This is a genomic window from Massilia genomosp. 1, assembly GCF_011682185.1.
Taxonomy (GTDB): domain Bacteria; phylum Pseudomonadota; class Gammaproteobacteria; order Burkholderiales; family Burkholderiaceae_D; genus Telluria_A; species Telluria_A rubra.
The window spans coordinates 1-55,877 of sequence record NZ_WHJF01000038.1 but is presented as its reverse complement, the minus strand read 5'-3'; the positions used below and the strand labels follow the sequence as shown (position 1 = coordinate 55,877).

Genomic DNA, 55,877 nt, shown 5'->3' with positions numbered 1-55,877 from the left:
CGATGTGAAAGGTGGGGTCGAATTCGAGCACCACGTCGATGATGGTCGCCGCGAAATCGTCATGCGTGGGGCCCATCACCTTGATCGGGAAGTCGCTCGGGTATTCAATGAGGGATTCAGTCGGTTCCATACACAATCCAGTTCTAAAAATTGACAACACAGCCGCGCTCCCCGTATGGGAACGCGCTTGATGACATTGTAGCCAAAAAAAGGCCAGCGCTAGGCTGGCCTTGAACTATTCCCTTGGGAGGAACAGGTGAGACTGGTAGGACGAACCCGCCAGGCGAGCGCGCGCATGCGCGGCTCAGCGAATCTGTTGCTGCACGTTGTCGCGGCGGTCCTGGCGTTGCTCGCGCGCGCGTTCGCGCTTGTCGGCCTCTTCGGCCTGCTTTTGCAGTTGCTGCTGCGATTGCTGGGCTTGCGATTGCTGGGCCTGCTGCGCTTGCTGGGCCTGGCGTGCCTGGGCCTGGGCCGCCTCGCGCTGCTGGGCGTCGCGTTGCTGAGCGTCACGCTGCTGGCGCTCGGCCTGCTGGCGCCGTTCGTTCTCGGCATCGCGCGACTGGCGTTCGGCCTGCTGGCGACGGGCATTCTCGGCATCGTGCTGTTGACGCTCGGCCTGCTGGCGGCGCGCGTTCTCGCCGTCGCGCTGCTGGCGTTCGGCTTGCTGCTGGCGCTCGGCCTGCTGCTGCCGTTCCAGCTGGCGCAGGCGTTCCTGGTCGGCGTCGCGCTGCAAGCGGTCGGCGAGCTGGCGGTTGTTGGCCTCGCGCTGCTGGCGTTCGGCTTGCTGGCGATTGCTGGCGTCGCGTTGCCCTTGCAGTTGCGCTTCGGCTTCGCGCTGCTGGCGCGCGCTCTCGATCGTGCGCAGGCGCTCGCCTTCGGCGCCGCGCTGGCGGTCGGCCTCGGCCTCGCGCCGGCGCCCGGCCAGCTCGGCTTCGCGCTGGCGTTGCTGGCCATCCGCGGCGCGGCGGTTATCGGTTTCCAGCTCACGCACGCGGCGTTCGTTGGCCTGGTCGCGCTCGCGCCGTTCGATCTCGGCTTCGCGCTGGCGCCTGTCCTTCTCGGCAAGGCTGCGCTGCGGTTCATTGGTGGTGAGCACTTGCGGCGGGGTGCGCACGAAGCGTTCGTTGTCGCCTGGCCGGCCGTCGCGGCGGCTGAACGGCTGGGCGTCATTGGACGGCGCCGTGATCACGCGGCCAATTGCGTTGCGGTCGGGCCGGCCATCGCCGTCGCGGTCGAAGCGATTGCGCCAGTTGCCCTGCGGTCGCGGTGGCGCGCCGAACGGGATGTTCTGGGTGGCCAGCGGCGTGAGCACCGGGCGCGGCGCGCGCGGCACCACGATCTGGCCGCGCCCGACGAACTGGTTCAGGCCGACCACGGTCAGGCCGTCGTGCCGGCCCGGGCGATAGTCGGGCCGCGCATGGCGGTTGTGGTGGCGCAGGTGCTCGGGCGGCAAGTGGTAGCCGGGCACGTAGGATTCGCCCGGATTGAGCGGATACCAGCCCTGCGCGGGCGCATTGCGGCGCGCGCCGTTGTCGTTGAAGGCGAGGTTCCAGTTACTGCCGCCGACCCAGCCGACCAGCGCCGGCGCCCACACCGGACGGCCGATATTGCGCCCCGGCGCCCACGACCAGCGCTGCCTGACCATCACCCAGCGCCCGTAGTGCGAGGGCGCGTAGCCCCACGGGGCGTTGTCGACCCAGGTCCAGCCCCACGGCGCCAGATAGGTCCAGCGGCCGTCGCGGTAAGGCACCCAGTCGGCCGCCACGGTGCGCGGGGTCCACAGGGGGCCGTAGTCGCTGTCGTCGCGCCAGACGCCGTGCTGGTCGAGTTCTTCATAGCCGGTCATCTCGGTGGTGACGTAGCGGTCGGAGGTGATGCGCTCGTCGCGCGCGTCGCGCTGCAGCGACCAGTCGTCGAAACTGTCGCGTACCGCGAGCGCGGTGCGCACGTCGTCCTCATGCACATCGACGCGCTTGCCGGCGCGCACCGACAGGCTCGAACCGCCGCCGTCGACCTGCGCCGTGCCCTCGAACACCGAGACGTTGGTGGTGTCGCGCACGCGTTCGGCGTCGATGCGCAGGCGGCCCACATCGCGCAGGCGCACCAGGCCCTGCGGGGTGGAAATGTCGAGCCCGCGCAGCACCTCGGCGTTGCGCACCCGCAAGTTCAGGCTGCCGTAATGCAGGTGCAGGCGCAATTTGTCGTCGTCGAGTTCGATGACATCGAGGGACGAATCGCCATCGAGCCGCACCGAGGTCGAACCGATCCGGATTTCGGTGCGGCCGTTGCGTTGCGTGACGATCTGGTTGCTGGTCGTCACCGGCCAGTTGAGCAGCGCCGCCGTGGCTTCCTCGCCGACCTCGGAGCTGATGTTCACCGGTCCCTGGCTCAGGGCGATGCGGCCCACGCGCGCGGGCGTATCGGCCAGCGCCAGCGTCGAGATGGCGGAGAACGCCAACAACATCACGGTTTTACGGAAAGGAATAGTCATACAGGCTCCAGGGCGTACAAGGGACGTCGTCCACGTGTAACGCGCAAGCGCGCCAGCGGAAGACAGGGGTTACAAACAGTTGCACATTCTGCGCTCGTGTTACTTTCGGAGCAACTCAGGCTGGGTTGGCGCCGCGCTTGACGAAGAACAGCGCAGCGCCGATACAGGCCAGCACGGCGCCGAAGAACCGGTTCTGCTTGCGCAGCGCGCCGGCGTCGCGGAAATACTGCTGCATGGATGACGCCAGCAAGGCGTAGCCGTGCATGACGATGGTATCGATGGTCACCATGGTGGCGCCCAGGATCGCCAGCTGCGGCAGCAATGGCAGGGATTGGGAAATGAAGGTCGGCAGCACCGCGACCATGAAAATGATCCCTTTCGGGTTGGTCGCGTTGGTCAGGAAACCGGTCAGGACGCGCTTTTGCCAGCTTGGGTGGGCCAGCACGGGCGTGTCGGCGCGCGCGGCCGTCACCGGGGCGCGCCATTGCTGCACGCCGAGGTAAATCAGGTACAGGGCGCCGAGCGTCTTGACGATATTAAATGCCAGTTCCGAGGCCAGCAGCAGCGAGCCGACCCCGGCGCCGGCGATGGCGAACACCAGCATCAGCCCGCATTGCAGGCCGGCCACGGTGGCGCTGGCTTTCCGAAAGCCGTAGGCCAGGCCGTGCGACATCGACAGCACCGCGCCGGAACCGGGCGACATGGCGATCAGCGAGCCGGCGATGACGAAGGCGATCCAGTTGGCAAGCGGCATGGGGAAGTCGGGGAAGAGGGTAATCGGGAGGGAGACAGGGCTCGGTGCTGCAAGGTACAAGGTACGACAGTGACGCGGAGCGCCAAGGCGACGCGCCAAGGCGGGGCGCCAAGGCGGGGCGCCAGGGCGGAGCCAAAAAACACGCGGCAACTGAAGCGGCGAAGCCGGTTGGGACCGACGTCGCCGCTTCAGGCCGCGCGCAGAGCCTGACTGCTTCGCTTACTTCTTCTTCGGGTTGACCGCAGCCTTCAGGGTCGCGCCAGCCGAAAACTTAGGCGACTTCGACGCAGCGATCTTGATCGCTTCGCCAGTCGATGGATTGCGGCCCTTGCGCGCAGCGCGCTTGGCAACGGAGAACGTACCGAAACCGGTGATCCCGACCGTGTCGCCTTTTTTCAGGCGCTCGGTGATGATCTCGATGATCGTGTTTACCGCGCTGTTGGCAGCTGCGCCGGACATTTCTGTACGCTTCGCAAATTCGGCAATCAGTTCGCCTTTTTTCATAAAAATCCTCCCGTGTTAAAAGAGCGGGAAGATTAGCATAATTATTGCCTAATGTAATAAATTCTAAAGTGTACGCACAAAAGTAAGCCCCGCTGTGACTGGATCACGACGATATCGGGCGCGTTTGTGCGCGCCTGAAAAAGGCGCGCGCGCCGCTGTTGGCGACGCTTACTCGGCCAGGGCGGTCTCGGGGCGCGCCTGCGGCAGGCGCATGCGCAGGGCCGCATTGATCAGGGTCTGGTAGCCCTTGCCGCTCTGCTCGGAGAGCGAACGGAACTGCTGCAACACCTCGTCATCGAGGTAAATGGTGATGCGCGTCTTGCGCTTGACCGGGCGCCCGGCGGCAGGGGATGCGGTGGAAAAATCGTACTCGGATTTCATGGTGGCCTCGCTTTACATCAACTGGTTGGCTTGCGTCGCTTACGTATCGATCAGGACAGGCCCGGGCTGGCGTGGTTAATGGCCGGGCTTGGCACTGATGTCACTATACGTACATGCCATCGCGACAAGGCCCGGAAAGCGACGAATTGCAGATTTTGGGGGGTGAAACGCAAAAAGCGGGGCTGGACGGACTCGGGTTAAGATGCATCTTTTCGACCCTATTGGAGCAGGACAGATGGCTGCAAGCAGTTTACTGGCATTAATCGACGACATCGCGACCATCCTCGACGATGTCGCCGTGATGAGCAAAGTGGCGGCCAAGAAGACCGCCGGCGTGCTCGGCGACGACCTGGCGCTCAACGCCCAGCAGGTGACGGGCGTGAAAGCGGAGCGCGAACTGCCGGTGGTGTGGGCGGTGGCCAAGGGTTCGTTCAAGAACAAGGCGATCCTGGTGCCGGCCGCGCTGGCCATCAGCGCCTTTTTGCCGCAGGCGATCACGCCGCTGCTGATGATCGGCGGCGCCTACCTGTGCTTCGAGGGCTTCGAGAAGATCGCCCACAAATACCTGCACAGCGCGGACGAAGACGCCGCCCACCATGAGGAACTGGTCAAGGCGCTGTCGGACGAATCGGTCGACCTGCTCGCGCTCGAAAAAGAAAAGATCAAGGGCGCGGTGCGCACCGACTTCATCCTGTCGGCGGAAATCATCGTCATTTCGCTGGGCACGGTGGAAGGGGTGGCGTTCGGGCAGCAGGTGGCGGTGCTGACCGCCATTGCGATCATCATGACGGTGGGCGTGTACGGGCTGGTGGGCGCGATCGTCAAGCTCGATGATGCCGGGCTGTACCTGAGCGAACAGGCCAACGGCGCCGCGCGCGCGTTCGGACGCCTGCTGCTGGCGGCGGCGCCCAAGCTGATGAAGACCCTGTCGGTGGTTGGCACGGCGGCCATGTTCATGGTCGGCGGCGGCATTCTGGAGCACGGCTTCCCGCTGCTGCATCATTTTGTGGCGGACGCCGCCGCAGCGGCGGGTGCGGTGGGCGGGATCGGGCCGGTGCTCAAGGCGATTGTGCCGACCCTGATCGACGCCGTCATCGGCGTGATCGCCGGCGCCCTGGTGCTGGGCGTGGTAATGATCGGCAAGCGCCTGTTCAAAGGCAAGAAGGCTGCCGGACACGCCTGATCTTATTCCCCCGCCGGTGCCAGGTCTGACATTCGGACACGGCCCCGGCTGTTCCCCTTCTGTCCCCCCTCGGTGTCTGTCCCCCCCTCGGTGTCAGGTCTGACATTCGGACACGGCCCCGGCTGTTCCCCTTCGGTGTCCCCCTCGGTGCCTGTCCCCCTCTGTCCCCCTCAGTGTCAGGCCTGACACCGAGAGCACAGTAGCGCGCGCTACAGCCGGGGCCGTGTCCGAATGTCAGACCTGACACCGGGGCCTAATGTCAGACCTGACACCGGGGAGCACAGCCGGGGCCGTGTCCGAATGTCAGACCTGACACCGGGGGGCATCGCCGCGTTCCTTACGCGGAACTGACGAATAAATCCAAACTGTTGTTATCAGATCTGCATACTCCGTTCCGGAATTGACATTGCTTTGTCTTCGTTCCAGTATGGATTGGCAAGTTTTTCACTATTTGTATTTATGAGTTGATAGGTTTAGTTAAAACAAAATTATAGATAACCGAGGGAGCAGGTATGCAGAAACGATTCGCACCGCAGAAGCACATATTGGCATTATCGATTGCAACGTTGTTTTCCACCGGCGCCGCCTTCGCGCAGGATGCAGCACCGAATGACACGTCGACGACCGTGGTCGTCACCGGTACCCGCGTCGCCAACCGCACCGCCCTCGACACCGCCTCCCCGGTCGATATCATCTCGGCCGAATCGCTCAAGCATTCCGGCACCACCGAAATCAACCAGGCCCTGGCCGTGGCCCTGCCGTCGCTGAACTTCCCGCGCCCGGGCCTGGCCGACGGCACCGACACCATCCGTCCCGCCACCCTGCGCGGCATGGCGCCCGACCAGACCCTGGTGCTGGTGAACTCGAAACGCCGCCACGCCTCCTCGCTGGTGAACGTGAACGGCACCATCGGGCGCGGCTCGGCCGCCGTCGACCTGAACACGATCCCGACCGCGATCGTCAAGAACATCGAAGTGCTGCGCGATGGCGCGGCCGCCCAGTACGGCTCGGATGCGATCTCCGGCGTGGTCAACCTGCGCCTGCGCAGCAACCGCGACGGCGGCGAAGCGACAATCAACTACGGCGCGCGCCTGACCGAATACGACTTCCTCACCGGCCCCGCGCCCGCCAACGCCACCTGGCAGGCCCAGAACTCGCGCAAGCGCACCGACGGCCAGACCGCCACCGTCAGCCTGTGGAAAGGCTTGGCGCTGGGCGACACTGGCTACCTGACCATCGCCGGCGAATTCAAGGACCAGAAGCACACCGAACGCAGCGGCTACGACATGCGCCAGCAGTACGCGCTGGTCAATGGCGCGTTCGACCCGCGCGAAAACACCATCAACCGCTTCAACACCTGGTATGGCGAACCGGAAATGAAACAGTCGACCGTGTTCGCCAACGCCGGCGATACGCTCGGCAACGGCGTCAAGGTGTACGGCTGGGCCAGCTACCAGAAGCGCGAGGCCAGCTCGGCCGGCTTCTTCCGCTGGTCCAACGATCCGCGCAACATCCCTTCGATTTATCCGGACGGTTTCATGCCGATCATCTCGCCGGTGGTCGACGACTTCGCCGTCACCGGCGGCGCCAGCTGGTCCATGGGCGACTGGGAAATGGATGGCTCGCTCGGCTACGGCAAGAACAAGATGGGCTTCACCATCGAAAACACCCTGAACCGCTCGATCGGGCCGAGCAGCAAGACTTCTTTTGATGCCGGCGGCTTCGAGTACGACCAACTGGTGTTCAACCTGACCGGGGTGCGCTCGCTGGCGCTGGCCGCTTTGTCCTCGCCGCTGAACGTGGCGGTCGGGGCCGAAGCGCGGCGCGAAGGCTACAGCCTGTTCGCCGGCGAGCCCGATTCCTACCGCTTCGGCGGCCAGATGCTGCCGAACGGCCAGCCGACCGCGCCGGGCGCGCAAGTGTTCTCGGGTTTCCGCCCGCAGAATGAATCGGACACGCACCGCACCGCGATCGGCGCCTTCGTCGACCTGGAAGCGAACATCAGCCCGCAACTGCTGACCTCGATCGCGATCCGCGGCGAGCATTATTCGGACTTCGGCGACAGCCTGGCCGGCAAACTGGCGGCCCGCTACGATTTCAGCAAGGCTTTCGCGCTGCGCGCATCGGTGCAGAACGGCTTTCGCGCGCCCTCGCCGCAGCAGCAGAACTTTACTTCGACGGCAACCAACTTCATCACCGGCGTGCCGTTCGAAATCACCACTTTCCGCCCGACCGATCCGGTCGCCGTGGCGCTCGGCGCCAAGCCGCTCGACGCCGAGAAATCGGTCAACGCCTCGCTCGGCGCGGTGCTGCGCCTGGGCGGCGCCAACGTGACCATCGACGCCTACCGCATCAAGGTGCGCGACCGCATCGTGCTGTCGGAAAACCTGACCTCCACCGATGTGCGTAACTTTTTGACCAAGCAAGGCTTCATCGGCGTCGGCGGTGGGCGCTTCTTCATCAACGGCGTCGATACCACCACCGACGGCGTGGACGTGGTGGTCAACTGGGCGGCCAATGGCGGCGATATCGGCAAGTTCGACTTCACGGTGGCGGGCAACTTCACCAGCACCGATGTGACCAAGGTTCCGGCCACGGCGCAGCTGGCCGCGCTGCCGAGCCCGACCCCGCTGTTCGACCGCCTCAACGTGCTGTCGCTGGAACAGGGCCAGCCGAAGAACAAGTTCAACGCCAGCACCAACTGGAAACTGGGCCAGATGGGCGCCACCCTGCGCGCCACCCGTTACGGCAAGGTGCTCTCGCCGAACGCCTCGGCAGCGCTGGACGTGACCCTGGCCGCGAAAACCGTGATCGACCTGGAAGGGCGCTATGCGCTCACGTCCAAGCTGAACCTGGCGCTCGGTGCGGAGAATCTGTTCGACAAGTATCCCGAGTCGGTCGGCAATGCGCTTAATCCAAGCGGCAACGCGCCGTTCCCGAACTACGCCCCGTTCGGGCGTGGCGGGCGCTACGTGTACGCGCGGGCGACCTACGCGTTCTGAACCATGCCTGAAGCCGTCGTTGCCCCCCGCGCGGCAATGACGGTGCAAGCGTGCGGCCGTGCGTATCGACTGGCCGCTAGCCCCCCCCTCCCGTCCCGCACTTCCCGCAACAATCACGTCACGCCAATCAGCGCGGGCGCAAAACCCGCTATCATCCCGACTCGCGCAACTCAGTCGGGCAACTCAGTCGGGCAACTCAGTCGCGCCGGTTCAGCAAGGCCCCCAGCGCCAGGCCCAGCCCGAAAGCGCCGTACACCAGCGCCAGCGACGGGCGCGACAGGCGTTGTTCGAAGCCGGGCTTGAGCCGCTCGGGCGTGATCCGGTAATCGACGAAACAGGCCAGCGCCGAGGCGGCGGCCGCCGCCGGCAAGGTGACGGCCGGATCTTGCTTGTCGAGCTGGGGTTTCAACAGCCGCTCGAACAGAACGGCCCAGAAGGTCGCGCTGGCGTGGTGGATCAGGTAGCCGGTGGCGGTGTAGCGCCACGAGGGGCCGTCGCGGCGCGCCGCCCGGTCGCCCCAGACCCAGTGGCTGATGGCGTTGGTCGGACCGGAACCGCTGCCATCGGTCGCCTTGCCCAGGGCCGTCAGGGCGACCGTCGAGAGCACGCTGGCGACGGTTCCCGAGACGAGCCCGCGGGCGCTTGCAGTTTTCCAGGTATTCATACTGTCCTTGTGGAGTGAAGTAAATGTGCTGTGTTGGTATAGGCTTGGGTATGAATGGTAAGGAGGTCGGATGCGCATTTTGCTGACAGGAGCGAGCGGGTTTATCGGCAGGCATGTGCTTAACGTGTTGCTGGCCGAGGGCTACTACGTGGTGGCGGCCGTGCGCAAGCCGCCCGCCGCCAGCACGCGCGCGCGCCTGAGCTACATCGAGGCCGACTTCGCCAAGGATACCGATAAATCGACCTGGCTGGCGCGCCTGGAAGGCATCGACGTGGTGATCAACACGGTCGGGATTTTCCGCGAGCATGGCGCCCAGACCTTCGCCACCATTCACAGCGACACGCCGCGCGTGCTGTTCGCCGCCTGCGTCGAGTCGGACGATGTGCGCATGGTGATCCAGCTGTCCGCGCTGGGCGCCGACCAGCAGGCCGACACCGCCTATCACCTGAGCAAGAAAGCTGCCGACGATTACCTGGCGCTGCTGCCGCTGCGCTCGGCCATCGTTCAGCCGTCTCTGGTGTACGGCAAGGATGGCGTGAGCGCGCGCGTGTTCCGCACCCTGGCCAGCATGCCCTTGTGCGCCCGTTTCGGCACCGCGCCGCAACTGGTGCAGCCAATCCACGTGGACGACGTGGCCTGCGCCATCGCCAGCCTGGTGCGCCGTCCGCTGCCGGTCGGCCCGGCCGGCGCCACGGCCCAGCGGATCGCCCTGGTCGGCCAGACCGCCTTGCCGTTCATCGACTATCTGGCGGCCTTGCGTAGCGGCTTGGGCTTGGGCAAGCTGCGCGTGCTGCGTTTGCCGGCCTGGTGCGGCAACGTGCTGGCCGGGCTGGGAAAACTGGTGCCGGGCAGCCTGCTCAACCGCGATTCGCTGCGCATGCTCGACCGCGGCAGCAGCGCCGATCCGGGCATGACGGTGCGCCTGATCGGACGCCAGCCGCGCCCGGTCGCCAGCTTCATCGACGACCCCGCTTGCGAGCGCATGCAGGCCAAGCTGCACTGGCTGATGCCGGTGCTGCGCGTGGCCATCGCGGCGGTGTGGATTGCCACGGCGGCGGTGTCGGCCGGACTGTATCCGGTCGACCAGAGTGTCCAGTTGCTGGAACGGAGCGGCGTGCCGCCCGCGCTCGGGCCGCTGATGCTGTACGGCGCCTGCGCGCTCGACTTGCTGATCGGGATCGGCATCCTCACGCTCAAGCGGCGGCGCTGGCTGTGGGGCGCGCAATTGCTGCTGATCGGCTTTTACACGCTGGTGATCGCCGTCATGCTGCCGGAATTCCTGCTGCACCCCTACGGTCCGCTGAGCAAGAACCTGCCGATGCTGGCGGCCATCTGGCTGCTGTTCGAACTCGAGGACAAATGAAGTGAGGAAACCATATGGACTACCTGATCGTCAAGTGGCTGCATATCCTGTCGTCGACGTTTTTGTTCGGCACCGGCATCGGCTCGGCCTTCTACATGCTGTTCACCAGCCTGAGCCGCGACGTGCGCGCGATTGCCGTGGTCAGCCGCCATGTGGTGCGGGCCGACTGGATTTTTACCACCACCACCATCATCGTGCAGCCGCTCACCGGGCTGTACATGATTCACCTGGCCGCTTATCGCTGGACCAGCGCCTGGATCATCTGGTCGGTCGGCCTGTATTTCTTTGCCGGCGCCTGCTGGCTGCCGGTGGTGTGGATGCAGCTGCGCATGCGCGACATGGCCCAGGTGGCGGCGCGCGAGAACACCGAGTTGCCGGCGCTGTACTGGCGTTACCTGCGCTGGTGGGTGGGACTGGGCATTCCGGCGTTTTTTGCGCTGGTGATCGTGTTCTGGCTGATGGTGGCCAAGCCCGCCTGAGCGCTGTCACGACGCGGGACACGGCCTGCGGCCTACACGCCCGGCAAGCTCACGCGGAAGCAGCAGCCGCCCGGTTCGCCCGGCAGGCAGCGCACGTCGCCGCCGTGATGGCGCGCGATCTGGCGCACCAGCGACAGGCCCAGGCCGACCCCGCCGGCCGACTCGCTCGCGCCCGGCACCCGATAAAACGGCTCGAAGATGCGCTCGCGCTCGGCCTCGGGCACCCCGGGGCCGCTGTCGCAAATATCGAGCACGAGCGACGCGCGCTCCTGGCCCCCGCTGGCCAAGCGCAAGCTGGCATGCACCTGCGTGCCGGCGCCGTAGCGGGCCGCGTTTTCCAGCAAGTTGCGCACCAGCCGCCGCAGCAGCCTGGCGTCGCCCGGCACGCTGAGCGCCTGCGCGTCGAAGGTGGCGTCGACGCGCGTGCATTCCTCGGCCACGATGGCGGCCAGGTCGACCTGCTCGTCGCTGCGGGCCCGCTCGGCGCTGGCGTCGAGCCGGCTGGCCAGCAAGACTTCGTCGATCAGCTGGTCGAGTTCGCCGATATTGCGATTGAGCTCGGCGCGGATCGCCGGCGCCGCCTGTTCCTGCATCAGTTCGACCGCCATGCGGATGCGCGCCAGCGGCGAGCGCAGTTCGTGCGAGGCGTTGGCCAGCAGGCTTTTCTGCGAGCCGACCAGCGCTTCGATGCGCGCCGCCGCCTGGTTGAAGCTGGTGGCCAGGCGCGCCACTTCATCCTTGCCTTCGACCGCCACGCGGGTGCCGAGCTGGCCGCCGCCCCAGGTTTCCACGCTCGCCTGCAAGCGCTCCAGGCGGCGCGTGAGGCGCCGCACCACCGGGTAGGCGGCGGCCGCCACCATCAGGGCGATCAGCAGCAGGATGACGATCAGGCCGAGCGAGGCGCGGGTGCCGTAAGCGCGCTGGCCGACCAGCCAGCGACCGTCCGGCAACTGCTGGGTGAACACGGCCATCGGTCCGAAGCGGCCGGCCTCGCGCCGGGCTTGCGGCAGCGCCGGCAGCGGTTCCCCGGCCGCCGCCACCAGCACCCCGGCCGGCGTGTACAAGGCCAGGTCGGTTTGCAGGCGCGTGGCCCAGCGCGACAAGGTCGCTTGCTGCACGGCGCGCGGCGCTCCCGCCGGCGGCAGCACGCTGGCCGCCACTTCGGTAAACGCCTCGTTGCCCGAGTTCATGTGTTGCGGATCGTAAGCCCAATGCACCAGCCCGAACAGGCAGGCGGCCAGTCCCAGGCTGACCAGCAGCGCGAGGTAGATGCGCAGGTACAGGTGGTGCGCGATCGAAAAGCGCCGCGCGTGTCCGCCGCGTCCCCGTTTCCAGGGCGGCGCGCAGTCGCGCCCGTGCTTGTGCTTCCAGGGGGGAGCGCCGCGCCCGCGCCAGCCGTCCGGGCCGTGCGCGCGCTCCTGGCCGCGTTCGGGCCTAGGCATCCTGCACCTTGGCGAACACATAGCCGGCGCCGCGCACGGTGATGATGCGCTTGGGTTGCCGGGGATCGTCCTCGATGGCCTGGCGCAGGCGCCCGATATGCACGTCGATCGAGCGGTCGAACGGTTCCAGCGACTCGCCCTTGACGGCGTCGATCAGGTGTTCGCGCGAGAGCACGCGCCCGGCGCTGCCCGACAGCGCCAGCAGCAGGTCGAACTGGTATGAGGTCAGGGTGCGCGCCTGGCCGTCGATGCTGACCCGGCGCGCGCCGCTGTCGATCAGCAGGCGGCCGAACTGGCGCAGGTCGGTGTCGGGCGCGGCCAGTTGCGGCCGGCGCAGCACGGCGCGCAGGCGCGCCAGCAGTTCGCGCGGCTCGAACGGCTTGGGCAGGTAATCGTCGGCGCCCAGTTCCAGGCCCACCACGCGGTCGAACGGGTCGCCCTTGGCGGTGAGCATGACGATCGGCACCGACGCCAGCGGCGCGCCGAGGGCGCGGATGCGGCGGCACACGTCCAGGCCATCGGCGTCGGGCAGCATCAGGTCGAGCAGGACCAACGCCGGGGCGCTCGCCTCTAACGCGGCCAGGCCGGCGGCGGCGGTGCCGGCGTGCGCCACCTCGTAGCCGTTCTGGCCGAGGTAGGTGACGACCATGCCGGCCAGGCGCTGGTCGTCTTCAATCATCAAGATACGCGGAAGCATGGTGGCGCTGACGTGTCGTCCAAAGTGTCGGAAGGCCCAAGGATACATGGCTGGGATTGGTCGCAGGCGCTCATTGCATGCGTTTTTTCATGTGCGCGGCGAAGCGCACGCGCTGTTCAAGCGTGAGCACCTCGGCCGCATCTTCCAGCGCCGCCAGGATGCGCTTGCTGATCTGGTCGACCCGCTCGACTTCCTGCACGCGCAACTGTTCCAGCGCGACCCGGTCGATGGCCGGCGCCGTCAAGAGGTCGCGGGCTTGTTCGTGGCCGGCCTTGAAGTCGCGATGCAGCGGTTGCAGGTCGGCGAAGGCGGACTTGGCGATGGCCGACAACCGCGCCTTTTGCTCGGCCGTGCCGTCGCTGAGCAAGTGCTCGACCATCCTGTCGATGTGCTTGCCAGCGGTGGCGGGGTCCATCGTGGCCAGGTGGGCGCGATGGCCGTGCATGCCGCGTCCTTCGTTGGCAAAGCTGGCGCCGGCCAGGCTCAGGGCGCCGGCGGCCAGGCCGAGGGCGGCGCCGACCAGCCAGCGGCGGCCGCGCCGCTGCGGGCCGTGGCCGTGGCCGTGGCCGTGATTGCCTTCATGATCGTGATCGTGGTGATGGTGATGCCCGTGTTTGTTCGGATGCATGGTGTTGCCTTTCGTGAGGCGGCGCCGGACTGGCTCCGCATGCTTGTACTGTAGGCGGCGCGGCTGTCCGCTTCATGTGTGGGCGGTAAAGTTTTGTAAAGCGGGTGCTTGCGTGCCTTCGATATTCCCAATAGGATGGAAATATCGACGACGGAGGTTTGAGCATGCAAAACAAGAACGCACTGGCGGCCCTGGCCGCGCTGGCCCAGGAGTCGCGCCTGGCGGTGTTCCGCCTGTTGATCGAGGCCGGCCCGGGCGGCATGTCGCCGGGCCAGATCAGCGAGAAACTGGGCATGCCGCCGTCGTCGCTCTCGTTTCACCTGAAGGAACTGACCCACGCGGAACTGATCGCACCGACCCAGAACGGGCGTTACCTGATCTATGCGGCGCACATGGCCACCATGCAGGCCCTGATCGGATTTTTGACCGAGAATTGCTGCGGCGGCAATCCATGCGGCCCGGACGCCGCCCCGCCGCCCGCATCAACGCGACTGTAGTAACAACTGCTTACATATTGACTATCGGTTAAAAACCTGAAGGTGAGATGGCGAACAGTGTTGCCTAATATATAGGCATACTCTGGCTGCAAGATTGTTGATACGGCCAGCACATGACCTACCAGGGCAAGAAAGATCGCAAGGCGTATGGCATGTCGCGCATGGTCAAGGCCATCGATCGCGCCATCGACGCCGCCTCGGAGGCAGAGAAAGCGCGCGCGGCACGCTGGGCTGCGGCGTGGGGGGCGATCAGCGGGATTCACACGCGCGGCATCCGGCTGCGCCGCACCGATCTGTTCAAGCAGCGGCCGCGCAGGAAGACCACCTCGAACGCTTGAGCGGCGGCGTGAACGATCACGCCGCCGCCGCTCACGCCCTTGCGAACGCCGCCATCACAATCCGCGTCGCCTGCGCCAGGATCTCGCTGTCGGCCTTGGCCTGCTGGTCGGCCTGCGTGTAGTACAGCGCCAGCACCACCGGCGCGCCCTTGGGCGGGAACACGATCCCGATGTCGTTGCTCGACCCGTAGGCCCCGGTCCCGGTCTTGTCCGCCACCGCCCAGCTGGCCGGCACGGCCGCGCGGATGCGGGTGTCGCCGGTGGTGTTGCCGCGCATCCAATTTTGCAGCTGGTCGCGCTGCGCCGCCGGCAAGCCATCGTCGAGCGCCACGCGGCGCAGCAACGCCGCCATCGCCGCCGGGGTGGCGGTATCGCGCGGATCGCCCGGAATCGCCGTATTGAGCTCGGTTTCCCAGCGGTCCAGCCGGAACACCGTGTCGCCCATGCTGCGGGCAAAGCCGGTCACGCCGCCCGGGCCGCCAATCATGGCCATCAGCAGGTTGGCGGCGGCGTTGTCGCTGTACTGGATCGTGGCGGCGCACAGCTCGCCCACGGTCATGCCATCGTCCAGGTGTTTTTCGGTAATCGGCGAATACGTCACCAGATCGGCCTTGGTGTAGTACACCCGCTGGTCCAGCCAGCCAGGCACGTGCTTGCCATGCGCGAGGATGGCGGCCGCCGCGATCGCCTTGAAGGTGCTGCACATCGGAAAGCGCTCATCGGCGCGGTGGCCGAGCCGGCGCCCGTCGCCGGTGTCGATCGCGCCCACACCCAGACGCCCGCCGGCCGCCGCTTCCAGCGCGGCCAGTTCCGCCTGCGCCTCGGCCACGGGCGTGGCGACGCCCGGCGTGGCGACGCCCGGCGTGGCGACGCCCGGCACGCTGGCGCAGGCCGCCAGCAGCGGCGCACAGGCGCCGGCGATCAGAAGGGTACGGCGGCGCGGGGAAAATGGCATCGACATGCTCATGGTGGCTTTCTGTTCAGGGTTCGGTGAGACGGTGTTGTATAGCCGCCATTCTCCACCATGCATTGTCCCACCTCAACCATTGCATTGCGGAAATATGGTCTTCTGTGGATACCCCAACTTCGCTTGCGCACAGTGCGCAGGGCCGCCGGGCTGTCCACAAGAAAAGGAAACTCCCGATGAAAACAGAATCGTTCCACCTGACTATTTTCCACAAGCTGGTGATGACCTTGCTGGCGGTGGCCTTGATCCCGCTGATCGGCGTGTGGTACGCGGGCAGCAGCCAGGCGCGCGCCGATGCGGCGGCCAATATTTCTCAGCATCTGGTGATGACCGCCAGCGGCATTGCCACCGGCATCACCAGCTGGGACGAGGCCAACGTGCGCGCGCTGCACCAGAGCGCCAAGCTGGACGATATCCGCAGCATGCAAGCGGCGCGCCAGACCCCGATCCTGCGCACCCTGGGCGAGACCTACGAATGGGCATTTTTGGTGTTTACGATCGAGCCGACCGGCGAGAACATCGCGCGCAGCGACGACAAGCCGCTGACCCGCTTCGGCGAACGCAGTTACTTCCAGGGGGCGATGAAAGGCGCCGTGTCGAGCCGCCAGGTGCTGATCAGCAAGTCGACCGGCCGCCCTGCGCTCACCATCGCCGTGCCGGTCAGGAACGCCATGGGCGGCATCGTCGGCGTGCTGGCGATGGCCATGAAGCTCGATGACATTTCCAAGGTCATCAAGGACACCCGCATCGGCGAGACCGGCTACGCGATCCTGCTCGACGCCGACAACAAGGTGATCGCCTCGGGCCGTCCCGACCAGGCCACCGACGCGGTGCAGGACATGGCCAACTACCCGGCCCTGAAGGTGGACGGCATCGCCGACCAGCCGACCGTGTATGTGTCGGGCGAGAAGCGCATGGTCGGCTACGCGCGCAAGCTGCCGCAGGGCTGGACCTTGCTGGTGGAACAGGACTACGCCGAAGCCTACGCCTCGCTCGACCGCCTGGAAACCGGCGCGCGCGCCCTGATCATCCTGACCGCCGCGCTGGTGGTGGGGGTGGCGGCGTTCCTGGCCAAGCAGTTGACGTTGCCGATCAACCAGCTGATCCTGGTCGCCGAACAGCTGAGCAAGGGCGAATTCACCGAATCGATTCCGGGCACCGCGCGCGGCGACGAAATCGGCTCGCTGGCGCGCGCCATCGAACGGCTGGGGATCAGCATCCAGATGGCCATCAGCCGGCTCAGCCGCAGGGCATGACGCATCCAGGGAGAACGCCATGACACACCAGGAGCTGATGCCGTTCGGCGGCATCGTGGAGCAATTGCGCCAATTCTGCGAGCAGCGCCGCACCGGCACGGCGTTTATCGTCAGCGACGACAACCGCATGGCCCAGGTGCATCTGGACTGCGGCAAGATCGTCATGCTGCTGTGCCGCGGGCAACGCGGCGCCGATGCGCTGGCGGCCATGCGCACCATGCTGCGCGCCAGCGTGCGCTTCGACGAGAACTATGTGGCGAAGAAGGACAACGTCAAGGCGGCCGGGATCAACCTGATGGACTTGCTCAACGATCCGGCGCCGCTGGCGGCGCGCGCGCCGTTGCGGGTAGGGCCGCAGCCGCTGCGGGCGCGCCCGGCGCCGGCCGCGTTCGCGGGCGCCGACCTGCTCAAGCTCGAACGCATGCTGGCCGCGCACATCGGGCCGATGGCGACCATCGTCTGCGCCGAGCACGCCGGCGAGGCGAGCGACCTGCGCACGCTGGTGATGGCGCTGGCGGCCGAAATTCCCGACAAGAAGCAGGCCGCCGATTTTCGCCTGGAAGCGGGGCGCGCGCTGGGGCTGGGGGCGGTTTAAGGGGGCGAGGGCGGCGCGTTGTTCCACGACGTGGCCAGAGCGACACGCCGGCACAATCTGGTGAGGCGGTAGAGCCGCATTCTTCGCAAGTATCGTGCGCGGCGCTGTTGCTGCAGGTGCAGACTTGGCATTGCCGCTGGCAAGCTTGCATGGTCGCCTCATCCAGAAGTTTATCGGAAGCAGTGTAGCACCAGTTGCGGCTTCACATTCAGCGCATTCCCAGCGCACACGCGCTTGCTACGCTCATGGCTCCTCAAGTTTCCCCTGGAACGCCATGATCGAGCATCACGACACCGCCAGCACCACCGTCACGCCAGCGGAGCTCCCCGCGCTCAATTCGTTTACGCGCGCGGCGCTGCGCTGGGGCGGCGTGATGCTGCCGCTGATCGCACTCGGGATGCTGTTCGCCTCGATGTACACGGCGCAGATGACACTGTCGGGCAGCTTCAGCGTCCACCTGGTCCTGATCGCCATCGTCGCGCTGGCCAACGCCATCCTGGTGGGCGCCATGCGGTGCGGCCAGGAGGTTCTGGCGCGTCCACTGGCGCTGCTGCACGCCGTGGCTACCGGAGCGAGCGCCGCCTACGCCTTGCTGTCGCTGCCGCTCAGCGTGGCCGGGGTGGCCAGCCTGGCCTGTCACGGGCGCGCTTTTCCGCTGCTCGCGTCGCTGGCGCCGCTGCTGGCGCTGAGCGCGACCCTGGCCGCGCGGCGTCTGCACGACCAGCGCGCGCGACGCAGTGGCGGCGCGCCGCTGCCGCGCGCCTGGCCCGCCGTGCTGCTGGCGCTGGCGCTCATCGGCGCGCTGGAGCTGCCGTCCGCCATCACCCGGGTCGGCATGCGCATGGCGGCCGGCCCGGCGCCTGCCACCAGCGCCAGCGGGATACGCCTGCTGCGCTATCTCGGCATCGAACGCATCATCCTGCGCAGGTGCTATAGCGAGCACAGGGAATCGGCCGACCTGGCCGCCATCGTGCTGGGCATGAACGGCGCGACCAGCATGGAGGACGCGCGCGCGATTTACTACCGCCTCACCGGCACCCCGTTCAGCGCCATGCCGCATCCGGTCGGCAGCGCCTGGCTCCCATGGAAAATCTACGACAGAGAGCGGCACAGCGCGGTGGTGGGGCGCGTGGCCAAGCTGCGTCTGAGCGCATCGCGCATCGACGGCACCATCGACGCCAGGGCGGCGCTCGGCTCGCTGGAGTGGACCATGCTGTTTCACAACGACGCCGACCACGTCAGCGAAGCGCGCGCGCGCATCATCGTGCCGGCCGGCGCGGTGGTGACCCGCGTCACGCTATGGGACGACGGCGGAGAGCACACCTTGCCCGCCGCTGGCGGCGCCACGGCGCGCGAGGCGGAATTTGCCGAGCCCGACGTCCGGCGCGCCCCTGTGATGGTGAGCACGGCGGGCAGGGACCGCATCTTGCTCAATCTGCCCAATGTGCCGGGCGAAGGCGAGCTGACGGTGCGCATCGCCATGAGCGTCCCGCTGGTGCTCAATGAACCCGCTCTGGGCTATCTGCAACTGCCCTCGTTCAGCGAGCACAATTTCGCGATCGCCCCGGCCTTGCGCCACGCGGTGACGGTGCAGTCGGACAGCGCGCTGCGCGGCGCCCCCGGCATGCGCGAGGAAGCCGGCGACCCGCTGGCGTTCGCGCTGCGCGGCGAATTCGCCGAGCCGCTGCCGGGCATGGGCGCGGCCATCATCGGCGCCTTGCGCACGCCGGCCGAGACGCATGCGTGGAGCCCCGACCCGAGTACGCCGGGTGGCGCGATCGTGCAAGTCATCGGCCAGCAAGCGGCGCGCATCCCGCGCCGGGTGGCGCTGGTGATCGACGGCTCGGCCGCGCTGGCGGCGCAACGGGAACAGCTGGCGCGCGCCGCCACCTCCTTCCCCGGCAACGTGGAGCTGGGCGTGATCGTGGCCGGCGCCCAGGCCCCGCAAGTATTCCTGCACGATACCTCCGATTCGCTGGCCAGCGTACGCCACCTGCAAGACATCGCCTTCGAAGGAGGCCACGACAACAGCGCGGCGCTGTTGATGGCGTGGGAATGGGCAGCGGCCAGCAGCGACGGCGCGGTGGTGTGGATCCATGGCCCGCAGCCGCTCATGCCCGGTTCGGCCGACGCGCTGTTGCAGCACTACCGCCAGCGGCCTACGCAGGTGCGCATGTACGGCCTGGAAGCGGCGACCGGTCCCAACGTCCTGTGGGAAAAGATGGATGGCGTCGCCGCGCTGGCGAGCGTGCCGCGCATCGCATCGCTGCACGACGACCTGGTGCGCCTGCTTACGGGCTGGAGGCCGGCGGCGCAGCAGGTCGTGGTCGAGCGCGGCCGCGCCAGCGCGGCGCAGCCGGCGCGGGAACAGGCGTCGGCGCACCTGGCGCTGCTGTGGGCGGGCGAGCGCGCCGCGCCGCTGCGCGAGCACGGCGCACAGGCCACGCCGGCGCAAGCCGAGGAACTGCAGGGCCTCGACGAGCTGCTGACCGACACGTGGAGCGCGCCGCCGCCCGCGCTGAAAACGCAAGCGGAGAAGGCGCAGGAGGCGCAGGAGATGGCGCCGTCAGGCGAGGACGGTGCGATCTCGGTAGGGGCAAGCTGGCTGATGCTGGCGATCGCGCTGGCCGTGCTGGGCTGGCGCCTGCGCTTTCATCGGCGTACGCCGTATCCGGCCTCGCCCGAGTGATCCGGGCGATCGCGAAGCTCAGGGTTCGAGCACGCCGTTGACCAGGTCGGCCACCAGCGCGGTAAGACGATGCCGTGCGCGCGCCGGCGCGAAGGTGTGCGCGTAGCGCCAGGCCTGCGCGGCGAAATGGACAAAGCCGTCCTGGCGCCACGCCGGCGAGCCGGCCAGCGCCAGCTCGGCGCCGATGGCCTGCGCCAGCAGCGCGACGTCGCCGGTCGGCACCAGGCGCGCCAGGCCGCCGGCGATGGCCGGCGTGTTCGAATTGTCGTAGCAGACCACGCGGCAGCCGGCCGACAGCGCTTCGACGATCGGCACGCAAAAGCCTTCGTGGTAGGTGGGCAGGACGAACACATCGCCGTCAAACAGCAGGCGCTGTTTGACTTCATCCGGGGCGTCGCCGTGCAGGCGCAACGACACGCGCGGACCGTACAGGCGCGGCCACGCGTCGGCCGCGCTGCGCACTTGCTCGACCAGCGCCGGATCGGAAAAGCCCAGGTTGGCCACCAGGTCGAGCGCGATGCGCGCGCCGCTGCCGGCTTGCAGGCAGCGCGCCACGGCGTCGAGCAGGTCGGCCACGCCTTTCGAGCGCACCAGGCGGCCGATGAAGACCAGCCGCAGCACGCCGTCCGCATGCCCCGGCTTGGCGGCGCAAGGCTGCGCCTGGCCATGCACGGCCAGCGGCAGCACGCAGGCCGGCGTGCTCACGCGGGCCGCGCGCAGCACCGCCAGGTTGCTGGCGCTGTCGCAGGCCACGTGATCGGCGAACATGATGTTGCCCATCTGGGCGAACGACTTGTCGATGGTGGCGTGATGTTCGGCGCCGACGAACTGCTTCGGCGTGATGTTATGGAACACCACCAGGCGCCGCACCCGCTCCGGCACCATCAGGATCAGGTCGAACAGCGGATAGAAAATCCCGAAATGGAAAATGACCGCGTCGCTGGCCTGGAAATGCGTATCGGTCATGATGTCGGTCGCGTCGCGCACCAGCCGGTGCGGCACGGCGTGCTCGCAGGCGTAGGCGAACAGCACGACTTCGTGACCGGCTTCCAGCAACCATCCGATGTTGTCGGCGATGGCGTTCGAGATGGCGTCGTTGCGCACGCAAATGCCGTGGATGACCGAGATTTTCATGCCGGCGCCTTGGCAAAACGGGCCAGCGCAATATCGTACAGGGGCAGGCTGTCCTTGGCCATGCGGCGCGAGATGAATTTGTCTTCGAACAGCGCGCGCCCGGCGCGGCCCATGCGCTCGCGCAGCTCGGGCGAGGCGGCCAGCCGGTCGATGGCGCCGGCCAGCGCTGCGCTGTCGCCGGGCGCGACCAGCAAGCCATTGACGCCGTCGCTGACCACTTCGGGCATGCCGCCGGCGGCGCAGCCGATCACCGGGCGCGCCTCGCGCATGGCTTCGACGAAAACCAGGCCGAACGACTCGTAGCGGCTGGGCGCGACAAACATGTCGCAGTCGCGGTAGGCGGCGCGCAGGGTGGCGTCGTCGACACGGCCTTCGAAACTCACGCGCTCGCCCCAGCGGGCCAGCTGGCCGCCCTGGCGGCAGTGTTCCTTATAGCTGATCTGCGCGCCCGACATGAGCAGCGTGTCGTCGCCGATGATGCGAAAGCGCACCCGCGGATGCTGCGCCAGCACCGGGTCGATCGCCGCCAGCAGCACGTCGATGCCCTTGCGCGCTTCCAGGCGGCCGACGAACAGCACGGTGACGCCGTCATCGGCACGTGGCGCCGGCTGCTGCCGCGGCTGCGGCGCCACGTCGGGCATCCCCAGCGGCACCAGGCGCAGGCTGGCGTCGTCGAAGCGGAAATCGTAGGCTTGCTCGATGTCGCGCCGGATCGCGGCGCTGTTGGCGCGGATCGCCTGCGAACGCTGCATGAGTTCTTTTTCGAGCGCCAGCATGGGCGTGCCGAAACGCGTCATCCAGGCCGGGTCGTCGCGCAGCTCGGCGCGCCCCTGCAGCGAAAAATGCAGGGTCGTATGCAGGCTGGTGACCAGCGGCCAGCGCCCGTCGAGCAAAAAGGCCGCGCCTTCGGCGTCCCAGATGGGCGCTTCGACCAGGTCGAGCGGGCGGTGGCTGGCGATGCGGCGCGCCTCCATCAGCGCGGTCGCGCACCAGTTCCAGATCTCTTGCGGGATGGCGCGCTCAAACGCCTCGTACGGGCGTGCGTACTGGCCCGGCGCGACCCGGTGTACCCACACGCCATTGAGCAGTTCGACCCGGCTGTGGGTGGCGCTTTCGGCGATCACGTGTACCTGGTGGCCTTCGGCGGCCAGCGCTTCGGCCAGGTCGCGGCTGAAGGTGGCGATGCCGCCGCGGTGATTCGGCGGGTAGTCGCGCGAGACCAGCGCCAGGGTTAGCGGCTGCGTCAGCGCCCGCGCATGGCCGATGGTGGCGAACGGCAGGAACTCGCCCTGCCAGCGCGCGCGCTTGGCGGCGTCGATGCCGCCGGCCACCGGCGCCAGGCCGTGCCGCGTGCCGGTCTCCCAGGCGCGCGCGCATTCGTCCTCGAAGCGGGCGCGCCGTTCTTCGGTGGCGCTGCCGTTGGCGATCAGGAAGTCGAGGTGGCGCCGGTGCGAGTCGGCCTTGTCGCGGTTATGGGCGTCGATGCGCTCGCGCGTGTCGTAGGCCAGGCCGTGCTTGAGCGAGAAGTAGATGGTGTTCTTGAGGATCGGATAGAACGCGCGCGGCAGCTGGGCCGAATCGCGCACGCCGTTGGGCGCGGTCTTGTGATGCACGTAGGCGTGCGCCAGTTGCCTGAGCAGGTAGCCGGCGTCGACCAAGCGGCAGCAGACGTCGGTCTCGTCGAGAAAATATTCGATCTCCTCGTCGAAGCCGCCCACTTCCAGCAGGGCCGAGCGGCGGAACGAGGCGTTGGTCCCCTGCAGGTAGGGGACCCGGCGCGAGCCCGGAAAACACAGTTGCGGCGTGTCCATGCGGTGGCTGATGTCGACGTCGCCGGCGCGGTTGGCGCTGGCGTAGTGGTACTGGAAGGTGTAGCCGCTGCTGTCGAGCACGCGCCCGCCGGCGCCGCCGACGCCAGCGTCGTCGTAGGCGGCGGCCAGTTGGGTGAGCCACTCGGGTTCGGGAATGGCGTCGTCGTCGATGAACGCGACCACGTCGCCGGCCGCCATGCAGATGCCGATATTGCGCGACACCGACAGGTTCGGGACCGGGCAACGCGCGCTGCGGATGCGCGGCAGCCAGGCGGCGATCACCTGTTCCGAATGGTCGGCCGACGGGCCGTTGACGACAATGACTTCGAACTGCCCGGCGTAACGCAGGCGGCACAGGCTCTCGAGCGTTTCCTGCAGCAGGTCGGCGCGGTCGAGGGTGTTGATCACGATCGAAAAAGTGATCATGAACGCAGCCCGGCCTCCAGCTGGTCGATGCGCTCGCGCAGCTGCGCCAGCTCGCGCGCCAGCATGCGCAGGGCGACCGGGGTCGATTCGACCAGGTTGCCGGGATCGCGCTCGGCGGCCAGCACGCGGGCGTTCAAGTCGGCAATGTTCTTTAGCAGCATCGGCAGCTGTTCGCGCGCAAAGGCGTCGCGCCGCTCGTTTTCGTAGGGCAGGCGCGACACCGCCACGGCGATCCGGATCAAGCGCCCCAGCACGGGCAATCCCGCCATGCTGCGCACAACACGTTTGATCAGCATTTTCATCGGGAGCGACCTATTCACCTGTACAAGACTGCGGATTTTGCGGGCTCATTAAATATCTGTCAATAGTGCTCCCGTCGAAACGGGCCGCTTGACGAACTCAAATAGAATCTATATTCTATTTGAATGGTCAGACTAGCTAAATACAACGCACACACCTTCATCGACGGCGCCATCTGCATTGCCGCCGCCTGCGGCATCGGCTCGGTGTCGATGTCGGCCATCGCCGTCAAGGCTGGCGCGCCGATCGGATCGGTGTATCACCGCTTCGATTCGCGCAGCACCTTGCTGGCGCATGCCTGGCTGACGGTCAAGGCCGATTTCCGCGAACAGGTGGCGCGCCACTGGGATGAAGAAGACACCTGGATACCGGTGGCGGCGCTGCTCGACTGGTGCCGCAGCAAGCCGGTGTACGCGCGCTTCCTGCTGCAGTACGAAGACTGTCCCGACCTGGGCGCGCCGCTCTCGCCGGAACTCGCCGAGCTGCTCGAAGTGGAACAGGCGCGCCTGGACGCCTGTTTCGAGCGCTGCCTGCTGCGCCGCCGCGCCGACGGCGACGATGCGGCGCACACCTTGCGCTTCATGCTGATCGACGCCCCGATCGCCATCGTCAAACCCTACCTGGCCCACAACAAGGCGATTCCCGCCACCCTCGACGCGATCCTGCGCGCCTCGCACGACGCCGTCGATGCGCTGGCCGCCTCACCTCACTGAGAAACCCCATGCGCTACTCCACACAAACAGAACACGGCAAACCGATTCCCCTGTACGACGAAGCGGGCTTCGAAGCCATGCGCGCGGCCGGCCGGGTGGCCGCCGACACGCTCGACTTCATCGCGCCGCACGTGCGCGCCGGCGTGTCGACCGCCACGCTCGACGCCATGTGCGAAGAATTCATGCGCGCCGCCGGCAGCATTCCGGGCACCATCGACTACCACGGCTACAAGCACGCCAGCTGCATTTCGGTGAACCACGTGGTCACGCACGGTATTCCATCGGACAAAAAGATCCTGCGCGAGGGCGACATCGTCAACATCGACGTCACGCCCAAGCTCAATGGCTGGTTCGGCGACACCAGCCGCACCTTCGAAGTAGGTGAGGTATCGATCCTGCACAAGCGCCTGGTCAGTTCGGCCTACGAGGCGATGATGACCGGCGTGCGCACGGTGCGTCCCGGCGCCACCCTGGGCGACGTCGGCTCGGCCATCGATACCTATGTCAAGGCGCAGGGTTATTCGTCGGTGCGCGATTTTTGCGGCCACGGGATCGGCCAGGTGTTCCACGATGCGCCGCAGGTAACGCACTACGGCCGCCCCGGCACCGGCATCGTGCTCGAACCGGGCATGATCTTCACCATCGAACCGATGGTCAACGTCGGCACCCACCAGGTGACGGTGTTGCCCGACAAATGGACCACCGTCACCAGGGACCGCAAGTGGTCGGCCCAGTTCGAGCACTCGGTGGCGGTGACCGACAGCGGCGTCGAGATCTTCACCCTGTCGGCGGCCGAACGCTAAAGGCTGGCAAAAGCGCCGCGCCTGGCATGCGGCGCCGTTAATACCACATTTTCAGGCCTGGAAAATTGGTATGCATAGCACAGCACCACTTGGTGCTCAAATGCAGGGTTTGCCCGACAAGCCGTCGGCCACGCCGCGCAAGGCCGGCTTTTGCCGGTAGGCGCCGTCGAACAGCAGCGGCCAGTCGGCGTGGGCGTTTTTGAACAGGTCGCTGATCAGCCAACTGCTGGGATCGCTCACACCCCACACCGTCACGCCGCCGCGCAGGTTGGCCGGGACCGTGTCCCTATACGCCTTGACGACTTCGCAGTAGCGCTTTTTCTGCGCCAGCGCCAGCGCCGGGGTCAGTTCGCGCTGGATGTCGCCGGCCTGGTACGGCGGGCTGAACGGATTATTGACCGGGATATCGAGTTCGGTGATTTTCACCTTCAGCTTGCGCTCCACGGCCTGCTTGAAGGCCGCCGAGATGGTGCTCACCGACGGATAATCCATATAGATGTGCATCTGGAAGCCGACCCCGGTGACCGGCACCGAACGCGCCTTGAAACCGTCGAGCATGCCGGTCAGGGTGCGCAGCTTGGCGGCGTCGGCCTCGATGTTGTAATCGTTGTAGTACAGGTCGGCCTTCTGGTCGACCGCGCGCGCATTGATGACGGCCTGTTCGATGTAGTCGGCGCCGGTCTTCTGGTAAAACAGCGAATTGCGGTAGCCGCCGCCGTCGTTGATGGCTTCGTTCACCACATCCAAGCTCGCGACCTTGCCCGAAAAATGCGTGGCAATCGTTTGCACGTGGGTCTTGAGGATCGCCAGCCAGGCCGCCTTGTCGCCCTGGTAGTTTTTCATGAAGGCCGGCACCTGATAATCCGAATGCCAGATCAGGGTGTGCGCGTGCAGGGTTTTGCCATTGTCCCTGGCGAATTTGAGAAAGTCGTCGGCCTGGGTGAAGTTGTAGGTGTCCGGGGCCGGATGCAGATAACTCATCTTCATGATATTGCCGGCCGTGAGCTGGCTGAAATGCGTCTTGATGACAGCCTGCTGCGCCGGGCTGTTGGTGTAGCTGAAGGCTTCATTGCCGTAGGCGAGCGACACGCCGACCGGGAACTTGGCCAGCTTGCTCAATTTGCTCACGTCGGCGCCGCTGGTTTTTTCGGACCAGCCGGAGTCGGCGCCGGTCATGGCGTCGTCCATCTGGCTGGCCAAGGCGGGCGCAGGCGCGTCACCAGCGTCACCAGGCACGCCAGCCGGCACGTCACCGGGCGCGGCGATCACAGCTTCGGCGGCGGCCGGCGGCGCCGGCGTGGCGGCGGGCGCGCCCGGGTCGGCGTCCCCACCGCAAGCGGATACGCAAGCGGAGACGCAAGCCGATACGCAAGCCGATACAAGCAGGCAGACACTGAAAGTGGCAGAAAAGAATCGCATCGGGTCTCCAGAGTGGTTTTTGTCGGTTGCAACATTGAATGCAAGGAACTATGAAAACGTTTTCATTAGCAAATGTATAACTTTCTCCTTTTTGGATTGTGCGGTAAACACCCTGCCAAGTCAACCGGCCCGCGCGCCGCATTTACCCTTGCAACATAAGCTTCCATCACGCACTGGTATTGCGTGCAGGGGCAATTTTGAAAACCAGTTGACGACCAATTTCACGGCCATCATCCTGACGCCTTTTGAACTGCAAGCGAGCGCGCGATCTCGGCCAGCCCGGCTCCCTGCGTGCTGACCGATGTCGTCCCGCCCGAAAAGGTAAATCACCATGAAAACACTCACCACCATCGCCGGCGCCTGCGCGCTGTTGTGCAGCGCCAGCGCCATCGCGCACGGCTACATCACCCAGCCGGAGTCGCGCAACCTGCTGTGCAAACAAGGCGGCAACAGCGCGTGCGGCGCCATTCAATGGGAACCGCAAAGCCTCGAAGCGCCTTCCGGTTTTCCGGCGCAAGGGCCGGCCGACGGCGTCATCGCCTCGGCCGCGCTGGCGCAGTTCGGCGAACTCAATGAACAGACCAGCAGCCGCTGGACCAAGCGCCCCATGACAGCCGGCGCCAACGTCTTCAAGTGGCAGTTCACGGCCAACCACGCCACCCGCAACTGGCGCTACTACATCACCAAAAGCGGCTGGAATCCGAACCAGAAGCTGACCCGTGCCTCGTTCGACCTGACCCCGTTCTGCGTCATCGATGGCGCCAACCGCCAGCCGCCGGCGCAGGTCAGCCACAACTGCACGGTACCCGCGCGCAGCGGCTACCAGGTGATCCTGGGGGTGTGGGAAATCGCCGATACCCCGAACAGTTTTTACAATATGGTCGATGTGCTGTTCAAGGACGGCCCGCCGTTGCCGGTGCCGGAATGGACCCAGCGCGGCGCGATCTATCCATCGGTCGACCTGGCCGTGGGCGACAGCGTGGCCACGCGCGTGTTCGACGCGGCCGGCGAAAAGCCGGAGCTGCAAACCAAGGTCACCATCAACAGCACCAGCGACGGCCTGCGCAACAACTGGGCCTACCTGCTGGCCACGCGCGTGAACGCCGAACAGCCCTTGCTGCACGCGGGCCAACTGGGCCAGGACGGCAAGATCACCCCGGTGTACGGGCAGAACACGGTGTATGCAAAAACGAGCAGCGCGCTGACCCGGGTCGAAGTGCAGATCAACAAGGACCAGACCCCACCCCCGGCCGATTTTTCCGTGAGCGACCTGCGCTCCTCGTATGCGATCAAGGGCGGTGAATTGACGATCAACTTTGGCGTCAGCGCCAATGCCGACATGGATGTCAGCGCCTATGTGTACGACCAGGCGGGCGTGTCGAAAGGCTTCGCCACGGCGCCGCTGAACAACAACAGCGCGGCGCTGGCGCTGAAACTGAACGCGCCCAAGGCGGGCGCGCACCAGCTGGTGCTCAAAGCGGTGGTCAAGGACGGCGGCGCGGTGCTGCAGAAGACCTTTGCGCTGACCTTGACCGAAGAAGGCGGCGGCGCGGCCTACGAGCACGTGTTCCCGGCGTCGCTCGCGACCTACAAGGCCGGCACCCGCGTGCTGCAGCCGAAGAACGGCAAGGTCTATACCTGCAAGCCGTTCCCGTACAGCGGCTGGTGCTCGCAGTGGACGGCGGCGTCGACCCATTACGAGCCGGGCGTGGGCGCGAACTGGCAGGACGCCTGGATCGCCCCGTAAGCCTCAGCCTGGTGTGGCGGGACGGGGCGGCAGGAGCACGTCCGCCAGCTTCCACGACGCGAAGCCGTGCCGTTCCATCACCAGCGACAGGCCGCGCTCGCCGCGCTCGGTCTCGAGGTGCAGGATGTATTTGTCGAAGCCGATGCGCTCCGACGTGTACTTCGGATCGGGTTTGGCGGCGTCGTCCTTGTCCGCACTGTCGCGGCGCGGCTCGATCGAGCCGCGCTGCATCGCGCCCATGACGAATTCGGGAGTGACCATGGCGTCGACCATCTTGTCGGCGAAGGCCATGCCCAGCATCTTGCCGAAATCCGCGCCGGCCTTGGCGGGATCGTCGCCGCCGGCGCCGTCGCGCGGCTTGACCTGCTCGTTCATGGCCGCGCCCAGCTGCGCCTTGACGCTCGCGCGCAGGCGCGGGTAGTCGACGCGGGCGTTGAAGCCTTCGGCATTGCGATCGTGGGCCGCCGTACGCAGCTGGTGCAGCGCGATCACGGGGGAGTAGTACCAGTATGCGGCGCCGGCGCTGACGCACAGCGCGGCGATGCCAAGTTTGAGGTGAATAGCCTTCACGATTTCCTTCTGTGGGTTGACGCGTGCCGATCGCACAAGCCGGATTCTACACGGGGCCCGGCGATCCGAACGCTGAACAGCCGGGAGTCAAAAGGTGATGATAAAGCGCGCGCCGCCGCCGATCGACCTGGCGTACCGCACCGCACCGCCATTGCGGTGCATCAGCTGGCGCACCAGGGCCAGGCCGATGCCGCTGCCTTTGCTTTTGGTGGAAAAGAAGGGCGTGAAGATATCGGCGATGACGTCGTCCGGTACGCCGGGGCCGTTGTCGCACACGTCGATGCGCAGGCGTCCTCCGCGCGCCAGTTTCGCGCTCACGGTGACCTGCGGCGCCTGGCCCGGCGCACTCGCTTCGGCCGCGTTCTGCAGCAGGTTCACCAGCGCTTGCTCCAGCTGGCCCGGATCGGCCATCAATTCGAGCGATCCGGGCTCGACCCGGAAATCGGCGCTGCCGCCGCGCGCCTGCCAGGCCGGCGCGATCAGGGCCGACAGCCGCGCGAACATCTCCTGCACCACCACCCGCTGCGGCGCCGCCGGCGGCACGCTGGCCAGCGCGCGGTAGCCGCTGACGAAATGGGTCAGGCTGGCGGCGCGGCGGCCGATGGCGTCGAGCGCGAGCGCCAGGTCGTCCGCCACATCGACCGGCAGGCTGGCGCGCACGCCCTGCACCATGTCGCGCGCGCTGTGCGAGAGCGATGCCACCGGGGTGAGCGAGTTCATTATCTCGTGCGTCAACACATGCACCAGCTTTTGCCAGGCCTGCATGGCCTCGGCCGCGAGCTCGTTTTCCACCGGCGTGAGCGCCACCAGCCGTTGCGGCTGGCCTTCGACGCTCAATGTGCTGGCCGTGGCCAGGGCGCGCTCGACGCCTTGCTCGGTATCGACATCGATCATGCTGCGCCGGCCCGGCGCCAGGCCGGCCAGGGTGCGGCGCAAGGCTTCGAGGTCGCTCGCGCGGCCGGGCGCCAGCAGGCGGCGCGCATTGGCGTTGAGCGGCTCGGCGCTGTGTACGCTGTCGATGCGGAACAGGGCGATCGGCGCATGTTCGAGCTGCGATTCGAGCGCCAGCACGCGCGCGGCCAGCTGCAGTTGATCGTGCCGCGCGCCGACCGGCACTTCCAGCGGCTCAAGCGCAGTCGATCGCAGGCCGTGGCGGATCAGGCCCACGGCCACCAGCGCCGCCACCGCGCTGGCCGCCGTCGCCAGCGAGAGCACCGCCCCATGCGCGCCGGCGCTGACGGCGGCCGCGCCGAGCAGCACTGTGCCGGCCCAGGCCACGCGGCGCGCGGCGGCGTCAGAGGCCATGCTTGCTGCGCTTGCGGTACAAGGCGGCGCGGCTGATCCCGAGCAGGATGGCGGCATGGCTGATATTGCCGCGCGCCTGCGCCATGGCGGCGGCCACCGCGTCGCGCTCGAGGGTGTCCAGGGCCAGCATGTCGGCGCCTGCCGCGCGCGGGGGCGCAGCGATGGCCGGCGCGCCGCCATGCAGGCCAAAATCGGCCAGGCCGTAGGCGCCCGGCTGGCCCAGGATCACGGCGCGCTCGCAGGCGTGGCGCAGCGCGCGCACATTGCCGGGCCAGTGGTGCGTACACAATGCGTCGAACGCCTCGGGCGCGATGGTGCCTGGCGCCTTGCCGTACAGCTCCCGGTAATGCGCCAGGTAGTGGCGCAGCAGGGCCGGAATGTCGTCGCGCCGCTCGCGCAGCGGCGGCACGCGCAGCACGATGGTGTTGAGGCGGAACAGCAGGTCGGGCCGGAACACCTGCGCGTCATACAGCCTGGCCTCGTCGAGATTGGTGGCGCTGACGATGCGCACGTCGATCGCCTGCGGGCGGTCGGCCCCGAGCGGCGTGACTTCGCGCCGTTCCAGCGCCGTCAGCAGCTTCGATTGCGCGGCCAGCGGCAGGTTGCCGATTTCGTCGAGGAACAGGGTGCCGCCGGACGCCGCCTGGAAGCGCCCCGCGCGGTCGCTGCGGGCGTCGGTAAACGAGCCTTTGCGGTGGCCGAACAACTCGCTCTCGAGCGTCGCCTCGGGCAAGCTGCCCATGTCGACGGCGAGGAACTGGCCGGCGGCGCGGCGCGAGGCCAGGTGGATCGCGCGCGCGGCCAGCTCCTTGCCGACCCCATTTTCGCCCAGCACCATGACGTTCGCCTGGGTCGGGCCGACGTTGGCGATCAGGGCGCGCAACTGGCGCATCGGCGGCGAGTCGCCCATCAGCGGATCGTTGGCGGCGGCCGGTGCGGCCTGCATGCCGCGTTGCGCCAGCGCGCCTTGCACGACCGCGAGCAGGCGCGCGTTATCCCACGGCTTGGTGAAAAAATCGCTGGCGCCGCGCTTCATCGCCTCGACCGCCAGGGCCACGTCGGCGTACGCGGTCATGACGATGACCAGCGGCGGGTCGGGCAGGGCGCGCAACTGGTCGAGCAGCGCCAGGCCTTCGGCGCCGTCGGTGCGGCCGGGCGTGAAATTGAAGTCGAGCAGCACCACGTCGGGCACGCCGCCCAAGAGGTGGCGCGCCAGCTGGTGCGGATCGGCCAGGGTGGCCACGTTGCCCGCGCAGCGGCGCAACACCAACTGCGCCGCATAGGCCACGTCAGCGTCGTCGTCGAGGATCAGGATGCGGGCGGGGTGGTCGGCCATGGCGGGGAGGGTGGAAGCAGGTGCGCCGATTCTAGCAGCAGCATGCCGGCGCCACCAATCAAAACGGGCCGGGTGTCCGAAAGCGCACACCTGCGCTGTGCGCTTTCGCACGAAGGCGGCCAAACACGCGGCCGTCTACCCGTGCGGCGCGCATGGCACGGATGTTGCGATCAGTTCCCGCATGACTTCGCAAGCCGAGCCGCCATGATTGTTCCGACCGCCCCAGCACCAGAGCGCAGCAGCGGCGCCGCCATGGACCAGCCGTTGCGGCAACGGCGCGGCAGGCGCGTGCTGCCTGGTGCAGCCATCGTGCTGGCGCTGGCGATGGGGGCGGCGGCCCTGTGGCAGCAGATCCCGCGCGGCTTGCAGGTGGCGCGCGCCGACGCCCGTATCGCGACCGTGGCGCGCGGCGTGTTCCGCGACGACGTGGCCCTGCGCGCCACGGCCGCGCCGCTGCATTCGGTGATGCTCGACGCGGTCGAATCGGGCCGCGTGGAAGAAGTCTTCGCGCGCGACGGCGCGCCGGCCAGGCAAGGCGAGGTGCTGTTCCGGCTGTCGAACCCGCAGCGCCGGCTGGACCTGCTGGCGCGCGAGGCCGAACACGCGCAGCAGATTTCGAACCTGACCAACCTGCGCATCGCGCTCGAAGCGAGCCGCATGGAGCGCGAGCGGCGCGGCGCCGAGCTGGCGTTCGCATTGACCCTGGCCGAAAAACAGCACGCGCGCAACGCGGCGCTGGCGCAGAAGGGCTTCGTGTCGCCCAACGCGCTGGAAGATTCGCTGGACCGCGTCGCGCAGCAGCGCCGCCTGTACCAGAGCGACAACGCCGGCTACAAAACCGAGGCCGCCACCCAGCGCGACGCGGTGCGCCAGATGGAGCTGGCCATCGGCCGCCTGGAAGCGGGCCTGCAACTGGTCAACGCGACCATCGACGCGCTGGCGGTGCGCGCGCCCGTGTCCGGGCGCCTGACCGATTTTCATTTGCAGGTCGGCGAGACCGTCAAGCCCGACCAGCACCTGGGCCGCATCGACGACGTGGACCAGTTCAAGCTGTCGGCCCAGGTGGACGAGTACTACCTGAACCGGGTGGCCGTGGGCCGCCAGGGCACGGCCACCATCAACGGCCGCGCGCATGCGCTGACCGTGAGCCGGATCTACCCGCAGATCAAGGACGGCCGCTTTACCGTGGAGCTGGCGTTTGCCAACGGCCAGCCCGGGACGCTCAATCCGGGCCAGGCGGCCGAAGTACTGGTGACCCTGGGCGGCGCCAGCGAAGCGCTGCTGGTGCCCAACGACGCCTTCCTCAACGACAGCGGCGGCGTGGCGGTGTACGTGCTGGACAAGGATGGCAAGACGGCCGAGCGGCGCGCGCTGCGCAGCGGCCGCCGCAACAACAGCCAGGTCGAGGTGCTGGCGGGCCTGGCCAGCGGCGAGCGGGTGATCGTGTCGTCGTACGCCGCCTACGGCAAGGCGGCGCGGCTGCAGTTCACGGAGTAGACTTTTTCTCATGATGGATCGATGCGGAGATGACACAATGAACAACCCCACACCACACCGGAAGGATGGCATGCTCAAGCTACTTAACGTCAGCAAAACGTTCCAGGGCGGCGACGTGCGCACCACGGCGCTCGACCGCATCACGCTCGATATCGACGCCGGCGAATACGTGTCCATCACCGGGCCGTCCGGTTGCGGCAAGTCGACCCTGCTGTCGGTGCTGGGATTGCTCGACACGCCCGACAGCGGCGAGTACTGGTTCGACGGCCAGAACGTGGCCGGCTGGCGCGAAGCGCAACTGAACGGCCTGCGGCGCGGGCGCGTCGGCTTCATCTTCCAGAGCTTTAACCTGATCGAAGAATTGTCGGTGGCCGAGAACGTGGAACTGGCGCTGGAATACATGAACGTGCCGGCCAGGGAGCGGCGCGAACGGGTCGCGGCGATGCTCGACAAGCTGGGCGTGGCGCACCGCGCCAGGCACCGGCCGTCGCAATTGTCGGGCGGGCAGCAGCAGCGGGTGGCGATTGCGCGCGCGCTGGTGGCCAACCCGGCAATGTTGCTGGCCGATGAGCCGACCGGCAACCTCGATACCGCGCATGGCGATGAGGTCATGCGCCTGCTGCGCCAGATTAACGCCGATGGCACCACCATCGTGATGGTGACGCACTCGCCGGCGCACGCGGCGCAGGCATCGCGCACCTTGCGCCTGCTCGACGGGCGCATCCTGGTCGACGCACTGCAAGCGGCGTGAGGGAGCGATGATGATCATGAAGGATTTTCGGATCGGCTGGCGCACCTTGCTGCAGGACCCGGTGTATTCGCTGGTCGTCATCGCCGGGCTGGGGGTGGGCTTTGCGGCCGCCCTTCTGCTGCTCGGCTTCGTGCGCTATTCGTGGCAGTACAACGCCGACGTGCCGGACGCCGACCACGTCTACATCGTCAAGCAGCGCTTCAACGTCGCCCCCAAGGCGCCGTGGTTCGACCAGGCGCCGATGCTGCTGCGCCTGGCGGCGGCCAGGGCGCCCGGCGTGCTGGCCTCGACCGCGTACATTCCGACCCGGCCGCGCGTGATGGGGCTCACGGCAAGCATCAACGGCCAGTTGCACGGGATGGACGGGTTGACGGTGATGCCGGGCTTCGCCGATATCCTGGGCCTGCGCGCGCTGCGCGGGAACCTGAAGATGGCGCTGGAGCAGCCGGAAGGCTTTGTCATCACCGAAGAAGCGGCGCTGCGCCACTTCGGCAGCGGCGACATCGTCGGGCGCACCATGCTGGTCGAGGGCAAGCTGCTGCGCGCCGGCGCGGTGCTGCGCACGCCGGGCGCGAACACCACCATCCCGTTCGAGGTGCTGGTGGGCGTACAGTCGGTGCTGGCCGAGGCGCCGGTGAAAGAGGAAATGATGACCGGTAAGGCCGGCTGGTGGGGCAAGGTGCTGGTACGGGTCGATCCCGGCGCATCGGTGCCGGCCTTGACCGCCTCGCTGCAGCAGGCCGTCGACCGCTCGCCGGCGGTGCAGGACGTGCCGCCCGAAACCAGACAGCGGCTGGGGACAAGAAGGGTGATGGATGTGGCGCTGTCGTCGCTGCGCGACGCCTATTTTGACCGCGACGTGGGCCAGAACGGGATCAGCGCGGCCGGCAACCGCGGCAGCCGCGTGGTGATCGCCGCGCTGGGCGCGATGGCGGCGCTGATCCTGGCCATGGCCGCCATGAATTACGTCAACCTGGCGGCGGTGCGCGTGCTGCGCCGCCAGCGCGAGGTGGCGATCCGCAAGGTGCTGGGCGCGGGCATGCGCCAGCTCGTGCTGCAACTGCTGGCCGAGTCGATGCTGGTGGCGCTGCTGGCGACCGGACTGGGACTGCTGCTGGCGTGGCTGGCGCTGCCGCTGTTCGCGCAGCTGGTCGACCGCAAGCTCGATGGCATGCTGTCCATCGCCAATCTCGGCGCGGCGCTGGCGCTGGGCCTGGCGCTGGGCGCGCTGACAGCGGCGTATCCGGCGTGGATCGCGCTGCGCGTACGCCCGGGCGCGGTGCTGGCCGGGCGCGGCGACAGCGAGTCGCTGCGCGGCATGCAAGTGCGGCGCGTGCTGACGGTGGTGCAGGTGGCCGCGGCGATGGGCCTGGCCGGCGTCACCCTGGCCATTGCATGGCAAACCGCGTTCGCCATGCGCGTCTCGCCGGGCTTCGATCCGGCGCCCCTGATGATTGTCGACCTGCCCGAGACGGTGCGCGACAGCGCGCGGGCGCGCAGCTTCATCGCGGCCCTGTCGGCCCAGCCGGGCGTGGCCGGCACGGCGGTGTCGGAAGACGCGGTCGGGCGCCACCAGGTGTCGTGGCTGCGCGACCTCAAGCGCCCGGGCGGGATCAGCGCATCGATGGAAATGAAGTCGGTCAGCGCCGCGTTTTTCGAGCAGTACCGGATCGCGCCGCGCGCGGGACGGCTGTTTTCGGCGCGCACCGACAAGGAAGACGATCCGGTGCCGCTGGTGCTCAACGCCATCGCCGCGCGCGAACTCGGATTCGCCACGCCCGAAGCGGCGCTGGGACAGACGTTGTTGTTTACCGGCTTCGATAACAAGACGATTCAGAAGCGCGTGGTGGGCATTGCGCCGGCGCTGCGCTTCCAGTCGCTGCGCGAAACGCCGCATGCGATGGCCTACGAATTGTGGACCGCCGGGATGACGCTCTCCGTGCGCGCCACGGGCGAGCTGGGGCCGGTCGAGGCGGCGGTGCGGAGCTTGTGGCCGAGGTATTTTCCGGACGCGATGATCAAGACGCACCGGGCCGACGCGATCCTGGCGCTCAATTACGCGGAAGATGAGCGGGTGGCCAGGATACTGGCGATTGCCAGCGGCATCGCGCTGGCGATTGCGGCCTTCGGCACCTATGTGCTGTCGGCGCACACGGTGCAGCGGCGCGCGAAAGAGATCGTGCTGCGCAAACTGCATGGGGCGCGCCGGAGCGCCATCGGCCTGCTGGTGGTGCGCGAGATCGGCGCCATGACGCTGGTGGCGGCGGCGATCGGCTTGCCGCTGGCGGGGCTGGCGATCAACAGCTACCTGGCGACCTATGTGGAACACGCGCCGGTCGGCTACTGGACCTTGCTGTTCGCACTGGCGTCGACCGTGGCGGTGGCCTTGGCGGCGGTGGCGCGCCATGCGTGGCTGGCGATGCGCATGCTGCCGTCGGACGCGCTGCGGCTGTAGCGGCGAGCTTGACTCAGTAATAGAAAAACAGGTATCTGAACCCGGTAAACAGCGCCATGCCGACGCAAATGCCGAGCACCAGGAGCACGGTCGGATGCACGTTCGGCACCAGCACCGCTTCCTCGGGCCGCTCGGGGCAGTAGTGCGCCAGGATGCCCAGGCCGGGTGGGTAGGTCGCCAACATCGACTCCGGGGTTGGCTGCCATCGGTCATCGAACGGGCCACTGAAGCCGATCCGGGTGCTGACGTACTTGCTGCCGTCGACGGTGTACTCGTAGGAGACGACAAAATCGTAGCCCGGTCCGTTTTGCCGCCGTTGCGCCGTCGAGGTGAGGATCACGGCGTCGGCGGTGGGCCAGGCACGGGCGCGCCGGCTTTCGCGCAGGCGCACGATGAACAGGCCGGTGGCGCCGGCGGCGAACAGCAGTGAAACGATGGCGGCGCTCTGTGGATTGAACATCGTGTTTCTTTCATGAGTGGGGAGATCTGGCCGCCATCTTACAGTGTCGCCCCGCGTGCAGGCACGGATTCAGGTCATCGGCACATCATGGCGCGTCGACCTCGCGCAGCATGTAGATGGTGTCGTAGAACACGCCATCGACGCACAGCGCGCGCGGCTCCTGGCCGAACACCCGAAATCCCATCGACGTATACAGCGCCAGGGCGGCGCCGTTGCCGGCGGTGATGGTCAGCGTCACCTGGCGCAGGCCGGGCATGGCGTCGGCGAAGGCCAGGGCGTGCGCCAGCAACTGGCGGCCGACGCCCTTGTTGCGCCAGGCCGGGGCCACCACCATGCCGCCCACGAAACCCTTGTGACGCAGCTTGGCCGCACCCTCGCGCCCCACGCCCACGACGCCAAGCAATGCATCGCCATCGAAGGCGCCGAAGCGCTTGCGCCCGGAGTCCGGCGCCATGTGCGCCTCGATGGTCGACAGCGGCGTGTCGCACTCGTCCTCGTCACTGGAACTGAAGGCGGTCGGGCATTCGCGCAGGGCGGCCAGGCGCAGCGACTGGTACGCGGGTGCATCGGCGGGAGTGAGGCGGCGCAGGAGCATGGGCGGGTCGATTAGTGGAATGGAATGACAATCATAACCCGGCAGCGGTGGCGTGGCCGCTGGCATCCTGATGCGATCAAGAAAATATTCTTGATAGACAATAGCGCGGCATCGCCTACCATAGCGGCCGTAGCGCACCGCCGGCCAGGGGCTGGTTCTTGTTCAACTCTTTCTCATGTTTATGATCCCGTCCAAGCGCCTCTCCACCGTCATCATGCTGCTCATCTTCGCCGCCACCTGGATCAATCCGCCGTGGCCGATGGAACAGGCGCTGCACAGCTCGCTCACGGTGATCGGCTTCGCACTGCTGTGGAAGTTTTCCGCGCGCTGGGGCATCAGCGCGCGCGACTTCCTGCTCATTGCGCTGTTCCTGTCGGTGCATTCGATCGCGGCGCGCTGGCTGTATTCGAACGTGCCCTACGATGCGTGGGGACGGGCGCTGTTTCATTTTTCCATCGACCAGCGCTTCGGCTGGACCCGCAATCACGCCGACCGGCTGGTGCATTTCCTGTACGGCCTGTGCCTGACGCCGGCCGCCATCCATTACCTGGCAACGCGACGCGGGCTGTCGCGGCGGCTGGGATTCTATATTGCCATCTCGGCCGTGATGCTGACCAGCCTGTGGTACGAATGGTTCGAGTTCGCCATCGCGATGACCTTGTCCGATAACGACGCCGAAGCCTACAACGGCCAGCAGGGCGATATATGGGACGCGCACAAGGACATGTTGCTGGCGACCGTGGGCAGCCTGCTGTGGGCCTGGCCGGGGTTCAAGACAGGCGCAGCGCCAGCGCGGCCAGGCTGAGCAGCAGCACGGGCAAGGTCAGCACGATGCCAACGCGGAAATAGTACACCCACGAGACCCGGATATCCTTGCTTGCCAGGACATGCAACCAGAGCAGGGTGGCCAGGCTGCCGATCGGGGTGATCTTCGGACCCAGGTCGCTGCCGATGATGTTGGCGTAGATCATCGCTTCGCGCACGGCGCCGCTGGCGTGGCCGGCATCGATGGCGAGCGCGCCGACCAGCACGGCCGGCATATTGTTCATGAGCGAGGACAGCAGCGCGCTGGCGAGGCCGGCGCCGAACGCCGCGCCCCACACGCCGTGGCTGGCGCACTGATCCAGAAACGCGGTCAGGTAGGCGGTCAGGCCGGCATTGCGCAGGCCGTACACCACCAGGTACATTCCGAGCGAAAACACAAGCACCTGCCACGGCGCGCCGCGCAGCACCGCGCGCGTGGCGATGCGCTGTCCGCGCGCGGCCACCAGCAGCAGCAGCAGCGCGCCGGCGCCGGCCACCGCGCTGACCGGCACGCCGAGCCGTTCGAGCCAGAAGAAGCCGGCCAGCAGCAGGCCCAGCACCCACCAGCCGGCGACAAAGGTGGCGCGGTCGTGGATGGCATCGCCAGGGCGCTTCAATTGCGCCAGGTCGTAATCGGCCGGAATATCCTTGCGGAAGAACCAGCACAGCATGCCCAGGGTCGCGCCCACCGAGACCAGGTTGACCGGGACCATGACGGCGGCGTAGCGCGCGAAGCCGATGCCGAAGTAGTCGGCCGAGACAATATTGACCAGGTTCGAGACCGGCAGCGGCAGGCTGGCCGTGTCGGCCACAAAGCCGGCCGCCATCACATACGCCAGCGTGGCGCGCGCCGACAAGCGCAGTGCGCGCAGCATGGCGATGACGATCGGCGTGAGGATCAGCGCGGCGCCATCGTTGGCGAACAGGGCGGCCACGGCCGCGCCGAGCAGCACCAGCAGGATGAACAGGCGCCGGCCGTGGCCTTTGCCCCAGCGCGCCACGTGCAGGGCGGCCCATTCGAAGAAGCCGGCTTTGTCCAGCAGCAGGCTGATGAGGATGACGGCGACGAAGGTGGCGGTGGCGTTCCAGACCATATGCCAGACCACCGGGATGTCCGCAAGCTGGACCACGCCGGCCAGCAGGGCGGCGAGCGCCCCGGCGGCGGCGCTCCAGCCGATGCCGAGGCCGCGCGGCTGCCAGATGACGAGGACCAGGGTGGCGAGGAAGATCAGGGAAGCGGCGAGCATGGCAATATCCTTGGGCGGGGTGGACGAGGGGAAACCTGCCCTCCCCGGGGGGCGCAAGGCTGGCGTCGGTTCAGCATGTGGCGCGGGCCACGCGCGGCTCAGGCGTTCAAGGCGCCGATGCGGTCGAGCTCGGCCTTGAAGCGGGCCGGGTCGTGTCGCAGCTGCTCCAGCGGCAAGCACAAGAAGGCGTCGATGCGGGCGCGAATGAGGGCGTAGGCCGCTTCGAAGGCGGCCTCGATCTGCGCGTCGGTGCCGCTGACGTGGCTGGGGTCGTCCACGCCCCAGTGGCTGCGCAGGACCGGGCCGAGGTAGGCCGGGCAGGTTTCGCCGGCGGCGCTGCCGCACACGGTGACGACGATGTCCGGCGTGAGGGGCAAGTCATCCCACGATTTGCTGCGGTAGCCTTCGGTGGAAATACCCTTGCGCCCCAGCAGGGCGACGGCCAGCGGATGCAGCTGCCCGGCCGGCTGGCTGCCGGCGCTGATGGCGCGCAGGCCGTCCGGTGCGAGGTGATTGAAGGTCGCTTCGCTCAGGATGGAGCGGCAGGAGTTGCCGGTGCAGAGAAACAGGATGTGCATGCCAGTTCCGATGTGGGTTGCTTGGGGACGAATGCGCTGGGCGCCGCTTCATTTCGATTTTACTGGAAACATCAAAACAATGGAAGCACTGGCGTGAACGTGGGGAATCCGCTACAAACAGAAAAGTGCGAGAAGGGTGCGAGAAGGGTGCGCGTCGGATGAGACGGGCAGCGTATGATGTTAGCTATCGACAACGAGATCTTTACCGGAGACGCCATGGCACGTCAGGAAGTTACCTACGAGGAGGTTGCGGCGGCAGCCATCAGCTTGCAGGAAGACGGTACACGGGCCAGCATCGACGCGGTGCGCGCGGCGCTCGGCGCCGGTTCGCCCAACGTCATCCACCAGCATCTGCTCGAATGGCGCGCCAGCGAGGCCACGCCGCCGGCGCCGCCCTCGGCGGAAATTCCGCCATCGGTCGCCAGCGCGCTCGGCAACTGGGCGCAGCAGTTCGCGCACGACGCCGGCGCCGGCATGCGCGAGGCGCTGGCGCAGTCCGAGAGCGATATGGCGGACTTGCTGGCGTCGAGCCAGCAGCTCGAAGCCGAACGCAACGAGCTGCGCGCGCAACTGACCGGCATGACCATCGCGCGCGACCAGGCGCTGGCCACGGTGACCGAACGCGACGAAGATATCCAGCGCCTGACGATGGAGTTGCGCAACGCGCGCCTGGTCGCCACCGAGGCCCTGGTGGGCAAGGCGAAGGATCAGCTGGCCATCGAAGGCAAGAACGAGCAGCTGGTGGACTTGCGCGCGCAGATCGAGCGCAACGTGGCGTCCCAGGCGACGGTGTCGGATGCGCGCCTGACGGCCGAGATGGAACTGATCGGCGCGGTGACCGCGCGCGACAATTTCGAGGCCGACATCAAGGAATTGCGGGCGCGCTTCGACGCCTCGAACGCCGAACGCAGCGCCTTGCGGGCCGAGCTGGAAGTACTGCGCTCGCGGCAGTAAGAGCCTGTTGCTCCCCTACTGGCCGTGCCTCATCAGGGTGAGGATCTCGGCCAGGCGCGCGCGGCTGATGCCGTCGCGCTGCTCGATGGCGAGCGGGTGGCCGTTCTGTTCGAGTTCGATGGACGGACGCGCAAATCCATCGCGCAAGCGTACCCTGGCCTTGAGATTGACGGTGGCCGGATACAGCGTCAGCTCGGTATCGAGCCAGCCGAAGAACGGGCCGATATGCGATCGCTTCTCCAGGTCGAAGGAGTGTCCCCACTCCATGAAACTGGCCTCGCTCAGCGACACCCAGACGCCCCATATGAACGGTTCGGCATCCCCTTCGACCGCAATGTCGATGCAGCCCCGGACAAAATACCTCGTGTCGTCGATCACGCAATCGTCGCTCCCCAATACGGTCCGCGCCGCCCGCTCGCTTTCGGGAATCTGCTCGTAGCTGAGCGGGGCCAGGGCGGCATAGCTGGGAATGCCTTCGTGAATCCCGCCGCATGCGGTGCATTTATAGGAAAACATGCCGGAACGCGCCTTTCAATCGATGAAGTAGGCATTCATCTTGTCACGGCGCGCCCGCGTTGGCAATCCTGCAATAGCTTATGTCCGGTTAACCGACACCCCGCCATCGACGATCAGGCTCGATCCGGTCGTGAAACTGGCCGCGTCGGACGCCAGGTACAGCGCCGAACGCGCGATTTCCTGCGGCTGCGCCAGGCGCTTGAGCGCATACAGGCTTTCGACGAAAGCGCGCGCTTCGGGGGTGTTGGCGACGGCGCGCCCCATCGGCGTATCGGTGCCGCCGGGCAGCAGCGCATTGGCGCGGATGCCGCGCGTGCCGTATTCGACGGCGATCGTTTGCATCAGGCCGATCAAGCCGGCCTTGCTCGCCGCATACGCCCCCATGCCCGGAAAGCCGACCGTGTGGCCGACAAAGGACGAAGTGAAAATGAGGGAGCCGCCGCCGCGCTTGAGCATGGCCGGAATCTGGTATTTGGCGCACAGGAAGGCGCTGCTCAGGTTGGTGGCCAGGATGGCGTTCCAGGCGCCGACGGACAGCTCGGACAGCGGCACGCTCTCGCCCGTCATGCCGGCGTTGTTGAAGGCGATATCGAGTCCGCCGAAGCGGCCGACGGCGACCTCGACCAGGGCGCGCGCGGTGTCTTCGGCGCAGATATCGCCGGCCACCGCGATTGCCTGGCCGCCGCCGGCGTCGATCTCGGCGACCAGCGCGTCCAGTTCAGCCTGGCGGCGCGCAGTCACCACCACTTTGGCTCCTTCGCGCGCGAACAATTTGGCCGTTTCATAGCCGATGCCGGAACTGGCCCCGGTCACAATCGCCACTTTTCCTGATAATGCGTTCATTTGCCGATCCCTTTACTGCTTGTCATTCGGACTTCCAGCTTAGGGAAGGCGGTGGCGGCGATCTATCCGTTTCTTGCTGTTGTGTGCGCGCCGGGGTCGGTATCGGACAAACCGGCGCAGGCTTTTCTAAAATAGCAAGAAGAAATATGATTTGCGCAAAATTGGCACTTCCGACATGATGGCGGCTCTCAAAGTTGATATGCCCTGGTCGCTCTGGCGCAGTTGGCAAGTGCCCCCATGCGCTGCGACTGGACTGTCCGGTTCTCGACCAGCGCCAGGGCGGCATCGCGGCCCGTCTTTTATGATGAAATCGAATAGCGGATCTACATGAAAATCACAGTTCAGCAAATGGCGTCCGTTTTGTCAGGGTTGCTGGTGTTATCCACGCAGCCGGCCCATGCCTGCTCCGACACCGATCCCATGCGGCCGGAGGACAAGGTGACGGACGCGATCAACCAGGTTTTTCTGGACAAGAACTACAAGCAGCTCGATAAGCTGTACCAGGAATCTTCCGTGAAAAACGCGGCAGCTCCGGACGGTATCTCGGCCTTGTCGCTGTTTTTCAGGGGAATAGCCAAGTCCTTCGTCGGCTGCGGCAGTTCGCAGCGCACCGAGGAGGAATGGCAATCCCGAAAAGCCGCTTTGTCGGCCTGGCAGGCGGCTTCGCCGACATCGAGCGCGCCGAAACTGGCGCTCGCGCTGTATTCCGTCAATTACGGCTGGTATGCGCGCGGACGCGGCGCCGGCTCGACCCTCAATGACAGCGCGCGCAAATCGTTCGAATACCACATGGCGGACGCCAGGCGCCAATTCGAAAAACTGGCGCCGCTGGCCAGGGATAATCCGGCCTGGTATTCCGGCATGCTGCAAATCGGCCTGGCACAGGGATGGCGCCACGACAAATTCGAACCCATGTACGCCAGGGCGGTCAAGCTCGATCCGTATTACATGAATTTCCATGTCGTCAACAAGGAATATCATGCGGCGAAATGGTACGGATCCGACCAGGAAATGCACCAGGCCGTGAACACGGCAGCGGAACTGACCAGGCCACGCTTCGGGCAGGCGGTCTACGCCCGCCTTTACACGGAAGACTGGAAACCGAATGCCATGTTCACCACCGGCGGGGTCAGCTGGGAAAGGATGAAAAAAGGCTTCGAAGACGACCTTGCGATCTATCCGGATAACAAGACCAGGCGCGATTACGCGAATTACGCCTGCGTCGCCGACGACGCCAACACGCTCAAGCAGCAGATCGATCTGCTGGGCGACCAGGCCGACATCAAGTCATGGGGTAACAAGCACCACGTCGCGTATTGCACCGGCCTGGCCACCATGAGCGGAACCGACCGGAAACCGAAGTGCTTCAAGTTTACCGGCACCGACGATTACATCTGCGATTAAGATCGCACCTCAAGGCCAGCTCAAGGAAAACACCCCTTCCCTGGCCGAACCGATGAGCACCTCGCGCGAGCCGGGCAGGTAGAGCAGCCGCCGGCTCGACGGGGGAATGCCGGCGCGCTCGTCGAGCGTGGCCACATGGCGCAGCTGCGCGTCGAGCAGAATCACCTGCCCCCCTGAAAACAGAATCACCCAGCGGCCCGCGTCGTCGATGACCAGGTCGACCGGATGCCCGAGCGCGCGGGCCGGCTTGGGCTCGATCGCAAACAGCACCGGCACCATGCGCTCGCCATCCCAGCGCTGCACGCTGGCGCCAACCGCGCCGATGATATTGCGCGTGCTGTTGCGAAACAGCGCTTCGACCCGGTCCGCCGAGATGCGTCGCGCAGCGCCCTTGGCATCGGCTTCGATGATGCCCATGCGCGTGCCAGCCCAGATGCGCCCGTCGGGCCAGGCCAGCAGGCGCCCGCTCGGCTGCGCCTGGCGGTCGGGCAGCGCCACGAAGCGGGCCAGCCCATCGTTGCCCAGGTAGTGCAGGCCGGCAGCGCCGCCGAACGGCGTGCTGCCGGCCGCGATCCAGATGCCGCCGGGGGTGACCGCCACATCGAGCGGCAGCGCGCCGGCGTCGAGCGGCACCGCTTGCGCTTGCCCCTGCCGCAAGCGCAGCAGGCCCTGCGACAGTTGCACGGCCAGCACCTGGTCCGGCCCGGCGTAGGCGACCGGCCCGTACACGGCCGCCGGCAGGTCGACGCCGGCGCGCCACTGGCGCACCACGCGCCAGCCGCTAGGGGTGCGCGCCAGCTCCAGCGGGCCGGCGCCGGGCGAACTGAGAAGCACCAGATCGCCGCTCGCTTTCGCTTCCATCGGCAGGGCGTCGCTGGGAATTTCACGCCCCGGCGCGGGCGTCATGGCCAGCGGCGCGCCGTCCGCACCGAGTTGCCAGACGGCGGCATCGGTCGCCACCAGCAGGCCCAGGCGGGCGTCACGGAGGAGGGCGGTGGCGTTGCTCACACGGGCGTCGTCGGACAGCGGCCTGGGCTCGCCGCAGCCGAACGCCTGCACGCCGGCGCCGGCGCGCGCGACGACCAGTTCGGGACCCGCGTACAGCAGTCCGGTCACCGGCTCCCTGAAGCTGGCCTGCGAGCAGTGAGGTCGAAGGCGGCCGTCTTCGTCCAGGGTCATCAGCACGTGCCGGCGCGAGGCCGGGTCGGCCGATGGCTGGGTGACCATCACCAGCGCGCTGGAGCGGCCATCCGGCGCGCGGGCGAGGGCGGCAATGCCGACCGTGGCGGCGGGCGCCCCCTCGGCCAGGCGCCAGCTACGCAACTGGGCGCCGCACTGGCGCGCGTACCAGGGCTGCTGCGCCGCGCCATCGACCCGCATGCCGGCCACGTGGAAACAGCCGTCGCCGCGGTCCACCGTGCCGGCCGTGGCCACCAGCGCCCCGCCCAGGCCCGGGTCCCAGGCGTGTACGCGCTCGCCGTCCCAGTGCCACAGCGAAGCGCCGGCCTGGCCTTCGGCGCCGTCGGGCTCGCGGGCAGTGAGCTGGAACAGCACCGAGCTGCCCCGGCTGGCCGCCAGCACCAGGTCGGCCGTCATGTCGTGCCCATCCATGCCGGGCGGCGCGATCGCCTCGCTGGCGCCATTGCGCGGGTCGAGCAAGACCAGCCCGGCCTGGGTGCCGGCGGCCAGGCGGCCATCGGGCAGGCTGGCCAGCTCCTGCACCACGGCCGACGGCAAGCCCTGCCCGAGATCGAAGCGCATGCTGCGCGCCCCGCGTTCGAATCCGATCAGGCCGCCGCCACGGCTGGCCACCCACAGGCGGCCGTCAAGCACGGTCATGGCGGCGCCCGCCAGGGGCGGATCGAGCACGCGGCGCGCCGCCGGCGCAGGGACGGCGGCGGCGCCGGCCTGGCCACAGGCAAGGGAGGCGAGCAGGGCGGCGAGCAGGCGCCCGTTCAGTTTGGAAGAGGTGCGCATCAGTAGTCGGACCCTCCGGTGGTGGTGATGACGGCGTACGGCGGCGGCACGGTCCACAGGCCGGCGCCGGGCGAGGTGGACAGGCGTTCGTTGGCGTCCAGGGCGTCGCGCGTGCGGGTGCGGTAGTACACGCGCGTCAGATGCCCGCCGGCCTGCAGGGTGGTCCACTGGGCCGCGTTCGGGGTCCAGCTGCCGGAGCACTCGGGCGAGGCCGGGGTGGCGGTGTTCAGGTCGACATTGATCCAGCCGCTGTTGACCGTCGATGCGGGCGAGAAGGCCTGGTCGGTGGACGCCTCGACGATATATTTGGCGTTGCAGATCGCGGTGCCGCTGACCGGACGCGCGCCGGTGCCGGTAAAGCGGAAGCGCGGGCCGGTCCAGACCTGGAAGGTCGGCGCCGGGCCGCCCAGCTTGAGGAAGTCGGTTTCGCGGTGGGTAATGCCGTCCACCGTCAAGTCGTCGCCGAGATCGTTGTCGTTCATGTCGATCACGGCGTCGCCCCCGTTCTCGCCGGTCGGGCAGATGGCCGCGTCCGAGGTGCCAGGGTCGTTGTCGATGCAGGCCGAGGGCATGGCGAACACGCCGCCCTTGGCGAAGCCGGCCAGCACCTTGTTGGTGGTGTGGTTGCCGTTGTGGGCAAACGCCGGCGGTCCGCCGGGCAGGCCGGAGGTGGCCCATTGCTCGACCATTTCGAGTTCCAGGTCGCGCAGCAGGTTATAGATGCCACGGTCGCCGCCGCCCACCGCCCCGGACAGGCCGGCGTTCTTGAGCGCGCGCGTCAAGCGCACGAAATACTGCGGATGCCCGGACGGCCGGCATTTGCTGCGCATGCCCTCGCGCACTTGCCACAGGATCGCCGAACCGATCTGCATGTCGGCGTAGGGGCCGCTGGCGAGGTCGCGGTGTTCCGGGAAATGGTCGCCCGGCGTGGCGGGATTGAACGGCGTGCTCACTTCGTGCAGGCGCGGCAAGCCGCCGCCCTCGTGGTGGCCGCGGCTGCCCTGGCAGTTATTGCTGGCGTTGACGCCGCCCAGGTTCTTGGCGGTCCAGCCGGCGGTGCAGTTGGTGTTGTCGAAGTGGTCGGCCCAGGCGTCGGCCAGGTCGTGCATCAAGCCCATGCCGACCGGAATCGGGCACGGCCCGACGCCGCACCAGTTGGCCGGGCGCCCGTCGGTGAAGCGCTGCACGGCGTTGTGCGCCAGTTCGTGGCCGACGATGGTGTTGTCGTGGGCGAAGTTCATGTAGTTGGGGGCGTTCGCGGTGCCATCCGAAAAATTCGGGCAGGCGGCGTCGAAGTAGCCCTGGCAGGCGCCGAAGTCCATGCTGGACCAGGCGTTGCAGCCGGCCGAGACCGATTCGAGGCGCGGATTCCAGGGGGTGGTCGGGAAGGGCGTGAAGATGCCGTGCGAGATCGATTGCTTCCAGTTCAGATGAAACACGCCGAAATAGTTCACCTGCTGGAAGGTGGGGTTGCCGCCGCTGGCGCAGATCCCGGTGGCGCCGTTGTTGATCGGGGCCTGGTTGAAGTTGGCCAGGGTGGCGCTGCTGCCGCCCAGGGTGCTCGAGACCGACACGTCCTGGGCGTCGAAGCCGTCGGCCTGGTGGTCCACGCGCGAGACCACGCCGGCCAGCTTGAGCGTGTACTGGCCGCCCACCGCCGGGTCGACCGCGAAGCTGCGCACCTGGGTCGCGCCGGTGCCGGGATCGCGCCGCCACACCGTGCCGGTGGCGCTGACGTCCGAGACCAGCGGGCGCATTTTGAGGATGGCGCCGCTGGCGGCGTCGGACCAGACCCGGAACGGCACCGGCCGGCCGAAGCTGACGCCCTCGATGACCATGCGCCAGGCGTAGCGCAGCGCGACGCCGCCGGCGGCGTCGTTACCATACGGCAGCAGCACCAGCGAGGGACCATCGCTCACGCGGCGCCCGTCCACGCTGTCGATGCCGCGCACGGTTTTCAGGGCCGCATAGGCGCGCAGTTCGGCCCCTTCGGCGCTTTGCGGGCGCGCGTTGGCCAGGCTGTAGCGGTTGATGAGCGAACCGCGCACGCTGGTGACGCCCTGGCCTTCCCAGCGCGAGGCCAGCAGCAGGGTGTGTTCGATCGGCACGCCGCCTTCGACCTGGGTGAAGGGATAGGTGATTTCCTGGCGCTCGATGTCGGCCTTGAACTGGGCGAAGGTCAGGCCGCGCGCGATCAACAGGTTGCGCTCGACATCGTCGGTGGGGGCGCGCTTGCCGAGGAAGGCGTCGACCATGTCGAGGGTGCGCGGGCGGGTGGCTTTTTCATTGCCCTGGTATTCGGTGGCGAGCAGCTCGGCCACGCCGGCCAGTTGCGGGCGCACCTGCTCCAGGCCGGTTTCCGGGACCCGCCCGAAGCGGCGCAGGCCGCCGTCGAACTTGAGCGCGGCCAGCAGCGGCGCGATCACTTTATCGGCCACCTCGGTGGAGGACAAGGTGTCGGCCAGGGTGGGCGGCACGCGCATGAAGATGTGGCCCATGTCCTGGCTGGGCAGGGACACTTGCGCGCCCTTGGGCAAGGCGCGCAGATCGACCGCCGGGGCGCGCGCCGGCTTGATGTCGGGCGGGTCGATCGAGGGGAACACGATGTCTGACGGGCCGGGGCCGTTGGCGGCGCGGCGCGGATCGGTGGGCGCGGCGGCCAGGGCGGCGCAGCTGAACGCCAGCAGGGAAATGGCAGCGAACAAGGGGCGCGGCCGAAAGCGGGGCGGGAGCGGGGGTAGAGAGTCCATGTTGCATCCTTCCAGAGAACATCGAACAAGTGACTCACTGAGTATAGGTGGCGTATTTACAGGCAATCTCACACATTGTCACTGTGGTGAAAATGGTAAAAAAATGCTAACGCCGCTGGCCTCGGGCCCTGCCGGCGAACGCAGGATAGGATGAAAGTTATCTCTTGTTTGGAGTCAACATGGCAGCATCCCTGGCAACCGCCGCACTGTACTTTCGCGTGGGCCTGGAGAGCGGCGTCCTGCAAGCCGACCAGGCCAGGGCATGGGCGGTAGCGGTGATCGACCGGATGGACGAACCGCCCGGCGAGATGATCGAACTATCCTGGCAACAGCCGCTGGCGCAGTTAATTGCGGATCTGAAAGCGGTGCAAGGCGAAGCGGATCGGGATCTGGCCTGCCGGGCCTTGCTCGGCGTGCTTAGGAAGCACATGCAATCGGCCGACGCCGACCTCGACAGCACGCTGCTCAAGGCGATGATGGTTACGAGCATGTTCGCATTCACCGATCGTTTCGATACCTTCAACGGTATTGATGATCAATTGCATCTTGCGCAGTGCGGTACGTTCGGAACAGTGCAAGAGTGCCGGGAGGACTTCGACAACGCGATGAAGGAATATGCTTCTGCCGCGCTGGCGTGGTAGGCAGCGCCGATAGCGTATCGCCCGCTTATGCGGAACCGGCCGCCAGGAGTGGGGGCGCAGCCGGCGGAGGCGACTGCACGAAGTCGATGAAAGCGCGCAAGGGCGCGGGCAGGTGGCGCCGGCCCGCGTAGTATAGAAACGGGCCGGGAAAACGCAGCCACCATTCCTCCAGCACCGGCTGCAACTGGCCCGACGCCAGGTAGGGCGCCAGCCAGTCTTCGAACAGGTAGATCAATCCGTGCCCCGCCACGGCGGCATGCACCGCCAGGTCGGCCACGGTGGGCGTGACGATCAGCGGCCCGCCCGGGTCGACCGTGAGGGTCTGGCCGTCGCGCCCGAACTCCCACGGATACACCAGGCCGCTGAGGAACTTGCCGCGCAGGCAGGCGTGCCGCAGCAGCTCGCGCGGGTGTTGCGGCACGCCGCGCCGCGCCAGGTAGGCGGGCGCGGCGGCCAGGGCGAAGCGTTCCGTGCGCGGTCCGATCGGCAAGGCGATCATGTCCTGCTCCAGGCGCTCGCCGTAGCGAATGCCGGCGTCGCAGCCGCTGGCGACCAGGTCGACAAAATTATTGTCGACCACGATGTCGAGCATGATGTCCGGATACAGTGCCATGAAGCGGCTCAGCATCGGCTGCAGGAAATGGCGCGCCGCGCTGACCGGCACGTTCAGGCGCAAGGTGCCGCGCGGACTGTCGCGCAGCTCGTTGAGTACATCGAGCGCGCTGGCGACCTGCGTCAAGGCCGGTTGCAAACGGCCCAGCAACAGTGCGCCGGCGGCGGTCGGCGCCACGCTGCGGGTGGTGCGCTCCAGCAAGCGGATGCCGAGTTGCGTTTCCAGCCGCCGTAGCGCCTGGCTCAAGGCCGAGGCCGACTGTCCGCTGGCGCGCGCGGCCTGGCGAAAGCCGCGGTGCTGCGCAACCAGCGCAAAAGTCGATAAATCGGCCATGGAAGGGCGTTCTGTGCTCATCGGTGCCATCCTCATTGTGCGCAATTGTGTACAACCTGTGCGCGATTACCCCGATTATCACATGCAATGATCCCCGCTAGACTGTGTGCATGGGACGACCTGCAGGCGACGCGCAGGTCGCACTTTCATCCATCCAACCCCAGCCAAGGATTTCCGTGAACACCTATTCGCCTTCCCAACACCCATTCACGCCGGCCCACTGCGACCGTCATTTCAAGCGCATCGGTTACGGCGCCATGCAACTGGCCGGCCCGCATGTGTGGGGTCCGCCGACCGACCGCGCCGCCGCCGTGGCCGTGCTGCGCGAGGCGCTTGAACTGGGGATCAACCATATCGACACGGCCGACTTTTACGGCCCGCATGTGACCAACCAACTCATTCGCGAAGCGCTGCATCCGTACCGCGACGATCTGACCATTGTGACCAAGATCGGCTTTCTGCGCGGCGAGGACCAGTCGTGGCTTCCGGCGGCATCGCCGGCGCAACTGCGCGACGCCGTACACAGCAACCTGAAGAACCTGGGCCTGGACGCGCTCGACGTGGTGAACTTTCGCGCGCCCGGTATGGAAGGCGCCGATGGGTCGTCGATCGGCGCGGCGCTGGCGGTGCTGGCGGACTTGAAGAAAGATGGGCTGATCCGCAATATCGGATTGAGCAATGTCGATGCGCGCCAGGTGGCCGAAGCGCAGCAGATGACCGAGATCGTCTGCGTGCAGAACCACTACAACCTGGTCCATCGGGGCGACGATGCGCTGATCGATACGCTGGCGGCGCAGGGCATCGCCTATGTGCCGTTTTTCCCGCTGGGCGGATTTTCGCCGCTGCAATCGGGCGTCCTGAACGAGGTGGCGGCGGCGATGGATGCCAATCCGATGCAGGTGGCGCTGGCGTGGCTGCTGCAGCGCGCGCCGAATATCCTGGTGATACCGGGCACCTCGTCGGTAGCGCACCTGCGCGAGAATGTGGCGGCGGGTGGCCTGCGGCTCGATGCGTCGGCCTTGCAGGCGCTCAACGCCCTGTAAGCACCTGCGTCAAGGCCAGCATCCGGCGCCGTGCCGGCACGCCAGGCCGCAAGCGACCCTGTCTGGCGCTAACGGCGTTTTTACGCAAGCGCCGGCCGGGGATAGATGAAATTCGGGCAGACGTCGCCGTCATCCCGGCAATACCGCATGAGCAGCTGGAGCGCCTGTTCCACCTCGCCGTAGCTGGCGAGATGGTCGATCCCTGCCTGGTCGGTATCGCGCTCGCACGACAGCATGGCCGTGGGGACCTGCCGCAGGATGCGCAACAAGGCGTGCAGGAAGTCATCGGCGCTCGGCCAGTCGTAGGGACGCGTGCGCTCCAGGCGCGCAAGCAAAGCGATGGTCAGCACATCGGCTGGGTCGGCGTGGCGCGACAGCAGCCTGCCCATCAGCACACCGCCGGCATGGCACAGCAGTTCCCCGCTTTCTCCCCATTGCGACACATAGGGCCGGACCGTCATGCCAGCCTCGCCCGCCGGGCAAACGAGCCAGAAGGAATCGGGGGACCGGGTGAATGGGACTGTCGCGGTACGCTTCATCGGCAAGCGCTCTTACTGTTTTTCCATCGGCGTCGCACGGTCGTCGATCATGCCCTGGTCCTGCCCCTGGGCGGCAGGCGTGGCTTGGCCGCGAATGAACTTGTCGCCGCCGGCGCCCAATGAGCGAGCGCACCACGCGTGGGGCTGGATGTGCAAAACCGCGGCGGTGGCCTCATTTGCCGCCGGCAATATCGAGAAACGAGCCGGTGACATACGATGCTTCGTCGGAGAGCAGCCACAAGATGGCGTAGGCCACCTCGTCGGCCTGCCCGCCGCGTTGCATGGGGATCATGGAGCGCAAGCGGTCCACCCGGCCGGGCTCGCCGCCGCTGGCATGAATGTCGGTATGGATGAATCCCGGCCGCACGCAGTTGACCCGGATCCCCTCGCCGGCGACCTCCAGCGACAGCCCGGTGGTGAAGGTGTCGATCGCGCCCTTGGAGGCGGCATAGTCGACATATTCGCCGGCCGCCCCCAGGCGCGCGGCGGCCGACGATACATTCACAATGGCCCCGCCCGCGCCGCCATTGTTGCGCGACATGCGCCGCACGGCCTCGCGCGCGCACAGGAACTGGCTGGTGATGTTGCTTGAAAATATGCGGTTCAGGCGCGCCATGTCCATCTCCACGATGCGCATCTTGTTTTCGAGCACGCCCACGTTATTGACCAGCGCACTCACCGTGCCGAGCTGCTCATCGACGCTGCGAAACAGCCGCGCGACCTCGTCTTCGTCGCTGACATCGGCCGCCACCGCGATGGCCGTGCCGCCGGCCGCGTGAATCTGCCCGACGATGGCTTGCGCGGCCGCCGCATCCTTCAAATAATTGACGCAAACGGCATAGCCTCGCGCTGCCGCCTTCAAGGCGGTTGCCGCGCCAATTCCGCGTCCGCCGCCGGTGATGATCATGACCTTGCTGTTCATGGAACCTTCTAATCAGGACTTGAAAAAAGTCTCGAACCTGGCATGCTGGAATGCCGGAACCAACAGTGGCACGAATTCCGGATCGCGCAGGGCGATCCACCAAGCTCGATGTCGCCCGTCCTGAAATTCAAATGAATCGTCGCCGAGCATCTTGACCCAGCTGACCTCGATGCCAGAGTCTTCTGGCTGCCCCTGAAAAATCCGGGAAAGCCGGTCAAGACGTGGCTGCCCAGGTGTGAAATCGTACTGGCAATTAATCAGGCTGTTCCGCATCCATCGCTTGAACTGCTCCGAAGTAACACAAATAAGTTGCCAACCATTAATTTCTTTAAGCTCCGGTTCAATCGCGCCAGAATACGGCTTGATGGTCAAAACGATTGCCGCAGGATCCATTTGGTCTGAACTGTTGAGTACGACGCGCACTTGCAAGATATAGCTCCTTATAAAAGAATGGCCGCAGGGGCGTTGCCAACCACGGTTCCGATCGGTATTCCAAACCGACGCGCATGCGAGCCACCTTGATGATCACCGCGTTGGCCGGGGCGCCGGGATGCTGACGACGCCCGGTGACGATGACGTGGCTTCCCGCATCATGCGAGCGACGGGCCAGGGCGTGTCCGATGCCTGAGCCGCCGCGTCAAGTGCTCAGATCGGTATCATCCCACTCATCTCCTGGCGCCAGCGCCCACGTGAGGGCGTGGCGCCGTTCGTGGACGGCGCCGCCATGCGCGATGGGATCGAACCCGGCGGGCACGGTCGTAGCGCCCATTTGCGCACTTCTGACCGCATTGTGCGCACAATAAAATCGATACTCCATCTCGATGACCGCGCTGGCCGGGCGCAACGCTACGGACGCCGCGAAGTCGGCGGCGTCGTCATCCCAGCCCGGCAGGAAGTCGAACAGCATGTCGTCGATGACCTCGTCGGAAATCTGGCTGGCAGCGAGCTCCGGCGCTTGCTCGAAGCCTGCAATCCATGCCAGCGCCCACATGTTTTCCAGCCGCCATCCAACCGTATTGCCGTACAGCGATTGCGCCTGTTCGCGCGGCAGATCGACCAGGACAAGTTCGCTTTCCGTCATCGATGCACGCAGATTGTTGCGTTCGATATATCCCTCCAGGAGCGCCGTTGCGCCGACGTGTTCAGGCATCGCCGCCCACGAAAACACGACCTGCAATGCCATCAGCCGCGTGCATAGCGCGTGCGCATCGCGCAAGCGCAGGTCCAGTTCAGGCAGGGGTAAGGAATTCGCCGGTTGAAAGCCGAGCGAAGCCAGTTCGCTGAAGACGCGTTGTTTCAACGCCAGCGCCTGGTTCGTGATGGTGTTCGATACCGGCACGATGGGTGTGTATGCCGGCCATCTGGCCTCGGGATCGCGTTCCGACACGTCGACGCCATACAGCACCCTGCCATGTGCATCGCGCATGGACGAGGGGGTGAACCATACGGCGTCCAGCGCTACGGCGATCGCCGACAACAAGTCGTACCGTTCGTCGCCGGATTCGGCATCGGGATCGCAGATCGTGCCCAGTGCGAAACCGAATTTTTCGGTCAGGGCGAGCACCTTTGCCTGTTCCGGCGCCTCCGGAAAGCGCGAGAAATAGTCGCGCATGCCGTTCATCTGACGCTGCCATCCTTCCCCGCTGTAGTAAGCGGGATCGTGCGAGAGGCGCAGTTGCTTCTTCTGCGGCGCTGCGCCGGTGGTGACGACGATCTCGCTCCACGCGTCATCCGTCCCGACGATGGTGTACACCGCATTCATTTTCCGCAGCACAGCGATGACGAGTGCGGGATTTTTTGCTTCGGCAAATAGCGTGACAGGTTCGGTCGCCATGGCGTGGTTGATCCTCGAGAAGTGGGTCTCAGTGCGAGACCGGGTGGCGGTGGCGTCCAAGCGTCGCTCCAGCGCGCAGGCAAGCGGGCCATGACCGTGGTAGAGGATGCGTTGTCAGGCAAGCAAACGTCGATTACAGCGCCAAGGTTCTTCGTTCAAGCTCACCGGCCTTATACAACTCGCGAAGGACGGAGTCAATTATAGCGGCGCTGAGTTCGCTTACGACGATCAGGTGCAGTTCACCCAAATGCACTCTCGCGTCACTGCCGTCGACGATATTGCCGACATCATTTAACAGCTGCGGCGTTGCGAAAGACAGCCATCGTGGTCCGCTTGGAAAAGCGATCGTAACGTCGACGGAAATCGACAGCGGTGCTTCAAATGGATCGTCAATCGTGTAGGGATGCATGGCGTGATTACTATCTGAAATTACTCTACTCTACTTTACGTTTGGGGTAGGTGACTGGTCAAGCGACAGCAATCAGTGGAGGCGTTACCATTGATAAGGAGAGGTCCGCTTCTGGCCGAATGTTGCCATTTTACTCGACAGTATGCTGCTCGTTGGCGAAAGGCAGCTTCGCCCTAAAGCGGACCTTTGATGAAAGTTCAGGTTTAGGCATTAGGCGCAAAATAGAAGTTAAAGCCATTATCGCGCAATACAATGAATTGCTCCACGTCGTCTACGCCAAACAGCTCGATCAGGTCGTTTATGCGCGCGGCATGAGGATTCAGGTGATGCTTCCCGAGGTCCATAGCGCCAACGCCAAAAGCTTTGGCTAAAGCATGACTAGCATCCGAGGTAAATGCAAGAAAAACGTGCACGAATACAATCTCGCCTTCACCCACGCTCGCATAATAGTCGGGATGATATTCTAGCGCCCCAATAACATCCTGCGAAAACGCTCCGATCGCAATGACCTCCGCATCGAGTCCCATGAGCTGAAGTATCCTAAAATTGTATGAGGGGCCGCTTTTGTTGGCCGATAGCGGCCGTTCGAAAGAGCAGGTCCGGTTCACCGCCGTGCCTCGATGAGGTGACGTGTCGAGTAGCTCACGAAGGGCTCGCCCTGGCGCATCTGACGGTCCAGGGCCAGCAGCTCATCGTGGTACCTGGCCACCGAGAAATCCGGTACCCACCAGACGCACTTGCGAAGGATCCAGACCACCGCGCCGAGTAACTGTTTAGCCCTGACCGTTGTAAACGCGCAATTGTAAACATTCCGATATCCGGGCATGATGCCGGTCATGGTAAAACTTGCCCCTCTTCCCGACCTCTCGACTCTCTCGCATCCCGAAAAAGACAAGCTGATCGAGAAACTGCACGCACAGGTCAAAGAGGCCTTGGCCGGTAAATCGATCCGCAAGGACAGCCACAATTCCAGTGTGCCGCCGTCGGCCGATGGCTTGAAAAAGAAGAAAACGAAATCCTTGCGCAAGCCCTCGGACAAGAAGGTCGGCGGGCAGCCGGGCCACGACGGAACGACGCTGATGCAAACGGCACAACCGACCGAGATCGTCGTCCATCCACTGCCGAGCCAATGCGATCATTGCCACCACCAATTGCCGGCCGATGGCGCCCGCGTCACGGCGCGCAGGCAAGTCATCGACATTCCGCTGGCGCCGCGCG

Annotated in this window: 54 protein-coding genes (1 of these 54 running past the window's edge); 21 read left to right on the top strand and 33 right to left on the bottom strand. The window is 66.6% G+C overall.

From position 1 onward, the window contains the following. From F1735_RS15985 to F1735_RS15965, 5 genes are all read right to left on the bottom strand, one after another. Positions 1-130: the 5' portion of a DUF493 family protein gene (locus F1735_RS15985; protein ID WP_167237852.1), read on the bottom strand. 137 nt of this gene lie to the left of the window's left edge; the window shows 130 of its 267 coding nt (coding positions 1-130); the start codon lies at positions 128-130; its stop codon lies beyond the left edge, outside the window. Positions 131-304: 174 nt separating this feature from the next. After that, a complete protein-coding gene (locus F1735_RS15980) occupies positions 305-2,491 on the bottom strand; it encodes a DUF6600 domain-containing protein (RefSeq protein WP_167237851.1) in 2,187 nt (728 codons plus the stop codon). Positions 2,492-2,606: 115 nt separating this feature from the next. Beyond that, entirely contained in the window at positions 2,607-3,245 is a 639-nt protein-coding gene (locus F1735_RS15975) for a LysE family transporter (protein WP_167237850.1), read from the bottom strand. A gap of 219 nt (positions 3,246-3,464) precedes the next feature. After that, positions 3,465-3,749: an HU family DNA-binding protein gene (locus F1735_RS15970; RefSeq protein ID WP_126074928.1), complete on the bottom strand. Its 285-nt coding sequence runs from the start codon at positions 3,747-3,749 to the stop codon at positions 3,465-3,467. 168 nt (positions 3,750-3,917) lie between these two features. Next, the gene (locus F1735_RS15965) at positions 3,918-4,130 is read right to left on the bottom strand and encodes a BrnA antitoxin family protein (RefSeq protein ID WP_167222710.1); all 213 of its coding nucleotides are present in this window, start codon (positions 4,128-4,130) and stop codon (positions 3,918-3,920) included. Between the two features lie 235 nt (positions 4,131-4,365). On the opposite strand from F1735_RS15965, the gene F1735_RS15960 reads away from it, so the two are divergent. Both F1735_RS15960 and F1735_RS15955 read left to right on the top strand, forming a co-directional pair. Continuing rightward, positions 4,366-5,313: a DUF808 domain-containing protein gene (locus tag F1735_RS15960; protein WP_167237849.1), complete on the top strand. Its 948-nt coding sequence runs from the start codon at positions 4,366-4,368 to the stop codon at positions 5,311-5,313. Between the two features lie 512 nt (positions 5,314-5,825). Beyond that, positions 5,826-8,315: a TonB-dependent receptor plug domain-containing protein gene (locus F1735_RS15955; RefSeq protein ID WP_167237848.1), complete on the top strand. Its 2,490-nt coding sequence runs from the start codon at positions 5,826-5,828 to the stop codon at positions 8,313-8,315. Positions 8,316-8,511: 196 nt separating this feature from the next. Here the strand turns inward: F1735_RS15955 and F1735_RS15950 are convergent, their stop codons facing one another. Next, complete coding sequence (locus F1735_RS15950; protein WP_167237847.1) at positions 8,512-8,979, bottom strand: hypothetical protein; 468 nt, start codon at positions 8,977-8,979, stop codon at positions 8,512-8,514. Positions 8,980-9,049: 70 nt separating this feature from the next. Between F1735_RS15950 and F1735_RS15945 the strand changes: the two genes are divergently transcribed. After that, positions 9,050-10,342: an SDR family oxidoreductase gene (locus tag F1735_RS15945; protein ID WP_167237846.1), complete on the top strand. Its 1,293-nt coding sequence runs from the start codon at positions 9,050-9,052 to the stop codon at positions 10,340-10,342. 14 nt (positions 10,343-10,356) lie between these two features. Then, a complete protein-coding gene (locus tag F1735_RS15940; protein WP_167237845.1) occupies positions 10,357-10,821 on the top strand; it encodes a DUF2269 family protein in 465 nt (154 codons plus the stop codon). 32 nt (positions 10,822-10,853) lie between these two features. Here F1735_RS15940 and F1735_RS15935 read toward each other — a convergent pair whose 3' ends face one another. From F1735_RS15935 to F1735_RS15925, 3 genes are all read right to left on the bottom strand, one after another. Then, positions 10,854-12,263, bottom strand: coding sequence for a HAMP domain-containing sensor histidine kinase (locus tag F1735_RS15935; RefSeq protein WP_167237844.1), 1,410 nt, complete (start codon positions 12,261-12,263; stop codon positions 10,854-10,856). Beyond that, entirely contained in the window at positions 12,256-12,960 is a 705-nt protein-coding gene (locus F1735_RS15930; RefSeq protein ID WP_187364264.1) for a response regulator, read from the bottom strand. Before F1735_RS15930 ends, F1735_RS15935 begins: the two co-directional genes overlap by 8 nt. Before the next feature lie 70 nt (positions 12,961-13,030). After that, positions 13,031-13,588 (bottom strand): periplasmic heavy metal sensor, encoded by a 558-nt coding sequence (locus F1735_RS15925; RefSeq protein WP_167237843.1) that lies wholly within the window; start codon positions 13,586-13,588, stop codon positions 13,031-13,033. Positions 13,589-13,752: 164 nt separating this feature from the next. Here F1735_RS15925 and F1735_RS15920 point away from each other — a divergent pair, with 164 nt between their 5' ends. Both F1735_RS15920 and F1735_RS15915 read left to right on the top strand, forming a co-directional pair. Beyond that, the gene (locus F1735_RS15920) at positions 13,753-14,085 is read left to right on the top strand and encodes an ArsR/SmtB family transcription factor (RefSeq protein WP_167237842.1); all 333 of its coding nucleotides are present in this window, start codon (positions 13,753-13,755) and stop codon (positions 14,083-14,085) included. 113 nt (positions 14,086-14,198) lie between these two features. Beyond that, positions 14,199-14,423 carry a hypothetical protein gene (locus tag F1735_RS15915; RefSeq protein ID WP_167237841.1) on the top strand — a complete coding sequence of 75 codons (225 nt, stop codon included), beginning with the start codon at positions 14,199-14,201 and terminating at the stop codon, positions 14,421-14,423. A gap of 31 nt (positions 14,424-14,454) precedes the next feature. Here F1735_RS15915 and bla read toward each other — a convergent pair whose 3' ends face one another. Beyond that, the gene (gene bla / locus F1735_RS15910) at positions 14,455-15,378 is read right to left on the bottom strand and encodes a class A beta-lactamase (RefSeq protein WP_167237856.1); all 924 of its coding nucleotides are present in this window, start codon (positions 15,376-15,378) and stop codon (positions 14,455-14,457) included. 188 nt (positions 15,379-15,566) lie between these two features. Here bla and F1735_RS15905 point away from each other — a divergent pair, with 188 nt between their 5' ends. From F1735_RS15905 to F1735_RS15895, 3 genes are all read left to right on the top strand, one after another. Beyond that, a complete protein-coding gene (locus tag F1735_RS15905; protein ID WP_167237840.1) occupies positions 15,567-16,646 on the top strand; it encodes a cache domain-containing protein in 1,080 nt (359 codons plus the stop codon). A 19-nt stretch (positions 16,647-16,665) separates the two neighbouring features. After that, positions 16,666-17,241, top strand: coding sequence for a hypothetical protein (locus F1735_RS15900; protein ID WP_167237839.1), 576 nt, complete (start codon positions 16,666-16,668; stop codon positions 17,239-17,241). 274 nt (positions 17,242-17,515) lie between these two features. Then, positions 17,516-19,930 carry a hypothetical protein gene (locus tag F1735_RS15895; protein ID WP_167237838.1) on the top strand — a complete coding sequence of 805 codons (2,415 nt, stop codon included), beginning with the start codon at positions 17,516-17,518 and terminating at the stop codon, positions 19,928-19,930. Positions 19,931-19,948: 18 nt separating this feature from the next. Here the strand turns inward: F1735_RS15895 and F1735_RS15890 are convergent, their stop codons facing one another. From F1735_RS15890 to F1735_RS15880, 3 genes are read right to left on the bottom strand one after another with little or no spacing between them, the layout of a single operon-like run. Further along, positions 19,949-21,064 (bottom strand): glycosyltransferase family 4 protein, encoded by a 1,116-nt coding sequence (locus F1735_RS15890; RefSeq protein ID WP_167237837.1) that lies wholly within the window; start codon positions 21,062-21,064, stop codon positions 19,949-19,951. Beyond that, positions 21,061-23,301, bottom strand: coding sequence for a glycosyltransferase (locus F1735_RS15885; protein WP_167237836.1), 2,241 nt, complete (start codon positions 23,299-23,301; stop codon positions 21,061-21,063). Before F1735_RS15885 ends, F1735_RS15890 begins: the two co-directional genes overlap by 4 nt. Next, positions 23,298-23,603: a hypothetical protein gene (locus tag F1735_RS15880; protein ID WP_167237835.1), complete on the bottom strand. Its 306-nt coding sequence runs from the start codon at positions 23,601-23,603 to the stop codon at positions 23,298-23,300. Before F1735_RS15880 ends, F1735_RS15885 begins: the two co-directional genes overlap by 4 nt. A gap of 123 nt (positions 23,604-23,726) precedes the next feature. On the opposite strand from F1735_RS15880, the gene F1735_RS15875 reads away from it, so the two are divergent. Continuing rightward, positions 23,727-24,314, top strand: coding sequence for a TetR/AcrR family transcriptional regulator (locus tag F1735_RS15875; protein WP_167237834.1), 588 nt, complete (start codon positions 23,727-23,729; stop codon positions 24,312-24,314). An 8-nt stretch (positions 24,315-24,322) separates the two neighbouring features. Then, positions 24,323-25,117 (top strand): type I methionyl aminopeptidase, encoded by a 795-nt coding sequence (gene map, locus F1735_RS15870; RefSeq protein ID WP_167237833.1) that lies wholly within the window; start codon positions 24,323-24,325, stop codon positions 25,115-25,117. 96 nt (positions 25,118-25,213) lie between these two features. On the opposite strand, the gene F1735_RS15865 is transcribed toward map, so the two are convergent. Then, complete coding sequence (locus F1735_RS15865) at positions 25,214-26,536, bottom strand: endo-1,4-beta-xylanase (protein WP_222853002.1); 1,323 nt, start codon at positions 26,534-26,536, stop codon at positions 25,214-25,216. A 331-nt stretch (positions 26,537-26,867) separates the two neighbouring features. On the opposite strand from F1735_RS15865, the gene gbpA reads away from it, so the two are divergent. Then, positions 26,868-28,283 (top strand): N-acetylglucosamine-binding protein GbpA, encoded by a 1,416-nt coding sequence (gene gbpA, locus F1735_RS15860; protein WP_167237832.1) that lies wholly within the window; start codon positions 26,868-26,870, stop codon positions 28,281-28,283. A gap of 3 nt (positions 28,284-28,286) precedes the next feature. Here the strand turns inward: gbpA and F1735_RS15855 are convergent, their stop codons facing one another. The 3 genes from F1735_RS15855 to F1735_RS15845 all read right to left on the bottom strand — a co-directional run bounded on the left by F1735_RS15855 (position 28,287) and on the right by F1735_RS15845 (position 31,494). Continuing rightward, complete coding sequence (locus F1735_RS15855) at positions 28,287-28,853, bottom strand: DUF2939 domain-containing protein (protein ID WP_167237831.1); 567 nt, start codon at positions 28,851-28,853, stop codon at positions 28,287-28,289. Positions 28,854-28,940: 87 nt separating this feature from the next. Beyond that, positions 28,941-30,158, bottom strand: a complete 1,218-nt coding sequence (locus F1735_RS15850; RefSeq protein WP_167237830.1) for a sensor histidine kinase — start codon at positions 30,156-30,158, stop codon at positions 28,941-28,943. Then, positions 30,148-31,494, bottom strand: coding sequence for a sigma-54-dependent transcriptional regulator (locus F1735_RS15845; protein ID WP_167237829.1), 1,347 nt, complete (start codon positions 31,492-31,494; stop codon positions 30,148-30,150). Before F1735_RS15845 ends, F1735_RS15850 begins: the two co-directional genes overlap by 11 nt. Positions 31,495-31,698: 204 nt before the next feature. Here F1735_RS15845 and F1735_RS15840 point away from each other — a divergent pair, with 204 nt between their 5' ends. The 3 genes from F1735_RS15840 (at position 31,699) to F1735_RS15830 (ending at position 36,197) form a co-directional block, all read left to right on the top strand. Beyond that, positions 31,699-32,991, top strand: a complete 1,293-nt coding sequence (locus F1735_RS15840) for an efflux RND transporter periplasmic adaptor subunit (RefSeq protein WP_229505805.1) — start codon at positions 31,699-31,701, stop codon at positions 32,989-32,991. Between the two features lie 70 nt (positions 32,992-33,061). Beyond that, positions 33,062-33,742: an ABC transporter ATP-binding protein gene (locus F1735_RS15835; RefSeq protein ID WP_167237828.1), complete on the top strand. Its 681-nt coding sequence runs from the start codon at positions 33,062-33,064 to the stop codon at positions 33,740-33,742. A 10-nt stretch (positions 33,743-33,752) separates the two neighbouring features. Further along, positions 33,753-36,197, top strand: a complete 2,445-nt coding sequence (locus tag F1735_RS15830; protein ID WP_167237827.1) for an FtsX-like permease family protein — start codon at positions 33,753-33,755, stop codon at positions 36,195-36,197. 13 nt (positions 36,198-36,210) lie between these two features. Here F1735_RS15830 and F1735_RS15825 read toward each other — a convergent pair whose 3' ends face one another. Together F1735_RS15825 and F1735_RS15820 are read right to left on the bottom strand one after the other, a co-directional pair. Continuing rightward, positions 36,211-36,657 (bottom strand): DUF3592 domain-containing protein, encoded by a 447-nt coding sequence (locus tag F1735_RS15825; RefSeq protein WP_167222764.1) that lies wholly within the window; start codon positions 36,655-36,657, stop codon positions 36,211-36,213. Between the two features lie 85 nt (positions 36,658-36,742). Next, the gene (locus F1735_RS15820) at positions 36,743-37,252 is read right to left on the bottom strand and encodes a GNAT family N-acetyltransferase (protein WP_167237826.1); all 510 of its coding nucleotides are present in this window, start codon (positions 37,250-37,252) and stop codon (positions 36,743-36,745) included. Between the two features lie 175 nt (positions 37,253-37,427). On the opposite strand from F1735_RS15820, the gene F1735_RS15815 reads away from it, so the two are divergent. Then, positions 37,428-38,057: a DUF2238 domain-containing protein gene (locus F1735_RS15815; protein ID WP_222853001.1), complete on the top strand. Its 630-nt coding sequence runs from the start codon at positions 37,428-37,430 to the stop codon at positions 38,055-38,057. Here F1735_RS15815 and F1735_RS15810 read toward each other — a convergent pair. Next, positions 38,023-39,303, bottom strand: a complete 1,281-nt coding sequence (locus F1735_RS15810; protein WP_167237825.1) for an arsenic transporter — start codon at positions 39,301-39,303, stop codon at positions 38,023-38,025. The genes F1735_RS15815 and F1735_RS15810 overlap by 35 nt on opposite strands. 98 nt (positions 39,304-39,401) lie before the next feature. Next, positions 39,402-39,881 (bottom strand): arsenate reductase ArsC, encoded by a 480-nt coding sequence (locus tag F1735_RS15805; protein WP_167237824.1) that lies wholly within the window; start codon positions 39,879-39,881, stop codon positions 39,402-39,404. Positions 39,882-40,097: 216 nt separating this feature from the next. Between F1735_RS15805 and F1735_RS15800 the strand changes: the two genes are divergently transcribed. Then, positions 40,098-40,835 (top strand): DNA-binding protein, encoded by a 738-nt coding sequence (locus F1735_RS15800; RefSeq protein WP_167237823.1) that lies wholly within the window; start codon positions 40,098-40,100, stop codon positions 40,833-40,835. Positions 40,836-40,850: 15 nt separating this feature from the next. Here F1735_RS15800 and F1735_RS15795 read toward each other — a convergent pair whose 3' ends face one another. Together F1735_RS15795 and F1735_RS15790 are read right to left on the bottom strand one after the other, a co-directional pair. After that, complete coding sequence (locus tag F1735_RS15795) at positions 40,851-41,351, bottom strand: DUF2199 domain-containing protein (RefSeq protein WP_167237822.1); 501 nt, start codon at positions 41,349-41,351, stop codon at positions 40,851-40,853. Positions 41,352-41,429: 78 nt separating this feature from the next. Further along, positions 41,430-42,194, bottom strand: a complete 765-nt coding sequence (locus F1735_RS15790; protein WP_167237821.1) for an SDR family oxidoreductase — start codon at positions 42,192-42,194, stop codon at positions 41,430-41,432. 327 nt (positions 42,195-42,521) lie between these two features. On the opposite strand from F1735_RS15790, the gene F1735_RS15785 reads away from it, so the two are divergent. Further along, positions 42,522-43,598: a hypothetical protein gene (locus tag F1735_RS15785; RefSeq protein ID WP_167237820.1), complete on the top strand. Its 1,077-nt coding sequence runs from the start codon at positions 42,522-42,524 to the stop codon at positions 43,596-43,598. Positions 43,599-43,607: 9 nt separating this feature from the next. Here F1735_RS15785 and F1735_RS15780 read toward each other — a convergent pair whose 3' ends face one another. Then, entirely contained in the window at positions 43,608-45,575 is a 1,968-nt protein-coding gene (locus F1735_RS15780) for a hypothetical protein (RefSeq protein ID WP_167237819.1), read from the bottom strand. Next, complete coding sequence (locus tag F1735_RS15775) at positions 45,575-48,325, bottom strand: hypothetical protein (RefSeq protein ID WP_167237818.1); 2,751 nt, start codon at positions 48,323-48,325, stop codon at positions 45,575-45,577. The genes F1735_RS15780 and F1735_RS15775 overlap by 1 nt, the downstream gene beginning before the upstream one ends. A 179-nt stretch (positions 48,326-48,504) precedes the next feature. On the opposite strand from F1735_RS15775, the gene F1735_RS15770 reads away from it, so the two are divergent. After that, complete coding sequence (locus tag F1735_RS15770; protein ID WP_167237817.1) at positions 48,505-48,966, top strand: hypothetical protein; 462 nt, start codon at positions 48,505-48,507, stop codon at positions 48,964-48,966. A gap of 25 nt (positions 48,967-48,991) precedes the next feature. On the opposite strand, the gene F1735_RS15765 is transcribed toward F1735_RS15770, so the two are convergent. Then, complete coding sequence (locus tag F1735_RS15765) at positions 48,992-49,933, bottom strand: LysR family transcriptional regulator (RefSeq protein WP_167237816.1); 942 nt, start codon at positions 49,931-49,933, stop codon at positions 48,992-48,994. A 155-nt stretch (positions 49,934-50,088) separates the two neighbouring features. Between F1735_RS15765 and F1735_RS15760 the strand changes: the two genes are divergently transcribed. After that, positions 50,089-50,955 (top strand): oxidoreductase, encoded by an 867-nt coding sequence (locus F1735_RS15760; RefSeq protein ID WP_373888533.1) that lies wholly within the window; start codon positions 50,089-50,091, stop codon positions 50,953-50,955. An 80-nt stretch (positions 50,956-51,035) separates the two neighbouring features. On the opposite strand, the gene F1735_RS15755 is transcribed toward F1735_RS15760, so the two are convergent. The 7 genes from F1735_RS15755 to F1735_RS15725 all read right to left on the bottom strand — a co-directional run bounded on the left by F1735_RS15755 (position 51,036) and on the right by F1735_RS15725 (position 55,497). Continuing rightward, positions 51,036-51,494 (bottom strand): hypothetical protein, encoded by a 459-nt coding sequence (locus F1735_RS15755; protein ID WP_167237814.1) that lies wholly within the window; start codon positions 51,492-51,494, stop codon positions 51,036-51,038. Between the two features lie 172 nt (positions 51,495-51,666). Continuing rightward, positions 51,667-52,416, bottom strand: a complete 750-nt coding sequence (locus F1735_RS15750) for an SDR family oxidoreductase (protein WP_167237813.1) — start codon at positions 52,414-52,416, stop codon at positions 51,667-51,669. A gap of 12 nt (positions 52,417-52,428) precedes the next feature. After that, complete coding sequence (locus F1735_RS15745; protein ID WP_167237810.1) at positions 52,429-52,845, bottom strand: hypothetical protein; 417 nt, start codon at positions 52,843-52,845, stop codon at positions 52,429-52,431. Between the two features lie 208 nt (positions 52,846-53,053). Beyond that, a complete protein-coding gene (locus tag F1735_RS35515; RefSeq protein ID WP_187364263.1) occupies positions 53,054-54,310 on the bottom strand; it encodes a DUF4272 domain-containing protein in 1,257 nt (418 codons plus the stop codon). Between the two features lie 73 nt (positions 54,311-54,383). Continuing rightward, positions 54,384-54,659: a hypothetical protein gene (locus F1735_RS15735; RefSeq protein WP_167237812.1), complete on the bottom strand. Its 276-nt coding sequence runs from the start codon at positions 54,657-54,659 to the stop codon at positions 54,384-54,386. A gap of 203 nt (positions 54,660-54,862) precedes the next feature. Beyond that, on the bottom strand, positions 54,863-55,186 hold the full coding sequence (locus tag F1735_RS15730) for a hypothetical protein (RefSeq protein ID WP_167237811.1): 324 nt from the start codon (positions 55,184-55,186) through the stop codon (positions 54,863-54,865). Between the two features lie 77 nt (positions 55,187-55,263). Further along, entirely contained in the window at positions 55,264-55,497 is a 234-nt protein-coding gene (locus tag F1735_RS15725) for a hypothetical protein (RefSeq protein WP_222853000.1), read from the bottom strand. Between F1735_RS15725 and F1735_RS15720 the strand changes: the two genes are divergently transcribed. Next, the coding region (locus F1735_RS15720; RefSeq protein WP_222852999.1) for a DUF6444 domain-containing protein at positions 55,484-55,877 on the top strand (394 nt) is incomplete at its 3' end. The two genes, F1735_RS15725 and F1735_RS15720, sit on opposite strands and share 14 nt — an antisense overlap.

Excerpts from the sequence above, each read along its gene's own strand:
- F1735_RS15775 (WP_167237818.1), bottom strand. The coding sequence starts at position 48,325 with ATGGACTCTCTACCCCCGCTCCCGCCCCGCTTTCGGCCGCGCCCCTTG.
- F1735_RS15945 (WP_167237846.1), top strand. The coding sequence starts at position 9,050 with ATGCGCATTTTGCTGACAGGAGCGAGCGGGTTTATCGGCAGGCATGTG.
- F1735_RS15955 (WP_167237848.1), top strand. The coding sequence starts at position 5,826 with ATGCAGAAACGATTCGCACCGCAGAAGCACATATTGGCATTATCGATT.
- F1735_RS15850 (WP_167237830.1), bottom strand. The coding sequence starts at position 30,158 with ATGGCCTCTGACGCCGCCGCGCGCCGCGTGGCCTGGGCCGGCACAGTG.
- F1735_RS15900 (WP_167237839.1), top strand. The coding sequence starts at position 16,666 with ATGACACACCAGGAGCTGATGCCGTTCGGCGGCATCGTGGAGCAATTG.
- F1735_RS15875 (WP_167237834.1), top strand. The coding sequence starts at position 23,727 with ATGGTCAGACTAGCTAAATACAACGCACACACCTTCATCGACGGCGCC.
- F1735_RS15755 (WP_167237814.1), bottom strand. The coding sequence starts at position 51,494 with ATGAAGCGTACCGCGACAGTCCCATTCACCCGGTCCCCCGATTCCTTC.
- F1735_RS15800 (WP_167237823.1), top strand. The coding sequence starts at position 40,098 with ATGGCACGTCAGGAAGTTACCTACGAGGAGGTTGCGGCGGCAGCCATC.
- F1735_RS15735 (WP_167237812.1), bottom strand. The coding sequence starts at position 54,659 with ATGCATCCCTACACGATTGACGATCCATTTGAAGCACCGCTGTCGATT.
- F1735_RS15730 (WP_167237811.1), bottom strand. The coding sequence starts at position 55,186 with ATGGGACTCGATGCGGAGGTCATTGCGATCGGAGCGTTTTCGCAGGAT.
- F1735_RS15815 (WP_222853001.1), top strand. The coding sequence starts at position 37,428 with ATGTTTATGATCCCGTCCAAGCGCCTCTCCACCGTCATCATGCTGCTC.
- F1735_RS15885 (WP_167237836.1), bottom strand. The coding sequence starts at position 23,301 with ATGATCACTTTTTCGATCGTGATCAACACCCTCGACCGCGCCGACCTG.
- F1735_RS15965 (WP_167222710.1), bottom strand. The coding sequence starts at position 4,130 with ATGAAATCCGAGTACGATTTTTCCACCGCATCCCCTGCCGCCGGGCGC.
- F1735_RS15960 (WP_167237849.1), top strand. The coding sequence starts at position 4,366 with ATGGCTGCAAGCAGTTTACTGGCATTAATCGACGACATCGCGACCATC.
- F1735_RS15805 (WP_167237824.1), bottom strand. The coding sequence starts at position 39,881 with ATGCACATCCTGTTTCTCTGCACCGGCAACTCCTGCCGCTCCATCCTG.
- F1735_RS15820 (WP_167237826.1), bottom strand. The coding sequence starts at position 37,252 with ATGCTCCTGCGCCGCCTCACTCCCGCCGATGCACCCGCGTACCAGTCG.
- gbpA (WP_167237832.1), top strand. The coding sequence starts at position 26,868 with ATGAAAACACTCACCACCATCGCCGGCGCCTGCGCGCTGTTGTGCAGC.
- F1735_RS15895 (WP_167237838.1), top strand. The coding sequence starts at position 17,516 with ATGATCGAGCATCACGACACCGCCAGCACCACCGTCACGCCAGCGGAG.
- F1735_RS15790 (WP_167237821.1), bottom strand. The coding sequence starts at position 42,194 with ATGAACGCATTATCAGGAAAAGTGGCGATTGTGACCGGGGCCAGTTCC.
- F1735_RS15750 (WP_167237813.1), bottom strand. The coding sequence starts at position 52,416 with ATGAACAGCAAGGTCATGATCATCACCGGCGGCGGACGCGGAATTGGC.
- F1735_RS15725 (WP_222853000.1), bottom strand. The coding sequence starts at position 55,497 with ATGACCGGCATCATGCCCGGATATCGGAATGTTTACAATTGCGCGTTT.
- map (WP_167237833.1), top strand. The coding sequence starts at position 24,323 with ATGCGCTACTCCACACAAACAGAACACGGCAAACCGATTCCCCTGTAC.
- F1735_RS15880 (WP_167237835.1), bottom strand. The coding sequence starts at position 23,603 with ATGAAAATGCTGATCAAACGTGTTGTGCGCAGCATGGCGGGATTGCCC.
- F1735_RS15975 (WP_167237850.1), bottom strand. The coding sequence starts at position 3,245 with ATGCCGCTTGCCAACTGGATCGCCTTCGTCATCGCCGGCTCGCTGATC.
- F1735_RS15915 (WP_167237841.1), top strand. The coding sequence starts at position 14,199 with ATGACCTACCAGGGCAAGAAAGATCGCAAGGCGTATGGCATGTCGCGC.
- F1735_RS15865 (WP_222853002.1), bottom strand. The coding sequence starts at position 26,536 with ATGCGATTCTTTTCTGCCACTTTCAGTGTCTGCCTGCTTGTATCGGCT.
- F1735_RS15980 (WP_167237851.1), bottom strand. The coding sequence starts at position 2,491 with ATGACTATTCCTTTCCGTAAAACCGTGATGTTGTTGGCGTTCTCCGCC.
- F1735_RS15795 (WP_167237822.1), bottom strand. The coding sequence starts at position 41,351 with ATGTTTTCCTATAAATGCACCGCATGCGGCGGGATTCACGAAGGCATT.
- F1735_RS15840 (WP_229505805.1), top strand. The coding sequence starts at position 31,699 with ATGATTGTTCCGACCGCCCCAGCACCAGAGCGCAGCAGCGGCGCCGCC.
- F1735_RS15970 (WP_126074928.1), bottom strand. The coding sequence starts at position 3,749 with ATGAAAAAAGGCGAACTGATTGCCGAATTTGCGAAGCGTACAGAAATG.
- F1735_RS15765 (WP_167237816.1), bottom strand. The coding sequence starts at position 49,933 with ATGAGCACAGAACGCCCTTCCATGGCCGATTTATCGACTTTTGCGCTG.
- F1735_RS15890 (WP_167237837.1), bottom strand. The coding sequence starts at position 21,064 with ATGAAAATCTCGGTCATCCACGGCATTTGCGTGCGCAACGACGCCATC.
- F1735_RS15830 (WP_167237827.1), top strand. The coding sequence starts at position 33,753 with ATGATCATGAAGGATTTTCGGATCGGCTGGCGCACCTTGCTGCAGGAC.
- F1735_RS15780 (WP_167237819.1), bottom strand. The coding sequence starts at position 45,575 with ATGCGCACCTCTTCCAAACTGAACGGGCGCCTGCTCGCCGCCCTGCTC.
- F1735_RS15925 (WP_167237843.1), bottom strand. The coding sequence starts at position 13,588 with ATGCATCCGAACAAACACGGGCATCACCATCACCACGATCACGATCAT.
- F1735_RS15845 (WP_167237829.1), bottom strand. The coding sequence starts at position 31,494 with ATGGCCGACCACCCCGCCCGCATCCTGATCCTCGACGACGACGCTGAC.
- F1735_RS15940 (WP_167237845.1), top strand. The coding sequence starts at position 10,357 with ATGGACTACCTGATCGTCAAGTGGCTGCATATCCTGTCGTCGACGTTT.
- F1735_RS15905 (WP_167237840.1), top strand. The coding sequence starts at position 15,567 with ATGAAAACAGAATCGTTCCACCTGACTATTTTCCACAAGCTGGTGATG.
- F1735_RS15920 (WP_167237842.1), top strand. The coding sequence starts at position 13,753 with ATGCAAAACAAGAACGCACTGGCGGCCCTGGCCGCGCTGGCCCAGGAG.
- bla (WP_167237856.1), bottom strand. The coding sequence starts at position 15,378 with ATGCCATTTTCCCCGCGCCGCCGTACCCTTCTGATCGCCGGCGCCTGT.
- F1735_RS15930 (WP_187364264.1), bottom strand. The coding sequence starts at position 12,960 with ATGCTTCCGCGTATCTTGATGATTGAAGACGACCAGCGCCTGGCCGGC.
- F1735_RS15770 (WP_167237817.1), top strand. The coding sequence starts at position 48,505 with ATGGCAGCATCCCTGGCAACCGCCGCACTGTACTTTCGCGTGGGCCTG.
- F1735_RS15825 (WP_167222764.1), bottom strand. The coding sequence starts at position 36,657 with ATGTTCAATCCACAGAGCGCCGCCATCGTTTCACTGCTGTTCGCCGCC.
- F1735_RS15935 (WP_167237844.1), bottom strand. The coding sequence starts at position 12,263 with ATGCCTAGGCCCGAACGCGGCCAGGAGCGCGCGCACGGCCCGGACGGC.
- F1735_RS15950 (WP_167237847.1), bottom strand. The coding sequence starts at position 8,979 with ATGAATACCTGGAAAACTGCAAGCGCCCGCGGGCTCGTCTCGGGAACC.
- F1735_RS15785 (WP_167237820.1), top strand. The coding sequence starts at position 42,522 with ATGAAAATCACAGTTCAGCAAATGGCGTCCGTTTTGTCAGGGTTGCTG.
- F1735_RS15810 (WP_167237825.1), bottom strand. The coding sequence starts at position 39,303 with ATGCTCGCCGCTTCCCTGATCTTCCTCGCCACCCTGGTCCTCGTCATC.
- F1735_RS15835 (WP_167237828.1), top strand. The coding sequence starts at position 33,062 with ATGCTCAAGCTACTTAACGTCAGCAAAACGTTCCAGGGCGGCGACGTG.